Origin of the sequence: Actinocrispum wychmicini, from assembly GCF_004345645.1 — a bacterium.
Lineage (GTDB): Bacteria > Actinomycetota > Actinomycetes > Mycobacteriales > Pseudonocardiaceae > Kibdelosporangium > Kibdelosporangium wychmicini.
In genome coordinates this window covers 1-57671 of the sequence record NZ_SLWS01000022.1, presented here as the reverse complement: position 1 = coordinate 57671, position 57671 = coordinate 1, and the positions used below count along the sequence as shown (strand labels likewise).

Sequence of the window (57671 nt, the reverse complement as noted above, 5' to 3'; positions counted from 1 at the left end):
CGCCAACCCACGCTGACGGCTGAACTCGATGAACGCCCCCGGAGTGGACATCACGGTCACACCACCGACGAGAGCGAGCGTGCATTCCCCCTGCCGCAAGGACTGCGCCGCCCAATGCAAAGCGACCAAAGAGGACGAACACGCCGTGTCGACCGTGACCGCCGGCCCCTCCAGGCCGAACGTGTACGACACCCGGCCGGACACGACACTGGCGGCGTTGCCCGTGCCCACGTGCCCTTCCAGGCCCTCCGGGACCTTCGCCAGCAACGCCGGGTAGTCCTGGCCGTTGGTGCCGATGAACACACCGGTCCGGCTGCCGCGCACCGACGCCGGGTCGATCCCGGCCCGTTCGAACACCTCCCACGACGCCTCCAGCAGCAGCCGCTGCTGCGGGTCCATCGCGAGCGCCTCACGCGGCGAGATGCCGAAGAAGTCCGGGTCGAAGTCCGTTGCCCCACTGAGGAAACCACCGAGCAGGGAGTACGTCGTGCCGGGGTGGTCCGGGTCCGGGTCGTACAGCGCGCCGATGTCCCAGCCGCGGTCGTCGGGGAACGACCCGATGGCGTCCTCGCCGGACACCAGGAGCCGCCAGAGGTCCTCGGGCGACCGGACACCGCCGGGGAACCGGCAGCTCATGGCGACGATCGCGATCGGTTCGTCGGTGGCGCCGGTCGTGATGACCTCGACGGCCTGCCGTGTTCCGGTCAACTCGGCGTGCAGGTGGTCGGCCAGCACGGCCGAGGTCGGGTAGTCGAAGACGAGGGACGCTGGCAGGCGCAGGCCGGTTGCCGCGCCGAGGCCGTTGCGCAACTCGACCGCGGTCAACGAATCCAGGCCGAGGTCGCGGAACGCCTTCGTCGGGTCGACCGAGTCCGGCCCAGTGTATCCGAGGACTGTCGCCGCCTGTGCACGAACCAGCGCGAGCAAGTCGTCCCGGGAGAAGGTCGCCGGGGTTTCCAGCGGGGTGTGCGTCTGGTGGAACGCACTGATCAGAGGGCTGGGCCGCGCCGCAGTGAAGGCCGGGGCGAAGCGAGCCCAGTCGATGTCGACGACGACCAACGCGGTCTCGTCGCAGTCCAGTGCCCACTGCAGCGCGGCGATCGCGAGGTCCGGCGGCATCGCGGACACACCGCTCTTGCGCGACCGGACGCCCGCCGCCATGCCTCCGTCCGCCCAAGGCCCCCAGGCCACCGACGTTGCCGGCAGGCCAAGGGATCGGCGGTGCTCGGCCAGTGCGTCCAGGTACGCGTTCGCAGCCGCGTAGTTGCCCTGGCCCGGCGAGCCGATCGCGCCCGCGAACGACGAGAACATGACGAACGCGGACAGGTTCCGGTCGACCGTCAACTCGTGCAGGATGGCCGCGGAGTCCGCTTTGGACCGCAACACGGTCGCCAGCCGGTCCGGGGTCAACCCGTCCAGCACGCCGTCGTCCAGCACACCCGCCGCGTGGACGATCGCGGTCAGGTCCGGCAACGAGTCCAGCAGTTCGGCCACTGCCGCACGGTCGGACACGTCACACGCGACGACCGTGACCCGTTCATCCGAGTCAACGCCTCCGCTGCGACTGGCCAGGACGACCCGTCCGGCACCGTTGTCCAACAGCCAGCGACGCACGTGCGCACCCAACGCGCCTGTTCCACCCGTGACCAGCACTGTCCCCTGTGGACGCCACGCTCTGGTGGGCGTACCGGTGGCCCGCACCAGCCGCCGGGCGAAGAGGCCGGACTCACGAACGGCCACCTGGTCCTCGACGTCGCCGGACACGACTGCCCGCAGCCGGACGTCACTCAGGTCCGGGACGTCCACCAGGCCGCCCCACCGCTCGGGGTGTTCGAGCGCGGCAACTCGGCCCAGGCCCCAGATCCGGGCGTCACCGGTCGCACACCACAGCTTGGCCGGGATCTCGGCGTCGCCCAGGGCCTGCAACAGAGTGAGAACGCCGGACACGGAGTCGAGGGTCGACAGTACTCCTGCCAGAGCCGTGTCGCCCACCGCGTCGCGGAGACGGGCGGCGAGTGTGGCTCGGTCCGGATCGCCGTTGACGACGATCGCGTCGTCGAAGCCATGGGGCACAACGGAATCCTGGGCGACGATCAGCCAGATTCCCGGCACCACAGCGGGTTCGTCCATCGGAACCCACGAGGTACGGAACCGCCACTCGGTTCCCTCTTCCACTGGCCCCAGCCAATAACGCCTGCGCTGGAACGGATATGTGGGCAGGTCGACCGTTCGGCCGCCCCATGGCGCGAACACGGCCGTCCAGTCCGGCGAGAAGCCCTGGACGTGCAACTGGGACAGGGCGGAGATCGCGGTCCGCGTCTCCGCCCTGTCCTTGCGCAGCAGCGGCACCGCGAGCGCGCCGTTGAGTTCGCGGTTGACCAAGCCGGCCAGAACTCCGTCAGGTCCCAGTTCCAGCGCCTTGGTCACGCCACTGCCGGCAAGCCACCGCACGCCGTCGTGGAAGCGGACCGCCTCCCGGACGTGCCGTACCCAGTACTCGGGGGAACACAGGTCCGCGGCGGTCGCGAGCGAACCGGTGACGTTCGAGACCACCGCGATGGTCGGGCTGTGGTAGGTGATCGTCTCGGCGACGCGGCGGAAGTCGGCCAGCATCCCGTCCATCCGCGGCGAGTGGAACGCGTGACTGACAAGCAAGCGCTTGCTCTCGAACTTCGCCCCGATCGCCAGGACGGCGTCCTCGTCCCCGGAGACCACAATGGACTCCGAGCCGTTGACGGCGGCGATGCTCACCCGCTCCGACAACAGCGGCGAGACCTCGGCCTCGGACGCCTTGAGCGACACCATCGCGCCACCCTCGGGCAACGCCTGCATCAACGCGGCCCGCGCGCCGACCAACCGGCACGCGTCCGCCAGCGAGAACACCCCGGCCACGTGCGCGGCGGCCAGTTCACCGATCGAATGCCCCAGCAGGTAGTCCGGGGCCAGACCCCACGATTCCGTCAGCCGGAACAGCGCCACCTCCAGCGCGAACAACGCGGGCTGCGTCCAGCCGGTCTGGTCCAGGTCCCGACCTTCGAAGACGACGTCCTTCAGCGCGCCGTCGAAATGCCCGCACACCTCGTCGAACGCGGCCGCGAACACCGGGAACGCGTCGTACAGCTCGCGTCCCATCCCGGCGCGTTGCGAACCCTGGCCGGTGAACAAGAACGCGGTTTTGCCCGCGGTGACTGTTCCTTGCAGGGCGCCTGGGGTGCCGATCGCGGCGAGCCCGGCCCTGATGTCGTCGGCATTGGTCGCGAGCACAACGGCCCGGTGGTCAAGTGCGGCCCTGCCGGTCGCCAAGGAATGGGCGAGGTCCAACGGCTCCACTGAGTCTATAATGGACGCCAGGTTGGCCGCCTGGGCGCGCAGGGCTTCGGCGCTGCGGGCGGACACGAGTACCGGGAACGTCGCCGGAATCGCCCGGTCGGCGGGTTCGGTCTCGACGGCCGGACCCTGATCCAGGTTCAGGTCCGGGGCTTGCGTCAGGATCGCGGCCGGAGCTTGCGTCAGGACCGTGTCCGAGGCTCGCGTCAGGACCGCGGCCGGGGCCTGCTCCAGGATCACGTGCGCGTTCGTCCCGCTGACCCCGAACGCGGACACACCGGCCCGGCGCGGTTGCCCGGTCTCCAGCCACTCCTGCGCCTCGGTCAGCAGCCGGACGTCACCGGCGGTCCAGTCGACGTGCGCGGACGGCTGGTTCACGTGCAGTGTCTTCGGCAGCAGGCCGTGCCGCATGGCCAGGACCATCTTGATGACACCAGCGACACCGGCGGCGGCCTGGGTATGTCCGATGTTCGACTTTACCGACCCCAACCACAGCGGCCGGTCACGATGTCCGAATGTTGACATTAGGGCATTAGCCTCGATCGGATCCCCCAACGAGGTCCCGGTACCGTGCGCCTCGACCGCGTCAATGTCGAATGTTGACATTCGGACATTGGCCAACGCCGCCTGGATCACCCGCTGCTGGGCGGGACCGTTCGGAGCCGTCAGACCGTTGGACGCGCCGTCCTGGTTCACCGCCGACCCGCGCACGACCGCCAGCACCGGATGCCCGTTGCGCACCGCGTCCGACAGGCGCTCCAGCAACAGCAGCCCGACGCCTTCGCTCCAGCCGGTGCCGTCGGCGGAGTCGGAGAACGCCTTGCACCGGCCGTCCCGCGCGAGCCCGTTCTGCCGACTGAACTCGGCGAACACACTCGGGGTGGACATGATCGTCACACCACCGGCCAACGCCAGCGTGCTTTCCTTCTGCCGCAACGACTGCACGGCGAGGTGCAACGCGACGAGGGACGACGAGCACGCGGTGTCCACTGTGACAGCGGGACCTTCGAGGCCGTACGTGTACGCGAGTCGACCGGAGATCACGCTGCCCGCGTTCCCGGTGAGCAGATGCCCTTCCACGCCTTCGTTGCTCGCGCCCACGCCGTACCCGGACGGCGTGGCGCCGACGAAGACGCCGGCCGCGGTGCCTTTCAGCGTGGTCGGGTCGATTCCCGCGTGTTCGAACAGTTCCCAGGACGTCTCCAGCAACAGTCGTTGCTGCGGATCCGTCGCAAGGGCCTCGCGCGGGGAGATCCCGAAGAACTCGGCGTCGAACTGGTCCGCGTCGTGGACGAACCCGCCTTCCGGGGCGTAGCCCGCGTCCAGGTCGACCGTCCAGCCGCGGTCGGCCGGGAACGCCGACATCCCGTCGACGCCGTCGGCGACGAGCCGCCACAGGTCCTCGGGTGAGCGAACCCCGCCCGGGAACCGGCAGCTCATCGCGACGATCGCGACCGGTTCCTGCTCCGCGTCGGTCAGCTCCCGCAGGCGCTGCCGGGTCTCGTGCAGGTCAGCGGTGACCCACTTGAGGTAGTCCCGGAGCTTGTCCTCGTTCATGTGACCTCTCTTACGAGCGGCCGAGCTCCTTGTTGATGAACTCGAAGATCTCGTCGTCCGTCGCCGATGCCAGCTGCTGGGCGACGGCCGGCTCGCGCCGGTCGGCATCCAACTTCGACAGCATGGCCCGAAGACGGGCGGTCACTGTGCCGAGAACGTCATCATCTGGGGAAAACGCTGAAATCGCGGTCTCAAGCTTGTCCAGTTCGGTCAGCACAGGTTCGTGCTGCCGCTCGCCCAACGCGGCCAGGACGACCCGCGCCAGTTCGGCCGGCGTGGGGTGGTCGAACACGGCCGTGGCGGGCACCGGACAGCCGGTCGCGACGGTCAGCCGGTCCCGCAACTCGACCGCGGTCAACGAGTCGAACCCGAGTTCCTTGAACGACCGGGTGGCGTCCACACCGTCCGGTGTGCGATGCCCGAGGACGGCCGCGGCTTCGGCCGTGACCAGGTCGACGAGGATGCGATGCCGTTCGGCCGCCGGAACCCCGGCCAGTCGCTCCGCGAGTCGATTGTCCGTGGGTGTCTCGACTTCGGGCAGTCGCGCCTCGGGCAGGTCGTCCAGCAGGGGACGTGGCCGGGCTGCGGTGAACGCGGGCACGAACCGGGCCCAGTCCACGTCCGCCACGGTCAGCCCGGTCTCGTCGTCGTCCAGAGCCTGTTTCAGGGCGGTCAACGCCCGGTCTGGTGCCATCGCGCGTATTCCCCGGCGCCGCAACCCGTCAGCGTCAGCCGCCATGCCCCCGCCCGCCCAGGCACCCCAGGCGATCGACGTGGCCGGCACCCCACGGGCACGGCGACGCTCGGCCAGGGCGTCCAGGTACGCGTTCGCGGCGGCATAACCGGCCTGGCCGCCGCTGCCCCAAGTGGCCGCACTGGACGAGAACATCACGAAGGCATCCAGACCGTCATTGTCTAGTAGTTCATCTAGATTCGCGGCGCCGGCGACCTTCGCGGACAGAACATCCGACAGTCCACCGAGATCAGTGTCCGCGAGCATCCCGGCCTGCACCACGCCGGCCGCGTGCACTACGGCGTTGACCTTGGGAATACCGGCGAGCAACGCGGTCAGGTCAGCGCGGTCGGCCACATCGCATCTGGCCACGGTCACCTGGGCGCCGAGCGCGGTCAACTCAGCGGTCAACTCGTCAACACCAGGCGCCTCCGGCCCGCTGCGGCTGGTGAGCACGAGGTGTTCAGCTCCGGCGCGGGCGAGCCAGCGAGCGACCTGCGCGCCGAGTGCTCCGGTGCCGCCCGTGATCAGCACAGTGCCGCGCGGGACGAAGTCACGGACCTTGTCGCCGCGCCGCGCCGGCACGAGCCGCCTGACCAGCGTGCCCTCCTCGTGGATCGCCACCTGGTCCTCGTTGCCGGTGAGCACTGCGAGTAGTCGGTCGATCACGTGATCGTCCATTGTGTCCGGAAGATCGACGAGACCGCCCCAGCGGTCGGCGTGCTCCAGGCCGATCACCCTGCCCAGGCCCCAGATCTGCGCCTGCACCGGCCGGGACACCGCGCCTTGGGTGACGAGCCAGAGCGGCGAGGTGACTCCGGCGTCGCCCAACGCCTGTGCCACCAGCTGGGTGGCCGCGACACCGCATGGAACAACGGGATACTCGGGGTGTGGCCGCTCGTCGGCGGCAAGGAAGGACACGACACCGGTAGTCGCTGGTGATCCGGCGGTGACCGTCCTGAACTGCTCCGCGATCGTGGCTCGGTCGCTCGCTGGGTCTATCGTCACCACTTCGAACGGCCTCACCACCGCTGCCATCCACTCGGGCTGGTTCGGCGGCACGAGCGCCAGCCACCGCCCCTCCGCCCGCCCGGTGGGCTCCGGAGCGGCCTTCCATGTGATCCGGTAGCGCCAGCCGGCCACCCCGCCGTCCGGCTGCCCGGCCGGTTCCAGCCAGTACCGTTCGCGTTGGAACGCGTATGTCGGCAGGTCCACCCGGGTGCCCTGGCCGAAGACCGCCCGCCAGTCCGGTGTCGTCCCCGTCACGTACAGCTTGGCGAGGCCGGCCATCAGCGCGTCTGGTTCCGGTTTGTCCTTGCGCTGCAACGGGATCGTGATCGCTTCCTGGTCGAGGCCGTCGCGGGCCATGGCGGTGAGCACACCGTCCGGGCCGATCTCGACAAACCGCGTCACTCCCTCGGATTCCAGGCAGCGCAACGCGTCCAGGAACCTGACGGGCTCTCGGACCTGACGCACCCAGTACTCCGGCGAGCACATCTCCTCGGCCATCAACCCACCGGTCACTGTGGACACCAAGGGCAGCTGCGGAGTCTGGTACGACAAGCTTTCAGCAACCCGCCGGAACTCCGCCAGCATCCCGTCCATCAACGGCGAATGAAAACTGTGGCTCACGCGCAGCCGCTTGTGCTCGAACCGTTCGGCAATTGCGAGAGCACTGCTCTCGCCTCCGGAGATCACCACCGACAACGGTCCGTTCACCGCCGCGATACTCACCCGGTCGGACAGCAACGGCGTGACTTCTTCCTCAGAAGCCTTGAGGGACACCATCGCGCCACCTTGCGGCAACGCCTGCATCAGGTCGCCCCGCGCCGCGACCAACCGGCAGGCGTCGTCCAATGTGAACACTCCGGCGACGTGCGCGGCGGCCAGTTCGCCGATGGAGTGCCCCAACAGGTAGTCCGGAACGATCCCCCACGACTCCACCAGCCGGAACAACGCCACCTCGAACGCGAACAGCGCGGGTTGCGTCCAGCCGGTCTGATCCAGGTCCCGACCTTCGAAGACGACGTCTTTGAGCGGCCGGTCGAAACGCGCGCACACCTCGTCGAACACTTCGGCGAACGTCGGGAACTCCTCGTACAGCGCGCGACCCATGCCAGCACGCTGGGCGCCTTGGCCGGTGAACAGGAACGCTGTCTCGGCGTCGGATCCGGCCTGTCCATGGATAACCAGGGGTGTCGTCGTGCCCTTCGCGAGTGCCCGCAGGCTTTCCTTGTAGTCGCCGAGCACGACCGCCCGGTGCGTCAGGTGGGATCGTGTCGTTGCCAACGAGTATCCGACGTCATCGCGGTCTACATAGGACATGAGCCGAGCGGCTTGCTCACGCAGTGCCGACGCGTTGTGTCCGGACAGCAGCCACGGTCCCGGCTTGCGGGGTTCGACGGGCTCTTCGGGGGTGTTCGGGGCTTGTTCGATGATGGTGTGGGCGTTGGTGCCGCTGATTCCGAACGAGGACACCGCCGCGCGCCGGGTTCGCTGCCCAGCGGGCCACGGAACGGGCTCAGTCAACAACCGGACATCACCCACCGTCCAGTCCACATGGGACGATGGCGTGTCGGCGTGCAGGGTCCTGGGCAGGATGTCGTGCCGCATGGCCATGACGACCTTGATGACACCCGCCACGCCAGACGCGGCCTGCGCGTGGCCGATGTTCGACTTCACCGAACCGAGCCACAACGGCCGGTCTCGATCCCGGCCGTAGGTCGCGAGCAACGCCTGGGCTTCGATCGGGTCGCCGAGCGTGGTGCCGGTGCCGTGCGCCTCCACCGCGTCAATGTCGAATGGTGACATTCGGGCATCGGCCAGTGCCGCCCTGATCACCCGCTGTTGGGAAGGTCCGCTGGGCGCGGTCAGTCCGTTGGACGCGCCGTCCTGGTTCACCGCCGACCCACGCACCACCGCCAGCACCGGGTGCCCGTTGCGGACCGCGTCGGACAGACGCTCCACGAGGAGTACACCAGCACCTTCCGCCCAGGCCGTGCCGTCGGCGTCGTCCGAGAACGCCTTGCAGCGGCCGTCGGGCGCCAGTCCTCGTTGCCTGCTGAACTCGACGAACGCCCCGGGAGTGGACATCACGGTCACGCCGCCCGCCAGGGCCATCTCGCATTCACCCGACCTGAGCGACCGGACCGCCAGGTGCAACGCCACCAGCGAGGACGAGCACGCGGTGTCCACCGTGATCGCCGGACCCACCAGCCCGAACGTGTACGAGAGGCGGCCGGACGCGACCGCGCCGGAGCTGCCGACGAGAGCGTGCCCCTGCAGCTCGGCCGGAATGTCGGCGGCCGAACCGTAACCCTGGTATGCGCAGCCGACGAACACTCCAGTCTGGCTGCCGCGTACCGAGTCCGGGGCGATTCCGGCGCGTTCGAAGACCTCCCAGGCGACCTCCAGCAGCAGCCGCTGCTGCGGATCGGTGGCCAGGGCCTCACGTGGGCTCATCTCGAAGAATGCCGGGTCGAACAGCGGGGCGTCGTGCACGAATCCACCTTCGTACACATAGGACGCTCCGTCGGGGATGTCCCAGCCGCGGTCGGTCGGGAACCCGGACACGGCGTCACCGCCGGCCGCCACCAGGTCCCACAAGTCCTCCGGCGACTGGACACCACCGGGATACCGGCAGCTCATGCCGATGATCGCGATCGGCTCGTCGTCGGCCGTGGCCACCGGGGCCGGGGCCGGGGCGTCGTGCCCGAACAACTCCCCCAGCAGGTGGCCGGCAAGAGCTGTCGGCGTGGGGTGGTCGAACACCATCGAGGACGGCAACGTCAGTTCGGTGGCGGCACTGAGGCCGTTGCGGAGTTCCACGGCCATCAAGGAGTCGAATCCGAGGTCCTTGAACGCCTTGGTGACGTCCACCCGGTCCACGTCCGCATAGCCGAGCACGGCGGCCGTTTGCTTACGTACCAGCTGCACCAGCGTCCGCTCCCGCTTGGCCACCGGTAGTTCGGCCAGCCGCTGCTTCGGTCCTTCGTCGGTGAAGCGGCTCCAGTCGATGTCGGCGATGGCGAGACAGGTGACGTCCGCGGCGAGGACCTGTTTCAACGCCTGGACGGCCCGGCCGGGATCGAGCGGCGACAGGCCGGAACGGCGCAGCCGGGATTCGAAAGCCTTCGCCATCCCTGCGCCGGCCCACGGTCCCCATGCGACGGACGTCGCCTTCAAGCCCAGTGCTCGGCGGTACTCGGCGAGCGCGTCCAGATAGGCGTTGGCCGCCGCGTAGTTGGCCTGACCTACCGAGCCGAGCGTGCCCGCGATCGAAGAGAACATCACCAGCGGCACCGAGGTCAGCTCGTGCAAGTGCCTCGCCGAGTCCACTTTGGATCTCAGGACCGTGGTGAAACGTTCCGGTGTCAGGGTATCCAGCGTGCCGTCGTCGAGTACACCGGCCGCGTGCATCACCGCGTCAGGCGGAACGTCCGCCAGCAGTTGAGCGAGGGCTTCCCGATCCGAGACGTCACACGCGACGATCGACACCCGCACGCCCATGCCAGTCAGTTCGTCCGCCAGCTCCGCCGCTCCTGGCGCGTCCGAGCCACGTCGACTGGTCAGGACAAGGTGGTCTACACCTTCGCTGGCCAGCCAACGCGCCACATGTGCGCCTACAGCCCCTGTTCCACCTGTGACCAGTACAGTGCCGTGTGGCTGCCAGCCGTCCTTTGGCTCAACCTTTGCCGGAACCAAGTGTCGACTGTATACAGTATTGCGGATCGCGACCTGGTTCTCGGCGCCTGACAGCACCGAGCAGAGCTGGGCGATCGCGTGCTCGTCGACGTTCGCCGGCAGGTCGACGAGCCCGCCCCACCGGTCCGGATACTCCAGCGCCGCCACCCGGCCGAGGCCCCACAGCATGGCCTGGTCGGGATCACGCAGCGGATCACCAGGTCCGGTCGACACCGCCCCTCGGGTGACGCACCACAGTGGGGCCTCGATCCCCGCTTGCAACAGTTCGACTGTCGCCAGTAGTCCGAGGAGCGAGATCACACCGTCGACCTGGGCTTCCCGGTCGGAGGTGACTTCAATGCCGTGGGCACGGAGACCGTGGGTGACTGCGGCGGCCGTCTCGTCTCCGTCTGCGGCAACGACCAGCCAGGTTCCCGCCGGCAAGGTTGCGGGGAGGTCGAAGGGTGTCCAGCTGACCTCGTACTGCCGTCCGTCCACAGCCGACTGTTGTTTCCGCCAGCCGTCCTCCAGCCAGTACCGTTCGCGTTGGAACGGGTACGTGGGCAGGTCGATCCTTTGCCCGCCGGCCAAAACCCTCGTCCACTCCGGACTGAATCCGTCCACATGCAACCGACCGACCGCGGACATCAAAGTGTGCACCTCGGGCCGGTCCCGCCGCATCAACGCGACCCCGTCGACCAGAGCCGACAACACCCCGCCCGGCCCGACCTCCACGAACCGCCCCACACCCTCGGCCTTCAGCGCCTCGACACCCTCATGGAACCGCACAGTGTCCCGAACCTGCCGAACCCAGTACTCCGCGTCGAACACGTCACCACCGGCGGCCGCCATCACCGGAATCGAAGCCCGCTCAAACCGCACACTCTCCGCAACCCGGCGGAACTCCGCAATCATGCCGTCCATGTGATGCGAATGGAACGCGTGACTGACATTCAGGCGTTTCCCGTCGAAGCGCTCCGCCAATTCCAGCACCGCGTCCTCATCACCGGAAATCACCACCGACGACGGACCGTTCACCGCCGCGATGCTCACCCGCTCATCCAACTGGAGTTCGTCCGGGGACACCCGTAACGCGGCCATCGCCCCACCGGATGGCAACGCCTGCATCAACCGCGCGCGAGCCGCCACCAATCGGCACGCGTCCGCCAACGAGAACACGCCAGCCACATGCGCCGCCGCGAACTCCCCAATCGAATGCCCCAGCACAGCATCCGGCCTGAGGCCCCACGACTCCACCAACCGGAACAACGCCACCTCAACCGCGAACAACCCCGGCTGAGCCCACCCAGTCTGATCCAACTCCCGCTGAACCAACCCGCTCCGATCCAACCCCGCCTGAGCCCCCGTGCGATCCACCCCAGTCTGATCCACCCCCGCCGAATCCCCGAACACCACGTCCTTCAGCCCCGGCTCGAAATGCCCGCACACCTCATCGAAAACCGAGGCGAACAAAGGGAAATCCGCGTAAAGTTCCCGCCCCATCCCGGCCCGCTGAGCACCCTGCCCCGTGAACAGGAAAGCCGTCCGAGTGCGCCGAGCCACCCCCATCTCAGCCACCCCGTCGACCACAACCGCGCGATGCTCGAACACCGACCGCGAAGCCAACGAGAAACCCACATCCAACGGATCCCCAGCAACAACCCGCAACCGCTCGACCTGATCCCGAACAGCCCCCACACTCCGCCCCGAAACCACCCACGGCACCACCCCGGCGTATCTCGCGTTCCCGGACGGTGTGTCGCCCGTTCCGGTACCGTGAGATTCCCCTTCCTCAAGGATCACGTGCGCGTTCGTCCCGCTGATGCCGAAGGACGACACTCCGGCTCGTCGCGGCTCACCACGGTCGGGCCACGGCGTCTCGTCGGTCAGCAGCCGTACGTCTCCCGCCGCCCAGTCCACATGTGACGACGGCTGGTTCACGTGCAGTGTCTTCGGCAGCACCCCGTGGCGCAGCGCCATGACCATCTTGATGACACCGGCGACCCCGGCGGCGGCCTGGGTATGTCCAATGTTCGACTTTACCGACCCCAGCCACAGCGGCCGGTCACGATGTCCGAATGTTGACATTAGGGCATTGGCCTCGATCGGATCGCCGAGCGACGTCCCGGTGCCGTGCGCCTCGACCGCGTCAATGTCGAATGTTGACATTCGGACATTGGCCAACGCCGCCTGGATCACCCGCTGTTGGGCAGGGCCGTTCGGCGCGGTCAGACCGTTGGAGGCGCCGTCCTGGTTGACTGCCGACCCACGAACCAAAGCAAGCACTTGGTGACCATGGCGTTGGGCGTCGGACAACCGCTCAAGCAGCAACAGCCCGGCGCCTTCGCCCCATCCGGCGCCGTCCGCGTCGTCGGAGAACGCCTTGCACCGGCCGTCGGCAGCCATCCCACCCTGGCGGCTGAACTCCAGGAACGCGGCCGGCGTGGCCATCACCGCCACACCGCCGGCCAGAGCCAGCGTGCATTCCCCCTGCCGCAACGCCTGCACCGCCAGATGCAACGCCACCAAGGACGACGAGCACGCCGTGTCGATCGTCATCGCCGGCCCCTCAAGGCCGAACGTGTATGCCAACCGTCCAGATGCGACACTGCCGGCGTTGCCGGTGAGCAGGTGGCCGGCGACGGCTTCCGGGACGTTCGTCAGGCCGGCGCCGTACTCCTGGTTGCTGCACCCGACGAACACCCCGGAGTTGCTTCCCTTGAGGGACAACGGATCGATCCCGGCCTGCTCGAACGTCTCCCACGCGACCTCCAGCAGCAGTCGCTGCTGCGGATCGGTCGCCACCGCCTCCCGCGGCGAGATCCCGAAGAACTCCGGGTCGAACCGGGTGGCGTCGTAGACGAATCCGCCTTCGCGGGTGTGACTGGCGGCCAGGTCGTCCGGGCGCCAGCCACGGTCGTCCGGGAAGGCCGAGATCGCGTCGGCGCCGGTGGTCAGCAGGCGCCAGAAGTCGGCGGGCGACCGCACGTCACCGGGGAACCGGCAGCCCATGCCGACGATCGCGACCGGTTCGCTGAACCGTTGCTGTTGCTGGCGCAGCCGTTCGTTCTCGCGCAGTGAGGCACGCAACGCCTCGACGACCTGGTCAGGTGACGTTGCCATGGGTCAGCTTTCGGTTGGGCCGAGCGCCATCCGCACCAGGTCGTCGACCCCCATGTGCTCGAGCGCGTCCGCGTCGTCGATCCGGGGCGCGTCCCCGGTGCCGGTGGGGTTGGCGAGCCCCAGGACCGCGTCGAGGAGACCGGCCTCCCGGAACCGCGCCAGCGGAATGGACGCCATCAGCTGGCGAATCGCGGTCTCCTCGTCCTCGGCGGGAGCGAGTTCCGCGCGCAGGACGTCGACCAGCGCGTCCGGGGTCGGGTAGTCGAAGATCAACGTGGCGGGCAGCCGGACACCAGTCGCCGTGGTCAGCCGGTTACGCAGTTCCACCGCGGTCAGCGAGTCGAACCCCAGTTCCTTGAACGCCCGGCCGGGGTCGATCTGGTCCGGCGAACCGTGCCCGAGGACCGCCGCGATCTCCGTGCGCACAACGTTCCGCAGGTTGTCCTCGGAGACGTCGGTCACCACAACGGCTTTCCGGCCACGAACCAGCCCACGAAGCATGGGCGGACCGTCCGGCCCCAGCGTCCTGGCGTTGATGATCACCGGCACAAGAGCGGCCTCGTCCCGCGCGCACGCCGTGTCGAACAGGCGCAACCCACGCTCGACGGCCAGCGGCGGCATACCCGCGCGTTCCATCCGGCGGATGTCGGCGTCGGTGAGGTCGCTGGTCATCCCAGTGGCCTGCGCCCACGGCCCCCAGGCCAGGGACACGGCCGGCAGCCCCAGCGTCCGCCGATGCTCGGCGAGGGCATCGAGGAACACGTTGGCCGCCGCGTAGTTCGCCTGGCCGGGCGCGCCGAACGTGCCCGCTGAGGAGGAGAACAGCACGAACGCCGCCAGGTCATGGTGTTTCGTGAGCTCGTGCAGGTGCACGGCCGCGTCGACCTTCGGCCGCATGACCTCGGCGAGCCGTTCCGCCGTCAGGTCGGACACCAACCCGTCGTCCAGCACCCCGGCGGCGTGGATGACCGCGGTCAGCGGCCCGACGGTCGCCAGCAACGCGGCCAGCGCATCCCGGTCCGCTGCGTCGCATGCCGCGATGGTGACCGCGTCGCCCAGCTCGGCCTGGAGCTCGGCGGCCCCTTCAGCCGCCATCCCGCGTCGGCTGATCAGTACGAGCCTGCGCATGCCGCGCTCGTTGACGAGGTGCCTGGCCAGCAACGCGCCGAGGCCGCCGGTGCCGCCGGTGATCAGGACCGTGCCGTTCGGGTCCATTTCGGCCGGAATGGTGAGGACGACCTTGCCGACGTGCTTGGCCTGGCTGACAAACCGGAACGCGTCCGTGGCGCGCCGCACATCCCAGGCCGTCACCGGCAGCGGCTTTAGCACACCCGAGTCGATCAAAGCAAGCAACTCGTCGTACATCACCCTAATGCGGTCGAGCCCAGCCTCCACCAAGTCGAACGCCTGATAGCGTATGTCGGGCAGGGTCGCGGGGTCGCGGATGTCGGTCTTTCCCATCTCCAGGAACCTTCCACCCGGCACCAGCAGCCGCAGCGACGCGTCCACGAACTCACGGGCCAGCGAGTTCAGGACGACGTCGATTCCCCGGCCGTTGGTGACGGTAAGGAACTCTTCCTCGAAGTCCAACGTTCGCGAGGATGAAAGGTGCGCGACGCCGCGGACTACTGCTTGCTTGGCCGCGCTGGCGGTGCCGTACACAGTGGCCCCGAGATGCCGGGCCAGCTGCACCGCCGCCATGCCGACCCCGCCCGCGGCGGCGTGCACGAGCACGGACTCCCCGGGCTTGAGCTCGGCCAGGTCGACCAGCGCGTAGTACGCGGTCAGGAACACGATCGGAGCCGACGCCGCCTCGGCGAACGACCACCCGGCGGGCATCCGCGCCACCATGCGCTCGTCCGCCACGGCCACCGGCCCGAACGCGCCCGAGAACATGCCCATCACCCGGTCGCCGACCGCGAACCTGCCCACCCCCTCGCCGACAGCTGTAACCACACCGGCGCCTTCGAGGCCGAACTCACCCGCGTCCCCGGGGTACATGTTCAAGGCGTTCATGACATCCCGGAAGTTCACGCCAGCCGCGCGGATCGCCACCCGCACCTCACCCGGCCCCAGGCCCAGGTCCCGCGCCCACGCCCGCCCCGGCCGCAGGTCCCGAACCTGCCCCGGCCGCAGGTCCAGCTCCAGCTCCGGCTCATCCAGCCCCAGGCCCGTCTCCCGCACCCACCCCGATCCCTGGTCCGGGTCCGGTTCACCCAGGTCCAGGCCCGGGTTCGGCGCCTTACGCGGGCCCGGGTTCGGGTCCGGCTCCTGGGTCTCGACCAGGTGCAGGTTCTCCAGCACGCCTTTGCCGGTCGACGACAACCGCCAGGTCGAGCTGGCTGGAACGGGCAGCCCGGGGGTGGCTTGGGTGATTCGGGGGACGTGCACCTGGCCGGCCCGGATCGCCAGCTGTGGCTCGCCCGAGTTCAGCGCGGCCGGCAACGCGGCGAGCGAGTCCGCGTGGTCGTCGATGTCGACGAGGACGAACTTGTCGGCGTTCTCGGACTGCGCGGACCGCACCAGGCCCCAGACCGGCGCCTGGCCGAGGTCGACGTGCTCGGCACCGACCTTGACCGCGCCCCGGGTCAGGAACGCCAGTTTGCCGGCGCCGTCCCAGCCTTGGACCAGCTCCAGGGCGCGCCGGGCGGAGTCGTGCGCGTCGGCGGCCACGTCCTTGCCGTCACCGGGCTCGAACGAGACGACCTCGACGTCGGTTTGGGCCGCAGTACCCGTCGGCACCACCGGCCAGTCCACGCGATACGGAATGTCGTGGACGGTCACCTGGATTTCCCGCAACGTCAGGGATTCCACCGATGCGACGGGACGCCCGGCGGGGTCGGCGATATCGAGCGTGACCTGGTCCGGTCCGACCCGGGCGAGCCTGACCCGCAGCGCCGACGAGCCAGCGGCGTACAGCGTGACTCCGGTCCACGAGAACGGCAGACGTCCGCCGTCAACGTGGTCGAGCGGAACAAAAGCGGCCGCGTGCAGCGCACTGTCCAGCAACGCTGGGTGCAACCTGAAGTCCCCCAGGGGCATCTGCCCCGGCAGGCGAACCTCGGCGAACACCTCCGAGTCGCGCTGCCACACCGCCTGCAGGCCTTGGAACGTCGGGCCGTAGCCGAAGCCGGCGGTAGCGAGTTCCTGGTAGAGATCGCTTACGTCGACGGGGGTCGCACCGGCTGGCGGCCAAGGGGTCAGGTCGGTAGTGCTGTTCACGCCTTCGCCCAGGAGGCCGGTGGCGTGCAGGGTCCACGGCTGTTCCGCGTTGTCGGGGCGTGCGTGGATCGTGATCGTCCGATCCGGACCGACCGAGACCTGCAGCAGCACTCCGTCGTCGGACATGACGAGCGGTGTGGCGAGGGTCAGTTCGGTCACCTGATCGCAGCCGAGCGCGGCACCGGCCTGCGCGGCCAGCTCCAGGAACGCGGTGCCGGGAAACAACGTCGAGCCCGAGACCACATGATCGGCCAGCCACGGATGAGTACGCACGGATATCCGGCTGTTGAACACAACTCCGGCGCCGTCGGCGAGTTCGACCGCGTCGCCGAGGAGTGGGTGCGCCGGCGTCGGCCAGTAAGATTCCCGCTGGAACGGGTACGTAGGCAAGTCGATGAGTTGCCCGCCGGCGAAGACACCGGTCCATTCAGGACTATATCCGTCCACATGCAACCGGCCGACCGCCGCCATCAACGTGTGCACCTCGGGCCGGTCCCGCCGCAGCAACGCCACCCCGTCGACCAGAGCCGACAACACCCCATCCGGCCCGACCTCCACAAACCGCCCCGCACCGCCCGCCCGCAAAGCCTCAACACCCTCATGGAACCGCACAGTGTCCCGAACCTGCCGAACCCAGTACTCCACATCGGACACATCCCCGCCAGCGGCCGCCACCACGGGAATGGTCGGTCGCGAGTACCGCACGCTCTCGGCCACCGCACGGAACTCAGCGAGCATCGCGTCCATGTGATGCGAGTGGAACGCGTGGCTGACATTCAGCCGTTTGCCGTCGAACCGCGCCACCAACTCCGCCACCGCGTCCGAATCACCGGAGACCACCACGGCCGACGGTCCGTTGACGGCGGCGATATCCACCCGCTCGTCCAGCACCAACTCATCCGCGGGCACTCGGAGAGCCGCCATGGCGCCGCCCGACGGCAACGCCTGCATCAACCGGGCCCGAGCCGCCACCAGCTGACACGCGTCCACCAGCGAGAACACCCCGGCCACGTGCGCCGCGGCGAACTCGCCGATCGAGTGTCCGAGCACAGCGTCCGGTGTGAAACCCCACGACTCCACCAACCGGAACAGCGCCACCTCGACCGCGAACAACGCCGGCTGCGCCCACCCGGTCTGGTCCAGACCTTCCGCGTCCCCGAACACCACATCGCGCAGACCCGGCTCGAAATGCGCGCACACCTCGTCGAATGCTGAGGCGAACACCGGGAACGCGTCGGACAACTCGCGGCCCATTCCCGCGCGCTGAGCGCCCTGCCCGGTGAACAGGAACGCGGTTTTGGTCCGTCGCGCGACACCGATCTCGACGGATCCACCCACGATGACCGCGCGATGTTCGAACATCGAACGCGATGCCAACGAGAAACCCACGTCCAACGGATCCGCGTCGAAAGACTTGAGCCGCTCGACCTGAGCGTGAACAGCAGCCGCGCTCCGGCCCGACACCACCCACGGAACGGGAATCTCACCGTCCCGGAACGCGCGACACACCGTCCCGGAACGCGAGACACGCGGGGACTCCGGGGGGTGTTCCAGGATGATGTGGGCGTTCGTTCCGCTGAACCCGAAGGACGACACACCGGCCCGCCGGGCGCCGTCGGCCCACTCCACCGGCTCGGTCAGCAGGCGCACGTCTCCCGCCGTCCAGTCCACATGGGAGGTTGGTGAGCTGATGTGTGGGGACTTCGGCAGGACGCCGTTACGCAGCGCCAGCACCATCTTGATCACGCCGGCCACACCGGCGGCGGCCTGTGTGTGGCCGATGTTGGCCTTGATCGCGCCCAGCCACAGGGGTCGATCCCGGTCCTGGCCATAGGTTGCGACGAGGGCATTCGCCTCGATCGGATCGCCCAGGGACGTCCCGGTTCCATGCGCTTCCACCGCGTCGATGTCCACTGGGGACAGTCCGGCGTCGGCCAACGCGGCACGGATCACACGCTGCTGCGAAGGGCCATTCGGTGCCGTCAACCCGTTGGACGCGCCGTCCTGGTTCACCGCCGAACCGCGCACCATCGCGAGCACCGGGTGTCCGAGGCGTTCGGCGTCGGACAGCCGTTCGACCAGGAGGACGCCGACGCCCTCCGCCCAGCCGGTGCCGTTGGCGTCGTCCGAGAAGGCCCGGCACAGGCCGTCCGCTGACAACCCGCGCTGGCGGCTGAACTCGACAAACGCCGCTGGTGTGGACATCACGGTCGCGCCGCCGACCAACGCCATCGAGCACTCGCCCTTGCGCAAAGCCTGAACGGCCCAGTGCAACGCGACCAATGAGGACGAACACGCGGTGTCGACCGTGACCGCGGGCCCTTCCAGACCGAACGTGTAGGCGAGTCGTCCGGAAAGGACACTAGCCGCGTTGCCGGTGCCGAGGTATCCGTCCGCGTCTTCCGCCGCTCCACTGAGAACTGAGGTGTAGTCCTGGCCGTTCGTTCCAATGAACACGCCGGTGTCGCTGCCCCGGCGGGACTCCGGGTCGATTCCGGCGCGTTCGAACGTCTCCCACGCGACTTCCAGCAACAGGCGCTGCTGTGGATCCATGGCCAGCGCCTCACGGGGGGAGATCCCGAAGAAACCGGCGTCGAACTGGTCGACGCCGGTAAGGAATCCGCCGTGCCGGGCATAACTGCGACCTGGCCGGCCGGGTTCGGGGTGATACACACTGTCGACGTCCCAGCCGCGGTCGGCCGGGAACTCGGTCACGCCATCCGCGCCCGCCATGAGCAGCCGCCACAGGTCGTCCGGTGTCGCCACCCCGCCGGGAAAGCGGCAGCCCATGGCGACAATCGCGACCGGTTCGTCTACTTCGGACCTTCTGACAGTCGCAACGGTAGGCCTGGTGCCGGCGAGCGCGGCGGCCATGGCGGCCGGTGTTGGGTAGTCGAACACCAGGCTGGACGGGAGTTTCAGGCCGGTCTCGCGGGCGAGTGCGTTACGCAGTTCGAGCGCGGTGAGCGAGTCGAAACCCAGCTCCTTGAACGCCCGCGCGGCCCCGACCCCGGCTGGCGACGCGTGCCCGAGCACGGTCGCGACCTGGCCACGGATCACGTCCAGCAACTCGGCTTCGGAGAAGGACCTCGGCTGCGAGACAGGTTCCGACCGCCGAACCGGCTGCCGGATGACACCGCTCAGCAGCGGCGAGACCTCGGTCGCCCCAGGGTCGAGCCGCACCGGCACCAGCGTTGCCTCGTCCACAGTAGACGCGAGGTCGAACAGCGCCAGGCCTTCCTCGGCCGAAAGGGGCAGGACGCCACCGCGGGAGATCCGCTGAACGTCCTTGTCCGCCAACGTGCCCGCCATACCCTGTCCAGCCCACATCCCCCATGCCAAGGACTGCGCGGGCAGGCCCTGGGCCCGGCGGAACGCGGCGAACCTGTCCAGGAAGGCGTTCCCGGCCGCGTAGGCCGCCTGGCCCGCACTGCCCAACACCCCGGCGACCGACGAGAACAGCACGAACGCCGCCAGATCCATGTCCTTGGTCAGTTCGTGCAGGTTGACCACGGCGTCGACCTTCGGCGCCAGTACCCCGGCCAGCCGGCCCGGCGTCAGCCCGGGGATAAGGCCGTCGTCCAGGACCCCGGCGAGGTGCACGACCGCCGACAGGTCGCTCACTGTCGCCAGCAAGTCGGCCAACGACTGTCGCGAAGTCACGTCACACGCGACCACTCGGACGTCAGCGTCGAGATCGTCCAGGTCCGCGGCGGTCCCGCTGCGACTGGCCAGGACCAGCCGTTCCACGCCGTACCGCGCCACCAGATGACGCGCGATCAGGCGACCGAGCGAACCGCTGGCGCCGGTCACCAGCACGGTCCCACCGGTCGGCCACTGCGAAGTCCCAGGCCCGACCGGGGCGAGCCGGGGCACCCGCACCACGCCGTCCCGCACCAGCGCCTGTGGTTCGCCTGACCGCAACCCGAGTTCAACGTCGGCATCGGCGTCGGCGTCGACCAGAACGAACCGGCCTGGGTTCTCCACCTCCGCCGACCGGACCAGACCCCAGACCGCCGCCCCCGCCGGGTCGATGACAGTGTCACCGTCCACGGCACCGCTGGTGACGAACACCAGCCGGGACTCGGCAAACCGCTGGTCAGCGACCCATTCCTGGACTGTCCGCAGCACCAGGCCGGTCAACCGGTGGGTCTCGCTGACAGTGTCGATGACAGTGTCGTCGCTGACAGTGTCACGGTCGGAAACGCACCGAATTACCACTTGACGAGGGATCTCCCCGGTCAGCGCGGCGAGGTCGGCCACCTCGACCCAGTCCTGGCCGGATTCAGGCGGGGACACCTCGACCCACTCCAGCCGGTACAGCGACTCGTGGTGCGCGTCGGCGGTGTCCAGCCAGTAGCGGTCCCGCTGGAACGGGTAGGTAGGCAGGTCCACGCGACGGCCGGGTAGCATCGCCGCCCAGTCCGGGTCGAGACCGTCCACATACAGGTCCCCGATGGCCGACACCAACGTCTCGGCTGACGGCTTCCCCTTACGCATCAAGGCGAAGCCGTCCACCAGGGCGGACAGCACACCGTCCGGCCCGATCTCGACGAACCGCACCACACCCTGCGCCCGCAGGTCCGCCACCCCGTCATGGAATCTGACAGTGTCACGGACCTGCCGAACCCAGTACTCGGGCAGGCACACGTCCCCGACAGCCGCGGCCACCATCGGGATCGACGGCCGCTCGAACCGCACGCTCGCCGCGACCTCGCGGAACTCCGCCAGCATTGGCTCCATCAGGGGTGAGTGGAACGCGTGACTCACCCGCAACCGCTTGCCCTCGAACCGTTCCGCGATTCCGAGAGCAGTGCTCTCGTCCCCGGAGACCACCACCGACGAAGGCCCGTTCACCGCGGCGATGCCCACCCGCGAGTCGAGTAAAGGAGCGACCTCGTCCTCCGTGGCCCGTAAGGCGATCATCGCCCCACCGGGTGGCAACGCCTGCATCAGCCGTGCCCGAGCCGCCACCAACCGGCAGGCGTCCGCCATCGAGAACACACCCGCGACGTGCGCGGCGGCGAACTCGCCGATCGAGTGGCCGAGCACGAAGTCAGGTCGCAGTCCCCAGGACTCGACCAACCGGTACAACGCCACCTCAAGGGCGAACAGCGCCGGCTGGGCCCACCCGGTCTGGTCAAGTCCCGGGGCCTCGCCGAACACGACATCCCGCAACCCAGGTTCGAAGTACTCGCAGACCTCATCGAAGACCGCAGCGAACACTGGGTACGAGGCGTACAGCTCGGCGCCCATCCCGGCCCACTGCGCGCCCTGCCCAGTGAACAGGAACGCCGTGGCGCCCGTCCGGATCTCCTTGCTGGACAACGAAACCAGGAAGTCCGACGGGCGACTGCCGACGACCACGGCCCGATGCGAGAAAGCGCTGCGCGTGGTGGCCAACGAGTAAGCGACGTCCGCGATGTCGGGCCGACCGGCCAGCTGCCGCCCCAGTTCCCGTAACGCGGCTGGACTGCGGCCGGACAACACCCACGGCACAGGGCCGGTCGTGGCCGTCGCGGGTTCGTCCGGGGACGGCGGGGCCTGCTCGATGATCACGTGGGCGTTGGTGCCGCTGACGCCGAACGACGACACCCCCGCTCGCCTCAGGCTGGATTGCCACGGCACAGGCGAGGTCAGCAGCCGCACGTTCCCGGCTGACCAGTCTACTTTGGACGATGGGTTCGCGGCGTGCAGGGTCTGGGGCAGCAGGCCGTGCCGCATGGCCATCACCATTTTGATCACGCCGCCGACGCCGGCCGCCGCCTGGGTGTGGCCGATGTTCGACTTCAACGACCCCAACCACAGCGGCCGGTCACGATGTCCGAATGTTGACATTAGGGCATTGGCCTCGATCGGATCACCGAGCGAAGTCCCCGTGCCATGCGCCTCGACCGCGTCAATGTCGAATGTTGACATTCGGGCATTCGCCAACGCCGCACGGATCACCCGCTGTTGCGAGGGACCGTTAGGCGCCGTGAGGCCGCTGCTGGCACCGTCCTGGTTGATCGCGGAGCCACGGACCACGGCCAGCACCGGATGTCCGTTGCGAACAGCGTCCGACATTCGTTCCAGCAACAGCAAACCGACGCCTTCGCCCCAGCCCGTGCCGTCCGCGGAGTCGGAGAACGACTTGCACCGGCCGTCCGCGGCGAGTCCGCGCTGCCGACTGAACCCGATGAACGTCGCCGGGGTCGACATCACGGCCACCCCACCGGCCAACGCCATCGAGCACTCGCCCGTGCGTAACGCCTGTGCCGCCCAGTGCAGCGCGACCAACGACGACGAGCACGCCGTGTCGATCGTGACCGCCGGCCCTTCCAGCCCGAACGTGTACGAAATCCGCCCGGACGCGATGCTCGCCGCGCTGCCGTTGCCCAGATACGCCTCAAGCCCATCGGGCGGGGCCGTGATCCGGGTGCCGTAGTCGTTGTACATCACGCCGACAAACACACCGATTTGGCTGCCGCGCAGGGTCGACGGCCGGATCCCGGCGCGTTCGAACGCCTCCCACGACGTCTCCAGCAGCAGCCGCTGCTGCGGGTCGATCGCCAGCGCCTCCCGGGGTGAGACGCCGAAGAACTCCGCGTCGAACTCGTCGGCGTCGTGCAGGAACCCGCCTTCCCTGGTGTAGCAGGTGCCCGGGTGGTCCGGGTCCGGGTGGTACAACCGAGCCAGGTCCCAGCCGCGCCGGGTCGGGAACGGCGAGATCGCGTCGGTTCCGGCCGCGGCGAGCCGCCAGAGGTCCTCCGGCGACCGGACACCGCCCGGGTACCGGCAGCTCATCGCGACGATCGCGACGGGCTCGTCGGTCGTCGCCTCCTGCAGCCGCTGCCGGGTGCGGTGCAGGTCGGTGGTGACCTTCCTGAGGTAGTCCCGGAGTTTTCCCTCGTTCTGTGTCACGACAGCCCCAGCTCGTTGTCGATGAAGTCGAACATCTCGTCATCGGTGGCCGACTCGATCTCGCCAACCGGCGCCGCCGATCCGACCACAGTGGACAGCAGGCCGGTGAGCCGGGCGGCGATCAGCCGGCGCGCGTCCTCGTGGTCGAGCAGGTCGGCGAAGCGTTGCTCCAGGCGGTCGAGCTCGGCCAGCACCGGCGGCACCGGGTCCACCCCGGCCGGGGTGATCTCGGCGAGCAGGTGCCCGGCCAGCGCGGCCGGCGACGGGTAGTCGAACAGCAGCGTCGCGGGCAGGGTCAGCCCGGTGGCCGAGCTGAGCCGGTTGCGCAGCTCCACCGCGGTCAACGAGTCGAAGCCGAGTTCGAGGAAGCCCCGCTCGGCCTCGACCGCGTCCGGACCGGGGTAGCCCAGCACGATGGCCGCCTCGCCGCGGACGAGCCCGAGGACTGTGCGGTCACGTTCCCCGTCGGACATCTCGGCCAACCGTCGCGCGAGTGTTTCGTCCGCCGCCGGAGTCGCCACGACCCGGCGGGCCGGCATCCGGATCAGGCCGCGCAGCAAGGCGGGGACCGCGTCCACACCGGCCTTGGCCCGGATCGCGTCGATCACCAGCCGGACCGGCACCAGCACCGCTGAGTCCATAGTGGACGCCACGTCGAACAGCGCGAGTCCTTCCTCGCTGGACAGTGGGGCGACGCCGCCGCGGGCCATCCGCAGCAGGTCGGACTCCTCCAACTTGCTCGTCATCCCGCTGCGTTCGGCCCACAGCCCCCACGCCAACGACAACGCCGGCAGGCCCTGGGCCCGGCGGTGATGCGCCAGCGCGTCCAGGAACGCGTTCGCGGCGGCGTAGTTGCCCTGGCCGGTGCCGCCGAACGTGCCCGCCAACGACGAGAACACGACGAACGCGGACAGGTCCAGGTCACGGGTGAGTTCGTGCAGGTTCAGCGCCGCGTCCACCTTCGGCCGCAGCACGGTCGCGACCCGTTCCGGGGTGAGCGCCGAGATCACGCCGTCATCCAGGACACCGGCGGTGTGCACGACACCCGTCAACGGGTACTCGGCCGGAACCGACGCCAGCAGCTCGGCCAACGCGTCCCGGTCGGCGACGTCACACGCGGCCACCCTGACCTCGGCGCCGAGCGCCCGCAGTTCGGCCTCCAGCTCCACCGCGCCGGCCGCGGTCTGCCCGCTGCGGCTGGTCAGCAGCAGGTGCCGGACGCCGTGCTCGGCGACCAGATGCCGGGCGACGAGACCGCCGAGAGTGCCCGTGGCGCCGGTGATCAACACCGTGCCGTGCGAGTCCCACCTGGCCGACGGCGTGGTCCCGGGCACCACGTCCACCCGGGCAAGCCTCGGCACGTGCACGGCACCGACCCGGACCGCGACGTGTGGCTCCCCTGACGCGACGGCCGCAGGCAGCGCCGCGTACGACGCGTCCCGGTCGTCGATGTCGACGAGCACGAACCGGCCCGGGTTCTCCGACTGCGCCGACCGCACCAGGCCGTTCACCGCGGCCTGGGCCAGGTCGGCCACGTCCTCACCAACCCGGTAGGCCATCGCGCTCTGGGTCACCAGCACGAGTTTGGCCGCCGCGAACCGCTCATCCGCGAGCCACGACTGCACGAGGTCGAGCGCCCGGTAGGTGGCGGTCCGGACCGCCACCGGCAGGTCGTCGCCGTCGGTGTCCATGCCGGTCATCAGGACCAGGTCCGGCACCGCGGCGCCGGCGTCGATCTCCTGCCGGATGGCCGCGAGGTCCGGATACGACTCCACCGTGATCCCGGCGTTGCCCAGCGACTTCGTCACCTCGACCTGGTCGACGCCGACGAGCGCCCACCGGCCGCCCGGTGTCGCGGGCACGATCGGCGCCCGGACCCAGTCGATCCGGAACAACGAGTCGTGGTGCTGGGACCGTGCCGCCTTGACCTGGCTCGCGGTGACCGGGCGCAGCACCAGCGACTCGATCGACGCCACCGGGCGCCCGGTGGCGTCGGCGAGGTCGACCGCGACGGTGTCCGGTCCCGTGCGGGTGAGCCTGACGCGCAGCTTTGACGCGCCGGTCGCGTGCAGGGACACGCCGGTCCACGAGAACGGGACCAGCCCCTCGTCGGTGTCCGGCCAGACGAACGCGATGGTGTGCAACGCCGCGTCCAGGAGCGCCGGATGCACGCCGAACCGGTTGACGTCCTGTCCGTCCGGCAGGTCGACCTCGGCGTACACCTCGTCTTCGGTCCGCCACACCGCCCGCAGGCCCTGGAACACCGGGCCGTACGCGAACCCGTTGGCCGCCATCCGTTCGTACAGATCGTCCACATCGGACGCTGTACCGAGCGGCCAGCTGCCGAGTTCGACCGCGGTGCCCTGACCGCGCCTGCCCAGGACACCGCTGGCGTGCTGGGTCCAGCGTTCGTCGTCGAGGGCTTCCTCGGTACGGGAGTAGATGGCGATCGAGCGGTTGCCGAAATCGTCCGGCGCGCCGACGACGACCTGGAGCCGCACGCCGCCTCGCTCGGGCAGCACCAGCGGCGCCGCGAGCGTCAACTCCTCGACCCGTTCGCAGCCGACCAGATCCGCCGCGCGCATCGCCAGTTCGACGTATGCGGTGCCGGGCAAGAGGATCGTGTCCATCACGACGTGGTCGGCGAGCCACGGGTGGGTGTGTGTGGACAGCCTGCTGGTGAACACCAGGGTGTCCGAATCGGCCAGCGCGATCGCCGCGCCGAGCAATGGGTGGTCGACCGGCTCCAGGCCGACCGGTTCCACGTCGCCGACTGAGGCGGGCACGTCCAGCCAGTACCGTTGCCGCTGGAAGGCGTACGTGGGCAGGTCGATCCGCCGGCCGCCGGCCAGCATCTCCGTCCACTCCGGACTAAAACCGTCCACGTGCAACCGGCCGACCGCCGCCATCAGAGTGTGGGTTTCCGGCCGGTCCCGCCGCATCAACGCGACCCCGTCGACCAGCGCCGACAACACCCCGTCCGGCCCGATCTCCACGAACCGGCCCACACCCTCAGCCCTGAGCGCTTCCACACTCTCGTGGAACCGAACAGTGTCACGGACCTGCCGAACCCAGTACTCCGCTTCGGTCACGTCACCGCTAGCGGCGGCCACCACCGGAATCGTCGGCTGTCCATATTGGACGCTCTGCGCCACTTCCCGGAACTCGTCAAGCATGCCGTCCATGTGGTGGGAGTGGAACGCGTGGCTGACGTTCAGCCGCTTGCCGTCGAGGGTCGCGGCCAACTCCAGCACCGCGTCCTCGTCGCCGGAGATCACGACCGACGACGGACCGTTGACCGCCGCGATCCGTACCCGATCATCCAGCCAAGGTTCGATGTCCACTTCAGACGCCCGCAGCGCGGCCATCGCGCCACCTGACGGCAACGCCTGCATCAACCTGGCCCGCGCGGCCACCAACCGGCACGCGTCGTCCAAAGTGAACACTCCGGCGACATGCGCAGCCGCGAACTCGCCGATCGAATGCCCCACCACGGCGTCCGGCCTGAGCCCCCATGACTCCACCAACCGGTACAACGCGACCTCGATCGCGAACAGCGCGGGCTGTGCCCACCCGGTCTGGTCCAACCCGTCCGCGTCCCCGAAGACCACATCCCGTAGGCCGGGCTCGAACCGTTCGCAGACCTGGTCGAACGCCTCCGCGAACACCGGGAACGCCTCGTACAACTCACGGCCCATTCCCGCGCGCTGGGCACCTTGGCCGGTGAACAAGAAGGCGGTCTTGGTGCGGCGGACCACACCGACGTCGACGGCACCGTTCACGACGACCGCGCGATGGTCGAACATCGCTCGCGTGGTGGCCAACGAGAACCCGATGTCCAACGGGTCCGCGTCGACCGCCATGATCCGCTCGACCTGGGCCCGGACAGCTGCCTCGCTCCGGCCGGACACGGCTAGGGGAACTTCAACGTCCGGGAACGCGCGACACACCGTCCCGGAAGGCGAGACACGCGAGGGTGGCTCCTCGAGGATGATGTGGGCGTTGGTGCCGCTGATGCCGAAGGCTGAGATTCCGGCCCTTCGGGGGTGTCCGTTTGCTGGCCACGGCACGGGTTCGGTCAGCAGCTGGACGTTGCCGGCGGTCCAGTCGATGTGGGGCGAGGGTTCGGTCGCGTGCAGGGTTCGGGGCAGGGTTTCGTGCCGCAGCGCCAGGACCATCTTGATGACGCCGGCCAGTCCGGCGGCCGCCTGGGTGTGTCCGATGTTCGACTTCACCGATCCCAACCACAACGGCCGGTCACGATGTCCGAATGTTGACATTAGGGCATTAGCCTCGATCGGATCACCGAGCGACGTCCCAGTGCCGTGCGCCTCGACCGCGTCAATGTCGAATGTTGACATTCGGGCATTCCCCAGCGCCGCCCGAATCACCCGCTGCTGGGCGGGACCATTCGGAGCCGTCAGACCGTTCGACGCGCCGTCCTGGTTGATCGCGGAGCCGCGGACCACCGCGAGAACAGGGTGGCCGAGGCGTTCGGCATCCGAGAGGCGCTCCACCATGACCATGCCGACGCCTTCGGCCCAGCCGGCGCCGTCCGCGTCCGCGGAGAACGCCTTGCACCGGCCGTCCGGCGCGAGCGCGCGCTGACGACTGAACTCGATGAACGTGTCCGGGGTCGAGATGACCGTGACACCGGCCGCGAGCGCCAGCATGCACTCGCCCTGGCGAACCGCCTGCGTGGCCAGGTGCAGCGCGACGAGGGACGACGAGCACGCGGTGTCGACCGTCACCGCGGGGCCTTCGAGGCCGAACGTGTACGCGATCCGGCCCGAGGCGACACTGCTCGCGCTGCCGATCGCGAGGTGCCCTTCGAAACCTTCGGGCGCGTGCCGCAGACGGGTGCCGTAGTCGTTGTAGTTGGAGCCGACGAACACGCCGGTTTGGCTGCCGCGCAACGACTCCGGCTGGATTCCGGCGCGTTCGAACGCCTCCCACGCGGCTTCCAGCAACAGCCGTTGCTGCGGGTCGATCGTGAGGGCCTCGCGCGGCGAGATGCCGAAGAACGTCGGGTCGAAGTCGCCCGCGTTGTGCAGGAAACCGCCACCGCGGGTGTAGAACGTGCCGGGCCGGTCCGGGTCCGGGTCGTACAGCCGGTTCAGGTCCCAGCCGCGGTCGCCGGGCAGTTCGGTGACCGCGTCGACGCCGTTCACCAGCAGGTCCCAGAAGTCCTCCGGCGATTCGACACCGCCGGGGAACCGGCAGCTCATCGCGACGATCACGATGGGATCGCCGTCGTCGGCGCGAGTCACCACGACAGGCGCCTGCGTCTGGGTGCCCGTCAGCTCGTCGCTCAGGTGACGGGCCAGCGCTGTCGCTGTCGGGTGGTCGAACACCAGGGTCACCGGCAGCCGCAGCCCGGTCAGCTCGGCGAGGCGTTTGCGCAGTTCCACGGCGGTCAGCGAGTCGAACCCGAGTTCTCGGAAGGCCCGGCCCGGTTCGATCGCGTCGACCTGTTCGTACCCGAGGACGGCGGCGGCCTGTTCGCGCACCAGTTCCAGGATGTCCTCCGGGCTGGTGAGCCGCTGCGGTTCGGGCGTCGGCCCGGTCCAAGTGATCTCACGCAGCGCCGGACTCGGCCGGGTCGCCACGAACGCCGGGCCGTAACGGTCCCAGTCGACGTCCGCGATCGCCACGAACGTCCGGCGCTCGTCCAGCGCCTGCTGGAGGGCGGCGATCGCGCGCTTCGGCGACATCGGGATCATCCCGCTGCGCCGCAACCGTTCGCCGACTTCGCCGTCGGCAAGGCCACCGCCGGCCCAGGCGCCCCAGGCGATGGACGTGGCCGGGAGACCGTCCGCGCGACGCTGCTGGGCGAGCGCGTCCAGGAAGGCGTTGGCGGCCGCGTAACTGCCCTGTCCGGGGCCGCCCAACGTGCCGGCCAGTGACGAGAACAGCACGAACGCCGACAGGTCCGTGGTCAGCTCGTGCAGGTTGACCGCCGCGTCCACTTTGGACTTAAGGACGTTGGCGGCGCGTTCCGGGGTCAGTGTGTCGATGACGCCGTCGTCGATCACACCGGCGGTGTGGATCACCGCGTCGACCCGGTGTTCCGCAAGCAGCGCCGCGAGGGCGTCCCGGTCGGCCACATCACACGCGGCGATGGTGACCTGCGTGCCCAGTTCGGCCATCAGGTCGGCGGCGCCCGGGGCGTCCGCGCCACGTCGGCTGACCAGCAGCAGGTGCTCGGCACCGTTGCGCGCCAGCCACCGTGCGACGTGCCCACCCAGGCCGCCGGTGCCTCCGGTGACCAGGACCGTGCCGGCCGGTCGCCACTCCTCAGCCGGGACGACCTCGGCGTGCACCAGACGCCGTACGTACACCCCGGACTCCCGCACCGCGACCTGATCCTCACCGTCCATTCCGGACAGGACGCCGGCCAGCCGGGTGATCGCCCCGGCGGTGACCGTCGTGGGCAGGTCGACCAGCCCGGCCCACCGCCCGGGATACTCCTGCGCGGCGATCCGCCCGAGACCCCACACCAAGGCCTGCTCGGGATCGGCGAGCCGGTCATCCGCGCCGGTCGACACCGCACCACACGTCACAGCCCACAGCGGCGCCGTAACCGCCAAGTCGCCCAACGCCTGCACCAACGTGACGGTCCCGGTCAGCCCCAGCAGCGACACCACCCCGACCGGTTCGTCGAGCACCTCGTCCACCAGCCGCGCCATCGCGGCCCGATCCTCGTCGACCACCGGCACCGGAACCACCTGCGCGCCCCGCTCCGCAAGCCCGTTGATCACACCCCGCGCCCAGTCCTGCCCGTCGTGGAACGGAACGATCCACGTCCCGGACAGCAACGTGGTGCCGACATCCGCAACCGGCCGCCACTCGACCTGATAACGCCAAGAATCCTCACGTGCCGCCCGAGGCGCGTCCTTCTCCTCAAGCCAGTACCGCTGCCGTTGGAACGGATACGTCGGCAACTCGACCCGCCGCGCGGAACCGAACACAGCGCCCCAATCCGGACTGACACCCCGCACGTACAACTCGGCCAACGAAGTCATGAACCGCCTGAGGTCACCTTCATTGCGCCGAAGCGACCCGACCGCGACGGCGTCCTCCACGGTCTCCTGAACGGCCATGGTCAACACCGGATGCGCACTGCACTCGACGAACGCCTGGAAGCCGTCGCTGGCGAGCCCCCGGACCGCCTGCTCGAACTGGACGGTCTGCCGTAGGTTCCGGTACCAGTACCCGGCATCCAGGTCGGCGGTGTCCAGCCAGTCCCCGGTCAGGGTCGAGAAGAACGGAATGTCAGAGGGCCGTGGTTGGATCGGCGCCAACACTTCCAGCAGCCGGCCTTCGATCTCGGCGACTTGCTCGGAATGCGACGCGTAGTCGACCGGCACCCGCCGGGCACGGATGCTCTCGGCCTCGCACTCGGCGATCACGGCAGCCAAGGCGTCGGGCGGGCCAGAGATCACCACGGAGGAAGGACTGTTGATCGCGGCAATGGAGATGGTGGCCAGTTGCGTGTCCACTAACGACACACCCGAGCCCCACCTTCGCGCCACCTCATCCACCGGCAACCCGACCGACACCATCCCACCCCGACCAGCCAACACCTCACCAATCGCCCTACTCCGCAACACCACCACCCGCGCCGCATCCGCAAGCGACAACGCCCCAGCAACACAAGCCGCCGCAATCTCACCCTGCGAATGCCCCACCACAGCCTGCGGCTCAACCCCCAACGACCGCCACAAAGCCGCCAACGACACCATCACCGCAAACGACACCGGCTGAACCACATCCACCCGATCAAGCCCCACCGAATCCCGCAACACCCCAGTCAACGACCAATCTACGTAATCCCCCAACGCCTCTTCACACTCAGCCATCCGTGCCGCGAACACCTCAGAGGACTCAAGCAACTCCCGAGCCATCCCCGCCCACTGCGACCCCTGACCCGGGAACACGAACGCCACCTTCCCGTCGACGTCCGCCACCCCCCGAACCACCCCTGGATCACCGGAAGCGACCAGGTCGAGGCCGCGCAGGAGTTCGTCGCCGGTCTCGCCGAGCACGACCGCGCGGTGTTCGAACGCCGTCCGGGTGGTGGCCAGTGAGTAGCCGACGTCGACCCGGTTCGCGTCCACCAAGGACCGCAGGGACCCGGCCTGTGCCCGCACGGCCTCGGCGCTCCGCCCGGACAGCACCCAGGGAACGAGCCCGTTGTCCGGTGTGTCCGGTTCGTCCTCGGCTGGAACGTGTTCCAGCACGGCGTGCGCGTTCGTCCCGCCGACACCGAAGGACGAGACAGCCGCCCGCCGGGGCGCGCCGGTCGACGGCCACTCGACCGCCGATGTCAACATTCGGACATCACTGCTGGCCCAGTCGACGTGGGGGGACGGCGAGTCGGCGTGCAGGGTCCGTGGCAGCACGCCGTGCTGCATGGCCAGGACCATTTTGATGATCCCGGCCGCGCCCGCGGCGGTCTGGGTGTGGCCGATGTTCGACTTCACCGAGCCCAGCCACAACGGCCGGTCCCGGTCTTGTCCGTATGTTGACATCAACGCCTGGGCTTCGATCGGGTCGCCCAGCGTCGTCCCCGTGCCGTGGGCTTCGACCGCGTCAATGTCGAATGTTGACATTCGGGCATTCGCCAACGCCGCCCGAATCACCCGCTGCTGCGACGGACCGTTCGGCGCTGTCAGACCGTTCGACGCGCCGTCCTGGTTCACCGCGGTGCCACGGACCACCGCGAGCACGCGATGCCCGTTGCGGCGCGCGTCGGACAGTCGCTCCACGAGGAGCATGCCGACGCCTTCGGCGAGTCCCATACCGTCGGCGTCGGCGGAGAACGCCTTGCACCGGCCGTCCAACGCCAAGCCCCGCTGCCTGCTGAACCGGACGAACGGCGCCGGAGTAGACATCACGGCCACCCCACCGGCCAACGCGAGCGTGCACTCCCCCTGCCGCAACGACTGCGCGGCCAGGTGCAACGCGACCAGCGACGATGAGCATCCCGTGTCGATGGTGACCGCGGGGCCCTCCAGGCCGAACGTGTACGCGATCCGCCCGGACGTCACGCTGCCGGTGCTGCCTGTGACGAGGTGCCCTTCCACGTTGTCGGGCACTTCAAGCAGGCGCGAGCCGTAGTCGTGGCCGCTGGCGCCGAGAAATACGCCGGACAAGCTGCCGCGCAGGGACGCCTGGTCGATTCCGGCGCGTTCGAACGCCTCCCACGCGGTCTCCATCGCGAGGCGCTGCTGTGGGTCCATCGCGAGCGCCTCACGCGGTGAGATCCCGAAGAACGCCGGGTCGAAGTCGGCCGCGTCGACGAGGAACCCGCCGGCGCGGGTGTAGCTGGTGCCCGTGCCGTCCGGGTCGGGGTCGTAGAGCGCGTCCAGGTCCCAGCCGCGGTCGGTGGGGAAGTCGGAGATCACGTCCAGGCCGTCGGCCAGGACCCGCCAGAGATCCTCCGGCGACCGCACACCGCCCGGGAACCGGCAGCTCATCCCGATGATCGCGATCGGCTCGTCGGACGCGACGGCGGTGACAGCGACCGGCGCCTCATGGTCGCCGAACAGTTCGGCCCGGATCTGACGGGCCAGCGCCTGAGCGTTGGGGTGGTCGAAGACGACCGTGGTGGGCAGTTTCAGACCGGTGGCCGTGTTCATCCGGTTCCGCAGGTCCACGGACGTCAAGGAGTCGAATCCGAGGTCACGGAACGCCCGCGTCGGCTCGACCGCGTCCCCGCCGCCGTAACCGAGGACGCCGGCGACCTGGCCACGGACCAGGTCCAGCAGCGCGCGGTCACGGGCGTCGGTGGACAGGCCGGCGAGCTTGTCCCGCAACGTCCCGTCGGCCGGGCCGGACTCGGTTTCGGCGGCCAGGATCCGGGCGACCTCCGGGATCTCACCGAGCAGCGGCCGGGGCCGGGCGGCGGTGAACACCGGCACGAACCGGTCCCAGTCGACGTCCGCGATCGCGACGAACGTCTCGTCGTGGTCCAGCGCCTGCCGCAACCCGGCGACCGCCAGGTCCGGTGCCATGAACGGGATGCCCCGCCACCGCAGGTTCTCCTGGATGACGTCCACAGCCATGCCGCCGCCCTGCGGATCCCAGATCCCCCAAGCGATCGACGTCCCCGCCAGGCCGCGGGCACGTCGGTTCTCCGCGAGCGCGTCGATGTACGCGTTGGCGGCGGCGTAAGCGCCGTGATCCCCACTGCCCCAAACGCCGGCGACGGACGAGTACAACACGAAGGCGTCCAGGGTGTCCGTGTCGAACAGGGCGTCCAGGTTCACGGCGCCGACCAGCTTGCTGTGCATGCCTTCCGCGAACTCGGCCAACGTGGTCGCGTCGAGCGGGGCCAAGAGGCCGACACCAGCGGTGTGCACGACGGTCCGGATCGTTTCCCCGTCCGCCTCGATCCGCCGGACAAGGCCCGTCAACGCTTCCAGGGAGGCGACATCGCAGGCCACAACCGTCGCCCTGGCGCCAAGGACCTCCAGCTCAGCGACCAGTTCGGCGGCGCCAGGGGCGTCCGGGCCCCGGCGGCTCGTCAACACCACGTGATCCGCGCCGCCGCGCGCCAGCAGGCGGGCGACATGCGAGCCGAGCCCACCCGTGCCGCCGGTGACCAACGCCGTACCTGTGGCCTGCCACTCGCGCCCAGCACGGTCGGTCAGCGGAGCACGGACCAGGCGCCGAATGAGCGTCCCCTGTGGACGGATGGCGAACTGGTCCTCGTCACTCGGCTGACCCACAACACGACAGAGTCGAGCAAGCGCTTGCTCGTCGACGACGTTCGGCAGGTCGACCAGGCCACCCCAGCGGTCCGGGTGTTCCAAACTGACGACCCGACCCATCCCCCAGATCGTCGCCTGCATCGGCCGGTCCAGGACGTCACCCGAGCCGGCGGCCAGCGCTTGTCGGGTCACCAGCCACAGCGGCGCGCTGATCCCGGCGTCGCCGAGCGCCTGCGTCAGGACAAGGGTTTCCGCCAGCCCGACCGTCACCGCAGGTTCGATCAGCCGTTCGTCGAACGCCAGCAACGACAGGACACCGTCAACGGAACCAAGGCCCTGGAGGCTTTCGGCGAGCGCCGCCCGGTCAGTGCCGGCGGTCAACGTGACGACCTGAGCACCACGGGACATCAGCGCCTGGACACACGCCTCCGCGGTGGAATCGTCCCCGGGCATCATCGCCAACCACGTCCCGGACAACGCCGCCGTAGAATCCGGAATCCGTTGCCACCCAACGCGATAACGCCACGAATCCACGGTCGCCCGATCGCGCCGCCCCTTGTGCCACGCCGTCAACGCCGGCAGAACGCCATCAAGGGCCTTCTCATCGACCCGCAAGGTCTCGGCCAACGCGGAGGCGTCCGCCTGCTCGACCGTCGCCCAGAACTCGGTGTCAACCGGCTCGGCCGCGGTGGACTTGGGCTCCGCCAACCAGTAGTGCTGCCGCTGGAACGGGTACGTCGGCAGTTCGACGCGCCGAGCGGCGCCGAACACGGCGTCCCAGTCCGGCCTGACACCCCTCACGTACAGCTCGGCCAGCGAGGTCATGAACCGCGTGAGGCCGCCTTCGTTGCGCCGGAGCGACCCGACCGCGACCGAGTCGTCCACGGTCTCCTGCACCGGAACGGTCAGGACCGGATGCGCACTGCACTCCACGAACACCTGGAAGCCGTCGTCGGCCAGCCCACGAACAGCCTGCTCAAACTGAACCGTGCCCCGCAGATTCCGGTACCAATACCCAGCATCCAACCCAGCGGTGTCCAGCCAGTCTCCGGTGAGAGTGGAGAAGAACGGAATCTCAGCGGACTGCGGCTGGATCGACGCGAGCACCTCCAGCAGCTGGTCCTCGATCTCGGCTACCTGCTCGGAATGCGACGCATAGTCAACAGGAATCCGCCGGGCACGAATGCCCTCGGCCTCGCACTCGGCGACGACGGCATCCAAGGCCTCCGGCGAACCAGAGATCACCACAGAGGAAGGACTGTTGATGGCAGCAATGGAAACGGCATCCAGCCGACGCACCGCGCCACCCTCAAGCGGGCCCGACGCCAGCTGTCCATCCGCCGGCAACACCGTCGAGACCCACCGCCGAGCCACCTCATCCACCGGCAACCCCACTGACACCATCCCACCCCGACCAGCCAACACCTCACCAATCGCCCTACTCCTCAACACCACCACCCGCGCCGCATCCTCCAACGACAACGCCCCAGCCACACACGCCGCCGCAATCTCACCCTGCGAATGCCCAACGACTGCCTGCGGTTCAACTCCATACGACCGCCATAGCGCCGCCAACGACACCATCACCGCGAACGTGACCGGCTGAACCACATCCACCCGATCCAACGCCGTCGAATCCCGCAACACCCCAGTCAACGACCAATCAACAAACTCCCCCAAAGCCACCTCACACTCGGCCATCCGCGCGGCGAACACCTCAGACGACTCAAGCAGCTCCCGAGCCATCCCGACCCATTGGGAACCCTGGCCCGGGAAGACAAACGCCACCTTCCCCTCAACATCCGCCACACCCTCAACCAGCGACCCACCTACCAACGCGGCCCGGTACGCCAGAGCGGCCCGAGTCGTCGCCAACGAGAACCCGACATCCACCGGATCACCGTCGACAGAACCCAGCCGCTCCACCTGAACACGCAAAGCCTCAGCAGTGCGCCCCGACACCACCCACGGCACCGGACCGGACACCGCTGAACCAGCCTCGGCTTCGGTCACTTCCGAAGACTGTTCGATGATCACGTGGGCGTTCGTCCCGCTGCCGCCGAAGGACGACACGCCCGCACGGCGGGGTTCGCCCGTCTCCGGCCAGTCGATCTGCTCGGTCAGGAGTTCGACGTTGCCCGCGGTCCAGTCGACGTGGTGGGTGGGTTTTTCGGCGTGCAGGGTCTTCGGCAGGATGCCCGCGCGGATCGCCATCACTGTCTTGATCACGCCGGCGATCCCGGACACCGCCTGGGTGTGGCCGATGTTGGACTTCAACGCGCCGAGCCACAGTGGACGGTCGCGGTGCTGGCCGTAGGTCGCGAGCAGTGCCTGGGCTTCGATCGGGTCGCCGAGTGTGGTGCCCGTTCCATGGGCCTCCACCGCGTCGACCTGGTCCGGTGACAGCCGTGCCTTGGCCAACGCCGCGAGGATCACCCGCTGCTGTGACGGGCCGTTCGGGGCAGTCAGGCCGTTGGAAGCGCCGTCCTGGTTGATGGCCGAGCCTCGGATCACGGCCAGCACCTGGTGGCTGTTACGGCGCGCGTCCGACAGCCGTTCCAGGATCAGCACGCCGACACCTTCGGACCACCCGGTGCCGTCCGCGTCCTCGGAGAACGCGCGGCAACGACCGTCCGTGGACAGGCCGCGCTGCCGGCTGAACTCCACAAAGGACCGTAGCGACGCCATGACCGTTGCCCCGGCGGCGATCGCGACGGAACACTCGTCCTGGTGCAGGGACTGACACGCGAGGTGTAGGGCGACGAGCGACGACGAACACATGGTGTCGACGGTGACCGCCGGCCCTTCCAGGCCGAACGTGTACGCGATCCGCCCGGACAACACCGCTCCCGCGCCACCGGTGAGCATCAGACCTTCGACGTCGTCCGGGGCCTTGCCGAACCCCGTCCCGTATCCCTGGTTGCTGCAGCCCACGAACACGCCGGACTGGCTGCCCCGCAGGGATTCGGGATCGATCCCGGCCCGTTCGAATGCCTCCCATGTGGACTCGAGCAGCAGTCGTTGCTGTGGGTCCATGGCGAGGGCCTCACGCGGTGAGATCCCGAAGAACGCCGGGTCGAACTCGGCGGCGTCGTACAGGAATCCGCCTTTCCGGACGTACGTGAACCCGGCCCGGTCCGGGTCGGGGTCGTACTGCCCGTCGACGTCCCAGCCACGGTCGGTGGGACAGTCGCCGATCGCGTCGGTGCCGTCCTCGACCAGCGCCAGCAGGTCCTCCGGCGACCGCACACCGCCGGGGAGCCGGCAGCTCATGGCGACGATCGCGATCGGCTCCCGCTGGGTGGCCTCCAACTGCGCCACCCGCCGGTTGGCCTGTCGCAGGTCGGCGGTGACCCGCTTGAGGTAGTCGCGCAGCCTGTCCTCGTTCGGCACGGTCAGCTCCTCGGGGAATCGATGCCGAGTTCCCGGTCGATCAGGTCGAACATCTCGTCGTCGGAGGCGGTGTCGAGCTCGTCGCCGGTGTCCGGCTGCTCGTCCTCCCACTTCCACAGCAGGGCCCGCAACCGCGCGGTCACCTTGCCCCTCGCCTCACGGTCGGCGGACGACAGTGCGGCTTCGAGCCGGTCCAGTTCGGTGAACGCCGGTGTCCCGTCGACGGGGACCAGGTCGGTCCGCAGCCGCCGGGCCAGCGCGAGTGGCGTCGGGTGGTCGAACACCAGCGTCGCCGGCAGGGACAGGCCGGTGGCGGTGCGCAGCCGGTTCCGCAGGTCGACCGCGGTCAACGAGTCGAAACCCAAGTCCTTGAACGGTTTCCCGGCCGGAACCGACCCTGGGCCCGGGTGCCCGAGGACCGCGGCCGCGTTGGTCCGGACCACGTCGAGCAGGATCCGTTCCTGGTCGGTATCGGCCACATCAAGCAAACGCTTGTTCAAGTCGCTGCCGCCAGCCGGGTCGTCGTCCGGCTGGGCTTCAGGAAGGTCGCGCAGCAGCGGCCGGGGACGGGCGAACGCGTACGCCGGGGCGAACCGGGCCCAGTCGATGTCCGCCACGATCAGGGCGGTCTCCCCGGCGCCGACTGCCTGATCGACGGCGGCGACCGCCAGTTCCGGCGCCATCTCGAAGACGCCACGCTGCCGGAGTTGCTCGGCGAAGGCGTCGACCATGCCGCCCCCGCCCCACGCACCCCACGCGATCGAAGTCGCCACCTGACCACGGGCCCGCCGGTTCCACGCCAACGCGTCAAGGAAGCTGTTCGCGGCGCCGTACGCGCTGTATCCGCCGTTGCCCCAGGTCCCGGCGCCTGAGGAGAACATCACGAACGCGTCCAACGGGACGTCGGCGAGCAACTCGTCCAGGTTCCTGGCGCCGGTCACCTTGGCCGCGAGGACATCGGCGAACTCACCGAGATCGGTCTGGTCCACCGGACGCCCGGTGCCGACGATCCCCGCCGCGTGCACCACGGCCGTCAGCTCGTGCTCGGCGAGCAGACCCGCGAGCGCTTCGCGGTCGGCGACGTCACACGCGGCGACAGTGACTTCGGCACCGAGTTGCCGGATCTCGTCGGCGAGTTCGGCGGCGCCGGGCGCTTCGGGTCCGCGCCTGCTGGTGAGGACGAGATGCTCGGCGCCGTTGCACGCCAACCACTTCGCCATGTGCGCGCCCAACGCGCCGGTGCCGCCGGTGATCAGGACTGTGCCGCGCGGTGTCCACCCAGTCGCCTGGGCGTCGCCACGCGGCGCCCGCACGATCCGCTTGGCGTACAGGCCGGTCGGCCGGATCGCGACTTGGTCCTCGTCGTCCAAACCGGCCAGAACAGCGCACAACGTGTTCGCCGCCCGCGCGTCCAACGTCTCGGGCAGATCGACCAGGCCGCCCCACCGGTCCGGGTGATCCAGCCCGAACACCGTGCCCCAACCCCAGGTCAACGCCTGCTCAGGCCGGTCAAGGGACTCACCGTTGCCCATGGCCACCGCACCCCGCGTGGCGCACCACAGCGGCGCCCCGACCTCCGCGAGCACCTTCGCCAGCACGACATTCTCGTCCAGCGCCAGAAGGGAAAGAACGCCATCGGGCTCCACGACGCGCAACTTGTCGGCAAGCGTCGCGTCCATCTCCACCGGCAGTACGGTCGCGCCACGGTCGGCCAACGCCGCGACCACCTCGGGCGCGGACTGCCCAGCAGGCAAGACAACCAGCCAGGTCCCGGAAAGCAACACATCCCGAGGTTCCGCCAGCGGCCGCCACTCGACCCGGTACCGCCAGCCATCCATAGTGGACTGATCGCGCCGCCGCCGTCGCCACGCGGACAACGCCGGCAGCACCTCACTCAACGGACTGTCCACCGAAACAGCCAACGACCCGGCCAGCGAACCGAGGTCCTCCCGCTCAACCGTCTCCCAGAACTGGACATCCACCGGATCCGCGGCAGCCTCAGTGGCAGCTGTGAGCCAGTAGTTCTGCCGCTGGAAGGGATACGTAGGCACATCCACTCGCCGCGCCGGCCCGAACACAGCCGCCCAGTCCGGACTGACACCCCGGACATACAGCTCAGCCAACGAAGTCATGAACCGCTCAAGGCCACCCTCATTGCGCCGAAGCGACCCGACCGCGACGGCGTCCTCCGCAGTCTCCTGAACAGCCATCGTCAACACCGGATGCGCACTGCACTCGACGAACACCTGGAAACCGTCATCGGCCAGCCCACGAACAGCCTGCTCGAACTGAACCGTGCCCCGCAGATTCCGGTACCAGTACCCGGCATTTAGGTCGGCGGTGTCCAGCCAGTCCCCGGTCAGGGTCGAGAAGAACGGAATGCCAGAGGACCGGGGCTGAATCGGCCCCAGCACTTCCAGCAGCCGGTCCTCGATCTCGGCCACCTGCTCAGAATGCGACGCATAGTCCACCGGCACCCGCCGGGCACGAATGCCGTCAGCCTCGCACTCGGCCATCACAGCATCCAACGCCTCCGGCGAACCAGAAATCACCACAGAAGAAGGACTATTGATCGCAGCAATGAAGATGGTGGCCAGTTGCGTGTCCACCAATGACACACCCGAGCCCCACCTTCGTGCCACCTCATCGGCCGGCAACCCGACCGACACCATGCCACCCCGACCAGCCAACACCTCACCGATTGCCCTGCTCCGCAACACCACCACCCTTGCCGCGTCCTCCAGCGACAGCGCCCCAGCCACACAAGCCGCCGCAATCTCCCCCTGCGAATGCCCCACCACTGCCTGCGGCTCAATCCCATACGACCGCCAAAGCGCAGCCAACGACACCATCACCGCAAACGACACCGGCTGAACAACATCCACCCGATCCAACTCGGCCGAATCACGCAACACCCCAGTCAACGACCAATCCACATACCGCCCCAGCGCCGCCTCACACTCAGCCATCCGAGCCGCGAACACCTCAGAAGACCCAAGCAACTCCCGAGCCATCCCCACCCACTGCGACCCCTGACCGGGGAACACGAACGCCAACTTCCCGTCGATATCCGCCACACCCTCAACCAGCGTCTCGCCGACCAATGCCGCCCGGTGCTCGAAAGCCGCCCGAGTCGTCGCCAGCGAGAACCCGATATCCATCGGATCACCGTCGACAGAACCCAGCCGCTCCACCTGAACCCGCAAAGCCTCCGGAGTACGCCCGGAAACCACCCACGGCACCACGCGAGAGCTCCGCACGGCTTCCTGGACCACCTCCGGACCCTGCTCGATGATCACGTGGGCGTTCGTGCCGCTGATCCCGAAGGAGGAGATCCCGGCCCGGCGGGGGTGTCCGTTGCGCGGCCAGTCCACCGCGTCCGTGAGCAGGGAGACGGCTCCGGTTGACCAGTCCACATGGGACGATGGTTGGTCGATGTGCAGGGTCTTGGGCAGCGTGCCGTGGCGCATCGCCAGCACCATCTTGATCACGCCCGCGACCCCGGAGGCGGTCTGGGTATGTCCGATGTTCGACTTGAGCGAGCCCACCCACAGCGGGCGGTCGCGATGTCCGAATGTTGACATTAGGGCATTGGCCTCGATCGGATCACCCAGCGTGGTTCCGGTGCCGTGCGCCTCCACCGCGTCAATGTCGAATGTTGACATTCGGGCATTCGCCAACGCCGCCCGAATCACCCGCTGCTGCGACGGACCATTCGGCGCCGTCAGACCGTTCGACGCGCCATCCTGGTTCACCGCCGAACCGCAGACCACTGCCAGGATCTCGTGGCCGTTGCGCTGCGCGTCCGAGACGCGTTCCAGTAGGACGAGTCCGGCGCCTTCGGAGAGCCCGAACCCGTCGGCAGCCTCGGCGAACGGCTTGCAACGCCCGTCCTTCGCCAGGCCGCGTTGCCGGCTGAACCCGATGAACTGCGACGGCGTGGACATCACCATCACCCCACCAGCGAGCGCCAACGAGCACTCTCCGCGGCGTACGGACTGTGCCGCGAGGTGCAGGGCGACCAGGGACGACGAGCAAGCGGTGTCCACGGTCACGGCCGGCCCTTCGAGGCCGAGGGTGTACGCGACACGACCCGAGGCCACGCTCGCGGCCCCGCCAGTGACCAGGTAGCCCTCCACTTCGGAGGCTGACTGCAGGCGTGATCCGTAAGCCTGGTCGGCCATCCCGACGAAGACACCGATCTGCTGGCCGCGCAACGAGGTGGGGTCGATCCCGGCGCGTTCGAACGCCTCCCACGAGGTCTCCAGCAGCAGTCGTTGCTGTGGGTCCATCGCGAGCGCTTCACGCGGTGAGATCCCGAAGAACTCCGGGTCGAACTCCCCGGCGTCGGTGAGGAAGCCGCCTTCCCGGGTGTACGAGCGGCCTGGCCGGTCCGGGTCGGGGTCGTAAAGGCCCTGCACGTCCCAGCCGCGTCCGGTGGGGAACGTGGTGATGGCGTCGCCGCCGTCGGCGAGGAGCTGCCAGAGGTCCTCCGGCGACCGCACGCCGCCTGGGTACCGGCAGCTCATCGCCACGATCGCGACCGGTTCGTCCGAGGCCATGGCAGGCGCCACCGGTACGGGCAACTCACCGCCGAGCAGCTCACCGCGCAGATACCGGGCCATCGCGAGCGCGTTGGGGTGGTCGAACACCATGGTCGTGGGCAGTTTCCGGCCGACGGCGGCGGTCAGCCGGTTGCGCAGCTCGACGGCGCTGAGCGAGTCGAAACCCAGGTCCTTGAAGGCACGTTTGGCGTCCACGCTGTCGGCTGCCGTGTGGCCGAGCACGCTGGCGGCGTGCGTCAGAACCAGGTCGAGCAGGGCCCGGTCCTGGTCCGCCGCGGGCATGGCGGCCAGCCGGTCGACGAACGCCGACTCACCGCGCGCGGCGGCGTCGTTGAGGACCCGCTGCACTTCGGGAACGTCACGGATCAGCGCGCTGTGCCGGGCCGCGGAGAACACGGGCACGAACCGCTCCCAGTCCACCTTGGCGACCGCCACCGTGGTCTCATCCCGGTCGAGCGCGTCCTGCAGGCCGGCGATCGCGGGTTCCGGATCGATCACCGGCACGCCACGCCGCCGTAGCGTGTCCTGGAGGTCCTCGGCGATCATGCCGCCACCAGCCCACGGCCCCCACGCCACCGACAGCACCGGCAGGCCGTGACCACGGCGGTGCTGGGCGAAAGCGTCCAGGTACGCGTTCGCCGCCGCGTACGCGCCGTGGTCCGCGACACCCCACACGCCGGCGATCGACGAGAAGTAGACGACCGCGTCCAGGCAGTACGGGTCCAGCAGGGTGTCCAGGTTCTGGGCGCCGGCGACCTTGCCAGCGGCCACCTTGGCGAACTCGGCGACCGTAGTGTCCGCCAAGGGCGCCAAGTCCGCCACACCAGCGGTGTGCACAACGGCCCTTGGTGCGTGTCCCTCCGCCTCCAGCCGAGAGATCAGTGCCGCGAGGGCCTCCCGATCGGCGACGTCACAACTGGCGACGGTGACGTTCGCACCGAGTTCGGCGACGACATCGGGCGTCGTGGAGCCGCGACTGACGAGGACGATGTGCGCGGCGCCGTTGCGATGCAACCAACGCGCCACATGCCCGGCAAGCGCGCCTGTGCCACCGGTCACCAGGACCGTGCCACGTGGTTGCCAGCGCCGCTTCGGCTGCCCCAGTGGCGCGTGGGCCAGTCGCCGGGCGTACACCCCGGACTCGCGAATCGCGACCTGGTCCTCGTCCCCGGCCAGCACCGACGCCGGGAGCACATCGCCGGCCAGGTCGATCAACCCGCCCCACCGCGTGGGGTGTTCCAGCGCCATGACCCGGCCAAGTCCCCACACCTGGGCCTGCACCGGGCGCTCCACCTGCTCCTGGTCGCCAACGGAAACAGCACCCCGCGTCACACACCACAAAGGAGCCTCAACCCCGGCGTCACCCAGCGCCTGGATCAACGTGAGCGTGCCCGCGACCCCCCTCGGAACCACCGGATACTCACGGTGTGGCTCCTCATCGAAAGCCAGAAACGACAGCACACCAGCGACATCCCGATGCTCAGCCAACCGCGCCGCGAGCACATCCCGGTCGGCCAACTCAACGGTGACTGTCTCAATACCCGGAATCCGGGGAACGTCAACACCATCAGGAGCGACGACAAGCCAAGTACCCGTGGGCTGAGTGGTCGGCACCGTAACCGGCCGCCACTCGATCCGATAACGCCACCCCGTCTCCGGAACACCCGAAGCGGGCAACGGCATATCAAGCCAGTAACGCTGACGCTGGAAGGCATAAGTAGGCACGTCCACCACCCGCGCCGGCCCGAAAACAGCATCCCAGTCCGGCCTGACACCCCGGACATACAGCTCAGCCAACGAAGTCATGAACCGCTCAAGGCCACCCTCATTGCGCCGAAGCGACCCGACCGCGACGGCGTCCTCCACGGTCTCCTGAACAGCCATCGTCAACACCGGATGCGCACTGCACTCGACGAACACCTGGAAGCCCTCGTCGGCCAGCCCACGAACAGCCTGCTCGAACTGAACCGTGCCCCGCAGATTCCGGTACCAGTACCCGGCATTTAGGTCGGCGGTGTCCAGCCAGTCCCCGGTCAGGGTCGAGAAGAACGGAATGCCAGAGGACTGCGGCTGAATCGGCGCCAACACCTCCAGCAACCGCTGCTCGATCTGCTCGACGTGGTCGGAATGCGACGCATAGTCCACCGGCACCCGCCGGGCACGAATGCCCTCGGCCTCGCACTCCGCGATCACGGCAGCCAAGGCGTCGGGCGAGCCAGAGACGACCACAGAGGAAGGACTGTTGATCGCGGCAATGGAGATCGTGGCCAGTTGCGTGTCCACCAACGACACACCCGAGCCCCACCGCCGTGCCACCTCCGCAGCCGGCAACCCGACCGACACCATCCCACCCCGACCAGCCAACACCTCACCAATCGCCCTACTCCGCAACACCACAACCCGCGCCGCATCCGCAAGCGACAAAGCCCCAGCAACACACGCCGCAGCAATCTCACCCTGCGAATGACCCACCACAGCCTGCGGCTCAACCCCACACGACCGCCACAACCCCGCCAACGACACCATCACCGCAAAACTGACCGGCTGAACAACATCCACCCGATCAAGCCCAACCGAATCCCGCAACACCCCAGTCAACGGCCAATCAACAAACTCCCCCAAAGCCACCTCACACTCAGCCATCCGAGCCGCAAACACCTCAGACGACTCAAGCAACTCCCGAGCCATCCCCACCCACTGCGACCCCTGACCCGGAAAAACAAACGCCAACTTCCCCTCAACATCCGCCACCCCCTCAACCAACGTCTCCCCAACCAACGCCGCCCGATGCTCAAGCGCGGCCCTCGTCGTGGCGAGCGAAAACCCGATATCCACCGAGTCCAGCCCCGAACGGGCATCCACCATCGCCCGTACCTGCTCCACCTGAGCCCGCACCGCCGCAGCTGTATGCCCCGACACCACCCACGGCAGCCCCGCGCCACCGTGACCGCGTATCTCATGGTCCCGCAACGCGCGACTCACCGTCCTGGAACGCGCGACACGCGCGTCATCGGGGGGTGCCTCCAGGATCACGTGGGCGTTTGTCCCGCTCACGCCGAATGACGACACACCCGCGCGCCGGGGGGCACCTGTCGATGGCCACGGGACTTGCTCTGTCAGCAGGGTGATCGCGCCGGAGGACCAGTCGATGTGTGGCGTGGGTTCCGCCACGTGCAGGGTTTTCGGCAGGATTCCGTGCTGCATCGCCAGGACCATTTTGATCACGCCGCCGACGCCGGCCGCCGCTTGGGTGTGGCCGATGTTCGACTTCAACGAGCCCAGCCACAACGGGCGATCCCGGTCTTGTCCGAATGTTGACATCAGCGCCTGGGCCTCGATCGGGTCGCCCAGTGCGGTACCCGTTCCGTGCGCCTCCACCGCGTCGATATCCACAGGGGACAGTCCGGACGAAGCCAGCGCCGCCCGGATCACCCGCTGCTGCGACGGACCGTTCGGCGCCGTCAAACCGTTCGAAGCGCCGTCCTGGTTCAAGGCGGAGCCGCGAACCACGGCCAGCACCCGGTGACCGTTGCGTTGCGCGTCGGAAAGGCGCTCCAGCATGAGCATTCCCACGCCTTCGCCCCACCCCGTGCCGTCCGCGTCGGACGAGAACGACCGGCACCGTCCGCCCGGCGAAAGTCCGCGCTTTCGGCTGAACTCCAGAAGCACACCCGGGGTCGCCATCACCGTCACGCCCCCGGTCAAAGCGAGCGAACACTCCCCAAGACGCAACGACTGACAAGCGAGATGCAACGTCACCAGCGACGACGAGCACGCTGTGTCCACGGTGATCGCCGGGCCTTCCAGACCGAGCGTGTACGAGATCCGGCCCGAGGCGACGCTGGTCAGGCCGCCGGTCAGGAGGTAACCGTGATAGCCGTCCGGCGCGTCGTGCAGCAACGGACCGTAGTCCCGGTACGGCACGCCGACGAACACCCCGGCGCTTGAGCCGCGCAGCGAAGTCGGGTCGAAACCGGCCCGTTCCACGGCTTCCCACGAGGTTTCCAACAGCAGGCGTTGCTGTGGGTCCATCGCGGCGGCCTCACGCGGGCTGATGTCGAAGAGAGCCGGGTCGAACTGGTCGGCGTCGTGCAGGAACCCGCCCTCGCGGGTGCAGCATTTGCCGGGCTGGTCCGGGTCCGGGTCGTAGAGGCCGGCCAGGTCCCAGCCTCGGTTCGTGGGAAAGCCCGAGACCGCGTCGGTTCCGGTGGACACCAGCTGCCACAAGTCCTCGGGGGACTGCACGCCGCCCGGGTAACGGCACGCCATGCCGATGATCGCGATCGGCTCGCCCACCACGGCGTCCCCTGACGCCACTTCCACGTCCGTGCCGACGATCTCGGCCAGCAGGTAGTCGGCCACGGCCGCCGGAGTCGGGTAGTCGAACAGGAGGGTCGCGGGGATCCGCAGACCAGTCGCGGCCGCCAGCCGTTCCCGCAACTGTTCGCCGACGTGCCGGTAGACACCCAGCTTGCGGAACGCGCGCGCGGGATCCACCGCATGCGGCCCGGAACGTCCTGTGACGGCGGCGATGTGGGTACGGACCAAGTCCAACAGGACACGCTGCCGCGCGGCCGGGCTCGCCTGCCGCTGCACGATGCTGGCGATGTCACTCATCAGCCGTCTCCGTTTCGTTGACACGCACCGCTTGCCTGCTGATCTGGTCGACGAGTTCCATGGTTCGCAACGTGTCCGCGCATCGCCGTGCCTCGTCGGTGTCCGTCACGGTGACGCCGGCGAGCACCGCGTCGGCGAACGACTCGACGGCACGCTGGAACTGGTGCTCGGGTTCGAGCGCGATCTCCTCGGCGTCGATCCGCAGCACCGGCCGCCAGTCCGCCGGCGGCGTGAACGCACGGTCCAGGTGGAGCCGGCCGGCGCTGCCCCACACCGAGTAGAACGAGCCGTAGCTGTGCTGGAATCCGAACTGGACAGTGATCGGGACACCGTCCGCCGACACCAACAGCGCCTGCCCGGCCAGGTCGACGCCACGGCCCGGATCGACCCGCAGCACCGACCCGGACAACGTCAGATCGTTGCCGAACAGCAGTTGCGCGGCCCGGATCGGGTAAACCCCGGCGTCCCGCAACGAACCGCCGCCCAGATGAGCGGAGTACCGGATGTCCGAGGCAGGCAGCGGCGGGAAGCAGAACGCACCGGAGAACGACCGGACGGCACCCAACCTGCCCGACGCCATCAGCTTGCGCACGGACTCGTGCTGAGGATGATGCAGGAAAGTGAAGTTCTCACGCAGCAGCACGCCGTTCTCCCGTGCCCGCTGCAGAAGCTGACGTGCCTCCGCCGCACTGGAGGCCAGCGGCTTCTCCGACAACAGGTGCTTCCCCGCGCTCAACACCTTGGCGCCCCAGGGAAGATGCAAAGCCGGTGGCAACGGCATGTACACCGCGTCGATGTCGTCCCGGTCGAGCAAGTCGGAGTACGTCGTCGCGACGCACGAGAAGTTCGATGCGAACCGTTGGGCCTTGGCGGAATCCCGACTGGCCACCGCGACCAGCTCGACCCGTGGTGCGGCCTGTAACGCCGGCAGTGTCCGCCGCCAGGCGACGTCGGAGCAGCCCAACACGCCGACCCGAAGCCGGGCGCTCACAGCAGACCCCGCAAACAGGCGACCGACGTACGGGCCTGAACGTTCAGGTAATGGCTGTGCTGCAGCAGAGCCGTCAGTTGAGGCAGGGTCAGCCAGCGGTAGTCCGGCCGGTCCTCGCCGGAGAAGTCGGCGTCCACCTCGATGATCAGGTACCGGCTCCGGGCATGGTAGAACCGGCCGCCTTCCTCGGACAACTCGGTGTCGAACAGCACCCGCTCCGGTCGCGCGCTGAGCACGTCCTCCAGGAACGGAGGCGTGGAACCGGCCGGCAGATGCGCGTAGTTCTCCACAGTGCACTGCACGGTCGGCGCGATCTCGACCACGTCCCGGTAGCCCGGCTCGACCCGCGCGTTCACCAAAGCGTGCAGCACGCCGTCAACCCGCTTGATCAGCAGCGCGGCGATGCCGACACCGTGCGGCTCGATCAGCGGCTGGGCCCATGTGGACACTTCGCGGCTGTTCGTGGTGACGTCCACGCCGACCACGCTGAAGAACACCCCGAGTTCGTGCCGGATCTCGGTCTCGGTCCGGAACCAGGACTTGATGTCCGGCAACGGCACCAGCTCGGTCCGGATGTCCTGCTCGGCCTGTCGCGCGGTGATCCAGCTCAGCATCTCGACGTTCGTCGTGAGGCTGCCACGGCCCATGTCGGTACCGTCGGGCATGCACGACAGCACAGTGCGGGCGTCCATGTTGACCAGGTTCTCCACCCGCAACAACTCGTGCAGCTGGCCGATGGTCAGCCAGCAGAAGTCCTCGCCGGCTTCGGCGGAATCCACCTCAATGATCATGTTCCGGTTCCGCTTACCGTAGAACCACGAACCCTGTTCGGACTGCAACACGTCAGCCAGCACGCGATGCGGTGGCGTGGAACGGAAATGTTCCAGGTACGGCACCGCGTTGCCCTGATGTACGCGGGTGTAGTTGCTCTTCGTCGCCTGCACGGTCGGCGAGAGCTGGACGCCGTTGATGTTGCCCGGCTCCACTTTGGCCTGCATCAGGCAGTGCAGCAGGCCGTCGATCTCACGGACCGCGATGCCCAGGATGCCGATCTCCGGCTGGTTGATGATCGGCTGGTACCACTCGCCGACCGGCCCGAAGTCGGTGCGGACATGCAGCCCCTGCACCGAGAAGAACCGTCCGGTGTGGTGCCGCAGGTCACCGGTGGCCGGGTCGAAGCCCCAGCCGCGCATGGCCGAGAACGGGATCCTGTCGACGGTCTGCAACTGGTCCCGCCTACGGTCGTCCAACCAGTCGTAGAACGCGGCCGTGCTCATCACGCCGCCGTCCTTGGCCTGGACCGAATCGGCGATCCGGGCCGGCAGGCCCCTGTCCACATGGCGGAGCAGCCCCGCGCTGTTCGCGTCCGGCATCGCGAGCTCCTTCCGGCGTTCGGATCGACCCGGATACCAGGTCACCACACCGCGACCAGGCGAACCAGAGATCACCCCAACGTCAAGGAGAATCCCTAATTCCACGCGACAGGCAACGCGCGCACACCGTAGTGCTGAACGTCCTCGGAGGTCTCGATCGCGCCGGCCGGCACAGCCAGCCGAAGGTCGGGGAACCGGTCCAACAGGGCCCGGAAACCAACCTTGAGCACGATCCGGGCATGATGCTGCCCGATGCATTGGTGTGGCCCGTATCCGAACGCCACATGGCCGCGCGCCGACCGCGCCAGGTCGAGCCGGTCCGGGGCGTCATACTTGGCCGGGTCACGGTTGGCGGCGGGCAAAGACACCACGACCGTCTGACCGGCCTCGATGGCCGTCCCGTTCACGGTGACGTCCTCGATCGCGCAGCGGCTCGCCCCGAGATGCGAGATCGTCAGGTAACGCAGGAGTTCCTCGATCGCGTTGTCCATCAGCTCGGGCTGCTTTCGCAGCAACGCCGCCTGATCGGGGTTCTCCAGCAGCGCGAACGTGCCCAACGCCAGCATGTTCGTGGTCGTGTCGAACGCCCCGCCGATCAGCACCCACGCGATGTTCACCAGCTCCTGTTCGGACATCTCGCCCGACGACGCCAACACGCCGAGGATGTCCTCGCCGCCCTCGGCGAGCTTCCGGCGCACCAACGACGTGAACAGCTCGGTGACCACGCCCACTGAATCGATGAGTTCCGCCACCGTGTACGTCAACCGGAAAATCACCGAGAAGTGGTGCAGGATGCTGCGTCGGTCCGCCTCCGGCACGCCGATCATCTCGCACATCACCCTGGACGGCAGCGGTTCCGCGTACTCGGCGAGCAGGTCCGCGGGCGATCCGGTGGCGGCCATGGCGTCCAGACAGTCCGCAGCGACCTTCTCGATCAACGGCTCCAGCTCACGCGTCCGCCGCACGGAGAAGTACCCGGCGAGCATCTTGCGGTACCGGGTGTGCTCCGGCGCGTCCATCTTGTTGAACGCCCCAGGTTCGGCCGCGGGCGGGTCGTACGAGTCGATCGGGAACGTCGGCGCGAGCACGTGCGCCAGCAGTTCGTTGCGGCGGCTGAACCGAGGATCCGCCAGCACCGCGCGGACGTCGTCGTGCCGGGTGACCAGCCAGCCGGTCATGCCGTTCGGCGTCACCTGGAACTCGACCCGGCTGACCGGGTCCTGCTCGCGCAGCCGCGCGTACTCGCCGGGCGGGTCGAACGGGCACGTCCGCCGGGTGGGGATGACTGCCGGGTCTCGCATGGGCTGCTCCGATCAGGATTCCGGGTGCGCGAGCACCTTTCGGGCCACCGCGCTGACCCGTTCCAAGGTCGGCTCGCGGATCATCTGGCCCAGCTCGGCCATGAACGCCTGCTCGCCGTCCGACCCGACCACGTCCCGGCACACCCCGGCCAACATGGACAGCAGCAGCACGGAATCCCCACCGAGCCGGTGGAAGTCGGCGTCGTCGTCCAGCCGGCCCATGTCGACACTGAGTGTGTCGGCCCAGACGGCGGCCACGGCCTCGCCGACGTCGTCGCGCTCGGCCGTCGCCTCCTGGATCACCAGATCCGGTAGCGCGCGCACGTCGACCTTGCCGTTGGCGGTCTGCGGGATCTCCGGCACGACAATAACCGCGGCCGGTACGAGATACCTCGGCAGCCGCTCGGTCAAAAACGCCCGCAGCACATCACCATCCACTGTGGACACAGCGTAAGCGTGCAGGCTGTTGCGGCGAGGTACGACGACGGCCCGGGTCACGCCGGGATGGTCTTCGAGGACTCGGGCGACCTCAGCCGGTTCGACCCGGTGCCCGAGCACCTTGACCTGGTCGTCAGCGCGACCGAGGTACTCGACCTCGCCGGTCGGCAGCAGCCGGGCCAGATCACCGGTGCGGTAGACCCGGCGGCCGTCCGCCATCCGGACGAACCGCTCGCGGTCCAGGTCCGGCCGCCCGCGGTAGCCACGCGCCACCTGCGCGCCGCCCACGTACAGCTCCCCGGCTTCACCAGGGCTGACGAACCGGCGTTGCGGGTCCAGCAGGTACGCGGCGGTGTTGTCGGCCGGGCGACCGATCGGCACGGCCGGATCGGTGTCCTGCTCCGGGTCGTACTCGTGGGCCAGGCACCCGACCGTCGCCTCGGTCGGGCCGTAGTGGTTGACCACGCGGCACCCGAAGACCCGGCGGGCCTCGGCCGCCAGGTCCTGGCGCAACTGCTCGCCACCCACCACGAGCAGCCGGAAGCCACGCGGCGCCAGACCGAGCCGCAGGATCAGGTCCAGGTGCGACGGCGTGAGCTTCAGCGAGTTCACGCCCGACTCCTCCACCAGGTACCGCAGGCTCACGTGGTTCGGCTCGTCCGCGACCAGCACGAGCGTCCCGCCGGCCAGTAACGGCAGGTACAGCGCGGTGTTCGGCAGGTCGAACGCCAGTGACGTGAACAGCCCGAAACACGAGTCCGAGTCGACACCCAGCCGGTCGGCCGCCCACCGGGTGTAGTTGACCAGGCTGCCGTGCTCGATCTCGACCCCCTTGGGCCGTCCGGTGGACCCCGACGTGTAGATCACGTACGCCAGCGAACCCGCGTCCACCTCGGGTACGTCTGTGTCATTTTCGAACTCGATGTCGTCGATCACCACGGTCGGGCAGCCGTGCGGGCGCTCCTGGTCCGTTCGTCGGGTGACGCACATCAGCGCCTTGGCGTCGGCCAGCAGTTCGTTGATCCTCGCGTCCGGGTGCGCTGGGTCCAGCGGTAGATACGCGGCGCCGGACTTGAGCACGCCCCACAGCGCGGTGACCGTCTCGGGTGACCGGTCGGCGAGCACGCCGACGACCACGTCCCGGCCGGCGCCCCGCGACCGCAGCTCCCCGGCGACAAAACTGGACCGACGGTCCAGTTCGGCGTACGTCATCTCGCCGTCCGGCCAGCGCAAGGCGATCGCGGCCGGGGTCCGCGCGGCCTGCTCACGGAACGCGCTCACGACTGTGCCTGTCCGCGCGGGCCGGGCAGTGTCGTTGCCTTCCCATTCGGTGTTCGGGGACAAGGTGTCCCGTAGCCACGCGAGGACGTCGTCGGCGCGCGCGGCCATTCCTGGCTCGTCACACCAGACCAGGGTGATCTCGGTCCGGCCGGCGCACTCCACCATGTTCACTTCCGGTGGGCCCGCTGTGGACAATGTGGACAGTGAGTACACCGTGAAGGCGTGGAAAGATGGGGTGCTGAGGGTGTTGAGGTCAACGCGTCCCAGGTGGGACAGCGTGGAGGTGGCGGCGTACCGGTTGCGTCGGGCCGACCTGACGTCCAGGACCTTGATGAGGGCCCGCATCACCGGCACTGGCATCTTGAGGATCGCCGGGTCGACGCGGCCGGACAGTTCACGCTTCTCGGCCAGCGCGCGCAGCAGTCGCTCGTGTACTCCGTCCCATTGATCAGAGCTGTGAACTTCGTACACAGTGCTTTGGGACAGATTCGCTGTTGACAGCTCCTCCGGCGTGTGGCGGCGTAAGTCGACCGCGATCGCGTAGTGCGCTGTTTCCAGGCCGTAGATCGCTGTCAGTGCCGTGGCGACTTTGGCGACGAGCGCTGGGTGGGTGCCGTCGATGGTCAGACGGCGCCACAGGGTCCGTCGACGCCAGGTCCGCTGTGGTTGGCCGAGCGGTGACGGGCACTCCAACGGCGGCCGGGTCTCGTTGTTGGTGACCCCGAGCCGGTCGAGCAGGTCGGTCTCGGTCATCGTGGACGTGGCGCCTTCGGGTTGTTCGCCGCGCAACACGCGGAAGACGTCCGTTGCCCACGTGAGCACGCCGTGCCCGTCCATCACGGCATGCGCGGCCCGGAACACCACTGCGCCCGGGAGCAAAAGCACTTCACAGCCGTCAATAGGCCTGTGCGTGGCCGCCATCGTGGTCAGGTCGCCCTTGGGCACCTGTCGGACCCGGGGCGCCTTCCCGGAGTCCACCCAGGTCCGGTCCACACGGGACAGTCGAGCGCCGGGACAGGCTTCGGACGCCACCGCGACGGCATGGGCGAGGTCTGGCAAGGTGATCTCGCCGTCTCCTTCGACCACGAGTTGCACGACCGGCGTGGCGCTCTTCGGGTGGCCGACGAACCACCACTCACTCGGCGAGACCGCCCTCGAGAACATGGTCAGCCCACTGCCGGGGCGCGGTCGGGCAGGAAGCGTTCGATCACGGTCAGCGCGGGCGCGGTCAGCATGGTGGTGACCAGCGTCATGATCACCAGCATCGCGAACACCGTCGGACTGATGATCTTCAGGTCGAGCCCGATGTTCAACACCACCAGCTCGGTCAGCCCACGGCAGTTCATCAACGCGCCGATGCCCCACGACTCACGCCACCCGACACCGGACAGGCGTGCGGCACCGAGACTGCCGGCCCACTTCGCGACGATCGCGACCGCCGTGATCAGCGCACACCAACCCCATAGGCCCCAGTCGTCGCCGAGCAGGCCGAACTTCGTGCGCAGTCCAGTGTAGACGAAGAACAACGGCAGCAGGAATGTCATTGTCAGGCCGCGCATCTGGTCCGTGGCCCGCTCCACTTTGAGCACACCGCGCGGCGTGATGACGCCGAACAGGAACGCGCCGAAGATCGGGTGGATGCCGATCGAGTTCGTGGCCAGCGCGGCCAGCATCAACCCGGCCAGCAGCACGGGGAGCACGGCGCCGTCCGGGATCACGCGGCGCGCCAGCAGGCGATCCAGCAACGGACGTACTACGAAGATCATGAGTGCGAAGAAAACCAGTGACAGCAGTACAGTCAAGGCGGTCGCGGCCACCGAGGTGCCGGTCGCGATCGCGGTCACCAGCGCCAGCAGGCACCAGGCTGTCACGTCGTCCACCGCGGCGCACGTCAAGGCCAACGACGCCAGGGGCTGGCCATTCATCTTCCGGTCGGTCAGAATGCGTGCCAGCACGGGGAATGCCGTGATGCTCATCGACACCGCGATGAACAAGGCGAAAGCCGTCGGCTGCACGCCGCCGCCCAGCGGCTTGTACATCTGCAACGCCAGCAGGATTCCGGCCAGGAACGGCAAGGCGATGCTGGCGTGACTGACCATCACCGCCGCCCTGGTCCGCCGGCGCAGCAACGCCAGGTTCAGCTCGTGGCCGACCAGGAACATGAACAGGACCAGGCCGACCTGGGCGAGCATGTTGATCGCCGGCGCCAGGTACGCCGGGAAGAGCCAGCCGTATCCGGCCGGCCACACCCAGCCAAGCAGCGACGGGCCCAGCAGAATGCCCGCCACGATCTCACCGATCACCGGCGGCTGGCCGATCCGCCCGAACAGCCAGGCGACCACCCGGCAGGCGACGAAGATCACCGGCACCGCGAACAGCAGCTTCGCGAACGGGTCCGTGGCCGCCGGGTGTTCGGTCGTGGCCGCGCCGCCGTTCTGCGTCTGCAGCAGCAGGACGCCGAGGATGACCGGGACAACCACGAGCCCCAGGTACGGCACGACAAGCCGCACGGTACGGCGAACCCGCACGCCGGTCACGTAGCTTTCATCAGTGGCGGACAATGTCACTCCCTGGAAACGCCCGCGCCGGCGGTGTTTGTCGCAGCCGGCGCGGACGATGCTCGATACCGGTCAGAAGAGCGCGAGCGCGGAGGAGGACGCCTTCAGGTTGCCCAGGTGACGGTGCCACAGGTGCGTCGGATCGGCCTCCACGGCGGCGACGTACTCCTTCATGGCGGTGAGGGCCTCGGGCTCCTCGGCGTCGTACACGTCACCCTGCAGCATCTGGATGACGTCCGTGCGGTACCGCGGGTCGTCGATGAACGCGGTGAACAGCACGTTGAGCCGGTAGTACATGGAGATGAAGTCGTACCAGATGTTCACGCCACGGCGGAGCGTGTTGACATAGTTGTCGAACCGCTCCTTGCGGAAGTCACCGGCCGCGTGCGCCGCGATGATGTCCTTGGCGGCCAGGCGTCCGCTGTTCATGGCGACGCTGACCCCGCTGGAGAAGATCGGGTCGACGAACCGGGCCGCGTCGCCGATCAGCAGCATGGCGTCGCCGGAGATCTGCTTCATGCCGTAGCTGTAGTCGCCCTCGGTCTTGAACTGCCGCACCTGCTTGGAGTTCTTCAGGGCGTCCAGCAGTTCCGGCCGGCTGCCGACCGAGTCCCAGAAGAACGTGTCCAAGTTGTCCTTGTGGGCCTTGAACCGTTCCTTCTGCGTGACCACACCGATCGAGGTGATCGTCTCGGTGATCGGGATCTGCCACACCCAGGTGTCCTCCTGGGGCAGGAAGTGCACGTGGATGTAGTCGGCGTCCTCGGGCCGGCGGGCCAGCGCCACCCGGTCAAGGCCCTCGAACCAGGTGTGCACCGCGTACTGGTTGAACACCGCGTCCGGCACCTTGACCTTCAGCTGGCTGCCCAACAGGGTCTGCCGGCCGCTGGCGTCCACCACCATCCGCACCGGCACGTCCACCGCCTGCTGACCGATCTTCACCCGCATCAGCGGCCGGTCCGGATCGGTGAAGTCCACCCGGTTGACCCGGGTGCCCTGGTACACCTTGGCGCCGAGCTCCTCGGCGTGCTTCAACAACACCTGGTCGAACTCGCCGCGGTCGACATGCCAGGCGTAGACCCGGTCCACGCCCTTCTGGTCACGTTCCTCGTACGCGATCTCCGCCACGCCGAGGCCGTGCGAGCCGGCGTCGAAGTCCATCGTGCTCGTCGGCCGGGTGTCCGCGGACGTCCACGCGGCACCGTACTTGCGCGGGAACCCGCCCGTCTCGATCTTCGAGATCACGCCGATGTCGTGCATGACCGGGATGACCGCGGGCACAAGGGACTCACCGACGTGCTCCCGGGGGAACACCTCGCTTTCGAACACGGCGATCGACAGTCCCGCCTTCGCCAGATACGAGGCCAGGGTGGACCCCGCGGGGCCACCGCCGATGATGCCTACATCGTAGTCGTATTCACCGGACACGCTTGTCTCTTTCGTTCGGGGCTGGGTTATTTCGGTAACGCGGCGGGCGCGCGCAGCTCGCTGACCAGGTCCGCGATCCGCTCGATGTCCTGGAAGTTGCGGCTGACCATCTCGGTGGGCGGCACCCGGATGCCGAACTCCTCACGGATGTACGCCACCAGCCGCGCGGTCTCAATGGAGTTAAGCAGGCCCCACTCCAACAGCGGCGTGGTCGTGGTGAAGTCCGTGATGTCCTTGCCGTCCAACAACTCCAGCTCAACGTACTTGGCGAGCTTGTCGAGCAGTTCGGCGCGATCGTTCATTGTTCCTCCGGTCAGTCCGTGCCCGCGTCGTGGCCGGCCTTGTCACGCACGCCACGGCGCGGCCGCGGCAGCTTCTCGGTCTCCGAGTTGATGTGCTTGCGCGGCGGGAACGCCACATACCGCCCACCGGCCATCTTCGCCTTGAAGTTCTTCATCCACCCGTGGTGGCCGAAGTGACCGAACTTGTCGAACCCGACCAGCGAGATCCCGCTACGGTCGTAGTTCCCACCCACCAGCAGACACCACTGCCGGAAGTCCGGATACTCGTTGGTAAGGTGGTGGTAGGTGAGAATGAACGCCAGGTAGCGCCGGAAGTCCATACCATCAAGGCCGTCATCCTCGTACACCCGGGAGATCGCCGTCGTGCTCTGCCCCAGCATCTCCGGAATCGGCGACGCCGAACACACCAACCAGTGCGACTCGTCAGTCAACGGGCTGTTGATCATGCCCTTGTCGACCTCCCAGTTGAACCCGCACACCAACTTGCCCGCCTCGATCATCTGCCCCTCGGAGATCTCCTGCGGCACATAGATCAACATCTCGTTGGTCTGCTCGAGCTCGGCGATCTCAGCCGGAGTGAACGGACACGGCTTCACATGGATCTCCGTGGTGCCGTACACGCTGTAAACCATGTCTTCCAGATCATCGGGCATACGCATGGCGACCGTCCTGGTGTCCTCGTGGTATCACTCCCAGCCGAGTATGGGGGTGGCGGGTGGTGGGTGTCGGTGTCAACAGCCGTCCTCTGGGGAAACCATTAGCTTTGCCGCTGTCCTTGTCGGACTCGCTGCTCGGCCGGCTCCACACTTTCCCCCGCTCAAGGCCCGCTTGCTTCTCGCTGGGCCCCACACTTGCTTCTCGCTTGGGGTTCCGCTTGCTTCGCGCTGTTTGCCCTCGCCGGGCGGCAGATCACCAAGAGGGGGCCGGGGTTGGGTTTCCTGGTGGGTTGGGGCGTGTTCCCTCCCGTACGACCTGCCAAAGGAAATCACGGGCGTCAAGGGACCCGGTTGGATCTCGGGGTTGCTTCCCGATTTCAGGTCCCTTGACACCCGTGATTTGGCTGCGCCCAGGAAGCTCCTATGGGTTGTCAAGTGGTGGGGTGGGTTTTGTTGAGGTCGGTGATGTCGGCTTTGAGGCGGGGGTAGATCTCGCGGGCGA

At 68.5% G+C, this 57671-nt stretch carries 12 protein-coding genes and 1 pseudogene (1 of these 13 running past the window's edge); all 13 read right to left on the bottom strand.

What is annotated here, in order from left to right:
* On the bottom strand, positions 1-4884 hold the 5' portion of the coding sequence (locus EV192_RS56675; protein ID WP_132126268.1) for a type I polyketide synthase. It extends 19203 nt beyond the left edge of the window; only the first 4884 of its 24087 coding nucleotides appear in the window; the start codon lies at positions 4882-4884; its stop codon lies off the left edge, out of view.
* 10 nt (positions 4885-4894) lie between these two features.
* Positions 4895-13423: a type I polyketide synthase gene (locus tag EV192_RS52075; protein ID WP_132126267.1), complete on the bottom strand. Its 8529-nt coding sequence runs from the start codon at positions 13421-13423 to the stop codon at positions 4895-4897.
* A gap of 3 nt (positions 13424-13426) precedes the next feature.
* Positions 13427-23548 (bottom strand): type I polyketide synthase, encoded by a 10122-nt coding sequence (locus EV192_RS56670; protein WP_132126266.1) that lies wholly within the window; start codon positions 23546-23548, stop codon positions 13427-13429.
* The gene (locus tag EV192_RS56665) at positions 23545-37659 is read right to left on the bottom strand and encodes a type I polyketide synthase (RefSeq protein ID WP_132126265.1); all 14115 of its coding nucleotides are present in this window, start codon (positions 37657-37659) and stop codon (positions 23545-23547) included. Before EV192_RS56665 ends, EV192_RS56670 begins: the two co-directional genes overlap by 4 nt.
* Before the next feature lie 2 nt (positions 37660-37661).
* Positions 37662-46580, bottom strand: a pseudogene (locus EV192_RS56650) (type I polyketide synthase); the annotation flags it as partial.
* 253 nt (positions 46581-46833) lie between these two features.
* Entirely contained in the window at positions 46834-47832 is a 999-nt protein-coding gene (locus EV192_RS52055; protein ID WP_132126263.1) for a Gfo/Idh/MocA family protein, read from the bottom strand.
* Positions 47829-49205, bottom strand: a complete 1377-nt coding sequence (locus EV192_RS52050) for an NDP-hexose 2,3-dehydratase family protein (RefSeq protein ID WP_132126262.1) — start codon at positions 49203-49205, stop codon at positions 47829-47831. Before EV192_RS52050 ends, EV192_RS52055 begins: the two co-directional genes overlap by 4 nt.
* 95 nt (positions 49206-49300) lie before the next feature.
* Positions 49301-50506 (bottom strand): cytochrome P450, encoded by a 1206-nt coding sequence (locus EV192_RS52045; protein WP_132126261.1) that lies wholly within the window; start codon positions 50504-50506, stop codon positions 49301-49303.
* Positions 50507-50518: 12 nt separating this feature from the next.
* Positions 50519-53389 carry a non-ribosomal peptide synthetase gene (locus EV192_RS52040; protein WP_132126260.1) on the bottom strand — a complete coding sequence of 957 codons (2871 nt, stop codon included), beginning with the start codon at positions 53387-53389 and terminating at the stop codon, positions 50519-50521.
* 2 nt (positions 53390-53391) lie between these two features.
* The gene (locus EV192_RS52035) at positions 53392-54786 is read right to left on the bottom strand and encodes a cation:proton antiporter domain-containing protein (protein ID WP_243727629.1); all 1395 of its coding nucleotides are present in this window, start codon (positions 54784-54786) and stop codon (positions 53392-53394) included.
* 69 nt (positions 54787-54855) lie between these two features.
* Positions 54856-56211, bottom strand: a complete 1356-nt coding sequence (locus EV192_RS52030) for an NAD(P)/FAD-dependent oxidoreductase (protein WP_132126259.1) — start codon at positions 56209-56211, stop codon at positions 54856-54858.
* Positions 56212-56237: 26 nt separating this feature from the next.
* Positions 56238-56513, bottom strand: a complete 276-nt coding sequence (locus EV192_RS52025) for an acyl carrier protein (protein WP_132126258.1) — start codon at positions 56511-56513, stop codon at positions 56238-56240.
* 11 nt (positions 56514-56524) lie between these two features.
* A complete protein-coding gene (locus tag EV192_RS52020; protein WP_132126257.1) occupies positions 56525-57172 on the bottom strand; it encodes a hypothetical protein in 648 nt (215 codons plus the stop codon).
* Positions 57173-57671 lie beyond the last annotated feature (499 nt).

What these genes read in the sequence shown, in the direction of transcription:
- EV192_RS52075 (WP_132126267.1), bottom strand. Translation starts at nt 13,423, where the DNA reads ATGGCAACGTCACCTGACCAGGTCGTCGAGGCGTTGCGTGCCTCACTG.
- EV192_RS52050 (WP_132126262.1), bottom strand. Translation starts at nt 49,205, where the DNA reads ATGCCGGACGCGAACAGCGCGGGGCTGCTCCGCCATGTGGACAGGGGC.
- EV192_RS52045 (WP_132126261.1), bottom strand. Translation starts at nt 50,506, where the DNA reads ATGCGAGACCCGGCAGTCATCCCCACCCGGCGGACGTGCCCGTTCGAC.
- EV192_RS52040 (WP_132126260.1), bottom strand. Translation starts at nt 53,389, where the DNA reads ATGTTCTCGAGGGCGGTCTCGCCGAGTGAGTGGTGGTTCGTCGGCCAC.
- EV192_RS52025 (WP_132126258.1), bottom strand. Translation starts at nt 56,513, where the DNA reads ATGAACGATCGCGCCGAACTGCTCGACAAGCTCGCCAAGTACGTTGAG.
- EV192_RS52020 (WP_132126257.1), bottom strand. Translation starts at nt 57,172, where the DNA reads ATGCGTATGCCCGATGATCTGGAAGACATGGTTTACAGCGTGTACGGC.